This window comes from Pseudomonas sp. QTF5, from assembly GCF_000512695.2.
GTDB lineage: Bacteria > Pseudomonadota > Gammaproteobacteria > Pseudomonadales > Pseudomonadaceae > Aquipseudomonas.
In genome coordinates this window covers 1-41,439 of the sequence record NZ_AZRW02000050.1, presented here as the reverse complement: position 1 = coordinate 41,439, position 41,439 = coordinate 1, and the positions used below count along the sequence as shown (strand labels likewise).

The following is a 41,439-nucleotide window of genomic DNA, read 5'->3' as shown; positions in this document are numbered from 1 at the left end:
GCGAAAGCTTAGTGGGCGATCGCAGGGGGCGGCGGGGGTAGCCATTTCATTATTTGATCTCTGGTGTACACAGAATATGTGACCAAAACAGATCGAGTGTGGGAGCGGGCTTGCTCGCGAAGAGGCCCTCAGCCCGGCCGCATTACTTGGACTTGAGCTTCAGATACGACTGATGCAGGTCCGACGCCCAGCCATCGATCACGTTTTTCACGTCACCGGCCTTCATCACCTGATCTGAGTTTTCCAGCGGTTTGCCGATGCCCTTGCGCACCACCTGGGCCACGGACTTGTTGTTCCCACCATCGAGAAACACCGCTTCGGTGGCCAGATTGGTTTCCTGGTCGCGAATGCCGCTGGCTGTACTGACTGCCGCCGCTACGAGGGCGATCGGGATCACTTCATAAGGCTGGAGGCCTTCAGTCTTGCTGGTGACAGAGGTGATCGCCGCACGCACCACCATAACGCCAGGGCCGGGGCCACTGGCCAATGGCAGGGATTTACCCACCTCGCGTTTGAGCGCCTGATCGTAGTAGCTGGTGATGCCGTTCAGCGTGGCCTGAGGGATTTTCACTGTCGGTTGCGGTTTGGGATAGAGCTGAGTCGGCTCGATGTAGACACTGGTGAACTTGTTGACGTCGAGCTTGGGGTCCATCCAGCGCATCACCACGGCGCCCGATGGAGACTTGGCTTCCTTCAGCTGACTGTAGTCCTTGAGAAAGCCGGAATACTGATCTGGCTCGACGACTTTGCTGGAGCAACCCACCATCCCGATAGAGGCGATGCACAGTGTGCTCATCATTAACGCAAGCTTCATGCTTGTAACTCCTGTCAGAAGGCCGGGCAACAATATTGCATATGGGAATTACAGGTATAGCCAATACTCGGCACTTTGTTTCAAAAAACACAATATTCATCTATTGCCGTAGCACATCGTTGATATTCGAAGGGCCCCTTCGCGGGCAAGCCTCGCTCCTACAAGGTTAGGGTGGTTGGCAGGCATGCATACGACACGACCCCGTAGGAGCGAGGCTTGTCCGCGATGACCTACAACACCTGGCGCACGGTGCGGGTGTCGGACGTGAAGATGGCCGAGCTTGAAGCGCAGATTGCCTGAAGCAAGGAGCCTGACATGATCGAGATGGCGTTGAATCTATGGGGTGTTTTGGGGCTTTGGCTGGCGGTCGAGTACTGTTTGAAACACCAGACCACCGAGAGCCTGGAGGATGCCAGCCTGATTCCGTTTGCAGATGACCCCGAGGTGGCGCGGCGGGTGGAATTGGCGACAGGCAAGAAGGTGAACGCTGTGGCGCCGGAAGAGGTGAAGCCGGGTTGGGGCAACCTCGAAATCTGATACACCACGATCAATGTGGGAGCGGGCTTGCTCGCGAAGGCGGTGTGTCAGGCAACATTGATGCCGACTGACACTCCCTCTTCGCGAGCAAGCCCGCTCCCACAGTGGTTATGTGTTGGTCACAAATAACACGCTTCAGCCGCGCTCGCGGGGAATCAGGCCCTGCAGTTGCTGCGCCAGGAAATTCGCATCGAAGGCAAAGACGTCCGGGTCTTTCAAGCCGTTGGTCTTGCGCCATTGCCAATCGCTGGAGGGTGGCAGGCACACCAGCGAAATGCTGCCATAACGCGCCGCGGTCAACCCCATCACTGCCAGGGAAATCTGCCCACCTGCACCCATCACATCCGGCACGAACTCCACCGGTTTCCCGGCGATGACGATGCTCAGTTTCTCGGTCTTGAACGTCGACGTCTCCGCCGGAACGCTCGACCCGGACGCAACATACGCCTCGCGGCTCACTTCCAACAGATTCGGCGCCAGAACCGGTGCCAGCCACTGCTGGATCTGATCGAACAACTCACCAATGCGCGTCGCCCACACGGCCGATTGCGCCTCAAACAGTTGCTTCTTGTGCGCTTCGCTATCTGCGTAGTGGCGAAGCATCTCGCCCAGTTGCTGTACGTCGTCCATTGCGGTGTTCCTTTTGGTTGAAGCGGTGCCGCGGACGTTGAGCATGGCAGATGCCGACAGCTTGCGTACGGAAAAAGGTGCGAACGGCTACAGAAGCTCGGTAAATGAAAAAGCACCATGACACTTCACCGAAAGATGAGCGATACAGTTAATTTCCGCTGGTATCCGCCGTTGGACAAACGGAAACTCCCTTCAGGCCTGAGCCATTGAAACAGGCCAAAACCCGAGGAAATCCAATGCGCACCATCGGCCTTATCGGCGGCATGAGCTGGGAGTCCAGCGCCGAGTATTACCGTCTCATCAACCAGCAGGTACGTGATCGTCTCGGGCCGTTGCGTTCGGCGAAATTGCTGATGTACAGCGTCGACTTCGGCCCTGTCGAACAAGCCCAGCATGCCGGCCGTTGGGACGACGCGGCGGCGATTCTGGTGGATGCTGCCCTGCGCCTGGAGGCTGGCGGCGCCGAGTGCGTGGTGCTATGTACCAACACCATGCACAAGGTGGCCGGGCAGATTCAGGCAGCGATCGATATTCCGTTCCTGCACATTGCCGACCCGGCCGGTCAGGCGGCACTGGACGCCGGTGCGCTGCGGGTGGGTTTGCTGGGCACCGCGTTCACCATGGAGCAGGATTTTTTGAAGGAGCGTCTGACGGCCAAGGGCCTGACGGTGCTGGTGCCGGAGACCGAGGAGCGCCAGGCCGTGCACCGGATCATCTATGACGAATTGTGCGTCGGGGTGATCAGCGAGGCGTCACGCCAGGTCTATCAACGGGTGATCGAGTCGCTGACCGAACGCGGCGCCCAGGCGATCATTCTCGGCTGTACCGAAATCGGCCTGCTGATCAAACCCGAGCACAGCGCCCTGCCCTTGCTCGACACCACCGAACTGCATGCGCAGTCGGCGGTGGCGTTCGCGTTGGGGGAGTGAGTCAATAAGTTCAGAACCTGTGGGAGCGTGGCTTGCCCGCGAAGAATGCACCGCGGTTTTTCAGGTATTACGCGTCATCGTTCTTCGCGGGCAAGCCTCGCTCCCACAGGATTTTCGTCGCTCACATTGCTTGCCTTACCGGCGTTGGGCCTCGGACGTGCCACGCAGGCGCGCCATGCTCAGGGTATCGACCAGCCGACCGTCACGCACGGCGTAATCGCGAAACAGGCCTTCGGTCTCGAAACCGAATTTCTGGTACAGGCCGATGGCCGCTTCATTGTCGGCGTACACCGAGAGTTCTACCCGTTGCAGGTTCATCCAGTTGTCGGCGACGTCCAGCGCTGCGGCCAGCAATTTCGAACCGACGCCCTTGCCCTGCCAAGCCACGGCGACACCCATGCCGACGCTGCCGGCGTGGCTGCGGCGAATTCGCGAAAACTGTTCCAGGCCAATGTTGCCGATGACCGATCCCTGGTGTATCGCCACCAATTTCACCGCCCGCTCGTTGTCCGCCATCAGGCGTTGGCGCCAGACCTCAGCGGACTGAAACGGCATCTGCAGCACCTGCCGGGCCACGGCCGGGTCGTTGTAGAGCGCGGTGATGCCCACGATGTGGGATTCGTTGAAGCGTTCGAGGGTAATGACGGAGTCGGAGGGCATGAATGTTTCGTCCTTGATGCGTGCATGGCCGCCTACTCTATAACGCAAGCTTTCGGTATGGCGAGAACCTTGTGGGAGCGGGCTTGCTCGCGAAGGCGGTGTGTCAGTCGACATCAATGTTGCCTGACACACCGCCTTCGCGAGCAAGCCCGCTCCCACATTAGTTAGTCGTCAACTCTCGAACCACTCCCGCCGCTCACTGAACGTGTTGTGGATCAGCTCGACAATCCCCTGCACCTCGGCCTCATTCCGGGAGTCGGCATTGACCGCCATCCACACCTGGCGCTGCATCGGTTGGTTGAAGAGCCCGGGCAACGCCACCAGCCCCCGGTCGAATTGGCTGATGTAGTGCGGCAGCAGACCGATGCAGGCACTGCAACGGATCATCTCCAGCATCAGCTCATAGGAATGCAGTTGCACCACCCCCGCCAGGCGCTGCTCCACCAGACTGTTCCAAGGGCCAAAAGCGGTGACCTGACGGTCGTGCTGCCATTGCACCAGCATGAAATCGGCCAGGTCACCCAGGCAGTCCGGCCGCGCCGCAACCCGTGAATACCGTTTGGCGATGTGCGGCAGATAGTCCAGCCGTGCCAGACGCTGGGGTTCGCTGATGGCGAAACTGGGGCCTGGCAACGGCGAATCGGTGCCCGCCAGCCACACCACCACATCGGCGCTGATCGCTCGCAGGGACAGTTCGCTGTCCAGGGAGATGATGTCCAGACGCATACTGGCATTGCGCCGCAGCAGCGAGACCAGATCACGGCCGAGGATGTCGTGCAGGATCGATTCGGCCACGGCCAGGCGAATCAAGGGCTGTTCGATCACCGGCAATTTGCGTTCGTTCACCAGCGCGATCAACTGCGCCTGCAACTGCTGCCCGTCACGACTCAAGGTCAACGCGCTGCCCTGGAACTTGAACAGCGAACGTTGCAGCTGATCTTCCAGCTGCGCCAGGTGCTTGCGCAGCAGGGTCGCCCGCACATTGAGGCTGCGCGCGGCCTGCATGAAACAGCCACAACGGGCGCTGACCAGAAAGTATTGCGCCACCTCGGTATCAATCCCGGCGGCCCGTGCCAGCCAGGACTCGGATGGCCCCTGCGGGGATCGGTATTCGACAACACCCTGACGTCCTGTGGGTTCTATGAATGACATCGATGACTCCCTGTCGATCTTTGTTTTAGGTACTCCACACATCCCCTGTGGGAGCGGGCTTGCTCGCGAAGGCGTCGGCACATTTAATGGAAATGTTGCCTGTGAAGGCCTCTTCGCGAGCAAGCCCGCTCCCACACTGGATCGCTGTGAACGGGGAAACTAACGTTTTTCCTCCAGCACTTTGTTGAGCTCGGCCCCATCAATACTCAGCGTCGCCGTAGTGAGCATCCCTTCCAGATAGGCCTTGGCAATCTGTTCCTGACGCTGGGCACGCAAGGCCTGGGTCAGGCGTTCGCGCAGTTCTTCCAGGGTTGCGGTGCGGGCCGGTTGCTGTTCGGTGAGTTTGATCACATGAAAACCCGCCGCGCTCTGCACCGGTTCCGACACCACGCCGACCTTAAGTCGCGACACCGCGCCACGGACTTCCGGCACCAGTTGCTGCAATGGTTGCAGCCCGGTGTCGCCACCCCGTTCGGCGCTGGCTCGGTCCTGCGAATACTGACTCGCCAAGGCGGCAAACTCCGTCGGCGCGGCCTGGGCTTTTTTGCTCAGTTCGAGCGCTTGCTTGCGCACGGTTTCGAGTGTTTGCGGATCGGCCACGCCGAGGAAAATCTGGCTGACCCGGTACATCGGCGGCGTCACCCAACCGGCCTTGCCGGCCTCATAGGCCTGCTGCAATTCGGCGGCACTGGGGTAGTCGGTCGGCACCTGACTGACCGACTGCAAGTAGTCGCGAAAGACAATCTGCTCGGTGGCGGCGCGGGTTTGCCGTTCGACCTCCGGGCGCTGACGCCAGCCTTGGGCGTCGGCCTGTTCGAGCACGGCTTTTTCGGCCAGGCGCGAGCGAATCCAGCTTTCCAGCGCCCCGCGATTGGCTCGCAGTTGTTCGCGAGCTTCCACCGGCAAGGTGGCGAGCAGCGCTTTTAGCTCTTCAGGGGCGACCTGCTGATTGCCCAGTCGCGCGACCGCCGGTTCATTCGTTGCCAATACCGCCGATGGCGCTGGCTGCTGAGCGGCGATCGGGTCATTACCCGGACGCAGTCCCAACGCAACGGCAATCACCAGTACGGCCAACGCACCTGCGCCGGCCACTACCGTACGTTTTTTCACAGGGCTGGCACCTCTTGCGCGGCCGCCTCGACGGTTTCAGCCTGAGCCTGCAACTGCGCAGCGTTCTGGCTGTATTCACGCAGGTAAACGATGAACTCCTGAAGCAAGCGATCCCACAGTTCAAGGTTGCCGCGCAGGTGATCGTCGCTCACCCCGGCGGCGACCACCACGTCCATCTCCATCACCAGAAACTCGCCTTGTACCGACAACCGGGCAAAGCGGCGCGATGCATTCCACAGCTCCGCCAGCCCGGCCGGCAACTCGCCCTGAACCCGCAAGGCGCAGCTGAAGGTGAAGTCGACGTAACTGCCCTGCTCGGTTGCCGGGTTGCCGAAACGCACTGCGTAACCAATGCCCTGGCTGGCGCTGAGCAACTGCACGATGCCGCTCTGTTCGGTTTGATTGACCCGGTAACCGGCGGCTTGCAGCACCTCGGTGAGGGATTGTGGCGATACGTGGCTGATCAATTGAGTCATGTGAAAGTCTTCCCTGTTATTCAATGAGCGATCGCGGCCTGGGGCGCGTCGAATTGCGTCTTGTAGAGTTCGTCGCCAAAGCCCTGGGCCAGTTCTTCGAACTTGACCCTGGCGGCGCCTGCGAACGGTTGGCGGATCTTCATCACTTCGGCGACGTCGATCTTTTCGTAGGCCGCGAGGATCTCCTTGGCCACGCCGTACATCTGTTGATTCTTGACCGAACATTGCTGCATTTGTGTGTCACGTTCAGCCAATTGCGTCTCGAGCCGGGCGCGTTCGGCTTCTTTGCCCCGAGCCATCACCAACAATTCTTCGTAAGCCTTCTTGAACTTGCCGACCTGCTCGCTGCTAGCCGCCGCTTGCGCCTGGGCCTGGCTTTGCAGGCTGTCATGCTGACCGACCAGTTGTTCGGCCACGCCTTTGACCTTGGCCAGTTCCGCCGTCAGTTGCTTGATTTGCGCCTGCGCAGCCTTGGCCTGACTCTCGGCCGCCACTTGCGCGGCGCTGGCCTGAGCTTGCTGGCTTTGCAGGGTCTGCAACTGCTGGGTGGTGCTGCGCAATTGAGTGCGCAGGCGTTCTTCCATGCCTTCGGCGCTCGCCCCCTGTGCAATCAATAACCCCAGCCCCAGCAGCAAAAATCGAGTGTTCATAACCCTCTCCCTGCGCCTTAGAAGCGCGTGTTGATTTCAAGCTGCAAGACGTCGATGTCGAACGGCGCGCCGTACACCGCTTCGGAACTCAACCAGCGACCGGTGGCGGAGACGTTCTTGGCCAGGCCGTAGTTGCCGCCGAGGAAATAGCCCTTGGCATTGGTGCCGCCGAGGTGGAACGACGAGTCGTTGAAACCGTCAGGCAAGGCGTCCGGCTGGATGTACTTGTAGCCGGCGAAGAAATTCCAGTCGCCTTGCTTCTTCAAGTCCAGCGAGTTGCCGAGGGTGAACTGGACCATCCAGGCATTGGCACCGCTTTCCACCTCGCCATCGCTGTCGAGGTTGTTGACGATCTGCCCGGCCGAGCGTTTGCGCATCTCGCCTTCGTCGTAACCGAGGTTGTGCACGTAGTTGGCCTGACTGCGCAGCTTGAAGTCTTCCGGCAGGTCGGTGTCCCATACCACGTTGAGGTCCAGCAGGTTGAATTCCGAGGCCAGGCCGACGAATTGTGGTTGCGGCGTGGTGGACGGGTTGAGCGGGTTCGGCGTGATGTCGCGCAGCAGGAACACGCTGTTGCCCTTCTGCATGAACGCCGAGCGGCTGCCGTCGGTGTCGCAGCCCGGTGCGCCGGCCCAGGGTTCGCAAGGGCTGGAGCGCTGGCCTTCGATGTCGTCGAAACGGTAGTAGGCCAACGCGCCTTTCAAGCGGTTGTTGCTATTGATCGCCCAATTGGCGCCGATCTGCGCGCCGTACAGCCACTTGTTGTCGCTCTCTTCCTTGTCGAAACCGTTGCTGCTGCTGGTGTCGTTGGTGTACTCCACCGGGAACGCACCGACGGTGCCGAACAAGCCCCAATCGCGGTTGAGCTTGTGGTCGAAAATCGCCGCCACGCCATCGAAGTTCAGGTCGGTGGAATAGAGCATGTCGGTGGAGAAGAACGGATTGGCGATCCGCCCGCCGGTCAGGGTCAACTGATCGGACGGTTTCCAGGTCAGGTAACCCTGATCGAGCCAGATGTCTTTTTTGCCGAAGCCGCCGCCGAGGGTCTGGGTGGTGGACACCGGGTTGTTGTCCGAGCCGGTGCCGATGCGAATGCCAGCGGTCCATTCCGGCGAGATCACCGCTTTCATGCCCAGCCGCGCCCGCAGGCGAAAGAGGTTTTCGCGGTCTTCGCGGGTGTTGAGCAACGGCGGCAGGTTGGTGCTGCTGTTGGGGTTCACGTCGTACGGGCCGTTGTTATTGAGCTTGGCGAAGTCGACGATTTCGTTGCTGTTGGTGCCCGAGTAGTAGCGCGACTCGTCTCGCAGGCGAATGTCGCCGTCGAAGCTGATGCGCGAGACCCAGTCCGGAAAGGTGTTGGGCTGGGCCCAGTTTTCCTGTTTGGCGGTGGCCATGACCTCAGCCTTGACCTGGTCGCGGATCTGATCGCGCACCGCGGCCGGCACATATTGCACCCGCACATCACCGGGCGCAGCCGCCGGGCCGGCAGGGACGGCGGCGACGGCTGTGCTGGCCTGACGCGCCTGCACCGCTTCTTTTTCCGCCTGAGCGATCAGCCCGTCGGCCTGTTCCTGCTTCAACACACCCTGCTGCACCAGCAAGCGGATCAGATTGATCGTGGCGTTTTCCGAGGGCGCAGGGGCTGCCACTGCGTGCCCGACCAGGGTCGCAATGACCATGCCGACCGCCAGGGACAATCGATTCACGTTGGAAATCATCTGCACACAACTCCTTTTGGCAAAACCTGAAAATGTTCGGTTAACCCGGACGCCGCCCTTGCAGGGACAGGCGCACAGGCAAGGTCATGGAGGCCGGTGGCCGTTCGGTTAAATGTGGCGCGCCGCGCAACGCGGCGAGCACCTGGGCGTCGACTTCCGGGTTGCCGCTGGACTTCACCAGCTCGACCCGGGTGATCTCGCCCACGCTGCTCAGCCAGACGTCGGTCTGCAGCGAAAAAGCCAGGTTGCGCAGGTCCGGGTTTTCCCGCAGCAAGCGCTGGAAGGTGAACGCCAAAAACTGGCTGTATGTGCCATTGCCCAGGCGCCCGCCTCCGGCACCGGCCATGCCGCCGCCCTTGCCGGCGCCGATGTTGAAGGCGTCATTGCCAGACTGCGCGTCGCCGTCCATTTGCATCGGGTTGGCCAGGTCATCGACGGGTGATGGCGGCGCCTCTTCTTCGGGCTTGACCTCCTCCGGTTCCGGCGTCGGTTCAGGCTCGACCATTTTTTCTTCCACGGGGGTTTGCGGCTCTGGCGGTTTTTCCGGCGGCGGTGGTGGCGGTGGCGGCAACGGAATAATCGTCGGCACCTTCGGTGCTTCCCGGCGCACGCCACTCATGTCGTTGGCCCACTGCCAGAGAAACCACGCGGCCACGCCGGCGAGCAGTAACCCGGCACCCCACTTCACAAAGCGCAGGGGCGACGGCTTGACGGGCGACGGGCGGATGGGGAGTTGTGCGGTCATGGTCAGCCCTGGGTCGGTTTGCCGGTGACGAGACCGACCTGGGACAGTTCGAGCCGGCGCAACAGGTCCAGCACCTCGATGACTTTCTGGTACTGCACCGTGGCGTCGCCGCGCACGATCACCGGGAAGTCAGGGTTCTGCGCCTTCTCGATGCGCAAGCGGTCTTCGAGCTCCGCCAGGGTCACCGGGTAGGCATCGAGAAACACCTGGCCGCCATCGTTGACCGAGATTGCCTTGGTCTTGGCTTCGGACAGCGACACCGAGGCACTGGCCTTGGGCAGGTTGATCTGGATGCCGGAAACCTGGGCGGTGGCGGTGAGGATGAACATCACCAGCACCACCATCAGCACGTCCACCAGGGGCGTGATGTTGATGCTGTCTACCGCGGCATCATCGTCATCGTCGTGGGAGGTATTGACGCTTGCCATGTCAGTGCTCCTCAGGCCGGGACGGATGCGTGGGTGTGATTGCCGCGGCGATGGGCCGCTTCACTGGACTGGCTTTCGCCGTGCATCTCCGCCAGGCGCGTGATGAATTCATCGACGAATACCCGCATGTCGGCACTGACTTCCTTGTTGCGGGTGATCAGCCGGTTGTAGCCAAACAGCGCCGGGATCGCGACGAACAGGCCCATGGCCGTGGCCAGCAACGCGGCGGCCATGCCCGGGGCGATGGCGTTGATGTTGACGTCACCGGCCATGGCCGTGCCGAGGAACACCACCATGATCCCCAGCACCGTGCCGAGCAGGCCGATGTATGGGCCGCCGGCAATGGCGTTGGACAGGGTCGAAAGTTTTGAACTGAGCGCCTGATTCTCGCGGGTGCGCACGCCGTCCATGGAGCAGCGAATCGCTTCGATGGTCGCGGCCGAAACCGATGAGGTGTCGGCCCCCTGCTCGCGGCGGGTGCGGATTTCCTTTACCGCCACTTGATACAGGCGCCACAGGGACGAGTGCTGCAAACGCTGGGCGAGGTCTTGATCGTCGGCGAACATCTCCAGGCGCGTGCCGACCTTGGCGAACTGCTCGCGGAACGCTTCGTTGGCGGCGCTGAGGCGGCTGACCATGCGGTTCTTGCGGATCATGATGACCCACGACTGGAACATCATCAGCACCAGCACCGCGATGATCACCCAGGCGTCCAGCGGCACCGCGTTGAGCAGGAAACCGAGGCTGCCGAAGCCGTAACCCGACTGTTCTTCATCGACGCCGTAAGCCAACAGTTTCGACTCGGCGCCCTGGGAATTGGCGTCTGCCAGCAACTGCGCGGCAGGCCGGACGACCTTGGACAAACGCAATTCATCGATGGCGCCGCTGAATGGCTGATAAGTGCCTGGGGTTTCGCTCGGCAGGTCGGCGCCGATGGCCATGATTGAATTGAATGCCGGCATCGCTACCGCAAGGCTCGCGGCTTCACGGCCGTTGACGTACAGCGAGACTTTGCTGCCCTCGGCGGTCAGCGCCAGATGCTGCCATTGACCGGGGTTCAACGGTTGGGTGGACACGGCGCGCTGGCCGTCGATCTCCACGAACGGCATGCCCTGGTTCAGGCCCAGCAACAGGCTATTGGCCCCTTCCCGCCTTGCCAGCACCAACTGCTCGCCATTGGCCTGATCCAGACGCAACCACGCACTGAAGGTGAATGCACTGCCGGCGTTGTGTTGCAACGATGGACTGCCTGGCAACAGCAATGGCTGGCCACTGAACTGCAACGCCCGCCCCATCACGCCGTCGATGCTCGCGCCGGTAGCGCTCTGCGCGGTGTTGCCGTAGGCCGTGGTGTCCTTGGGCGGTGTGCCGTTGGCGCCGTCAAAGTGATAGAGCGCGGTGAAATTCGGGTCGAAGGTCAGCTGACCGTTGCCGGTGGCCGGGGCTTTCTGGTTGCCGTAATACATCCAGATGTCTTGGCGCTGGCCGCCCGTAATAACAGGCACATCGACCCAGATCAGCGCCATGCCCATCAGCGGATCAAAGCTTTCGATCTGGTGGTTGAACACGGTCTTGTCATCGGCGGCGACGAAGCGCAGGTCCGAACCGTCTTCCTTGACGCCGTCGAAGGTGAAGTTGCCGGTGTGCAAGCGCACCAGCAGTGCCGTGCGCCCCAGCGTCTCGTTGATCGCCGCGCCCTGAGGCGTGGTGTCCACTGAAATCTGTTTGCGGTAATGCCAGTCGTCCTGCCACCAGGCCTGGGCGGTGGCCGGGAGCACGAAGCCCAGGCAGATGAGGAAAGCGATGAATAAGCGCTGCATGAAAAATTACTCCGTAGGTTCAGAACGTCGCTTGCAGGTTGAAATGCAGGCGCGATTCCTGTTTCGAGGTGTTCGGCCCTTCGAGCAGCGGGTAGCCCCAATCCACGCTGCCGGACAGCCATTTGCTCAAGCTCGCACGGGTGCCCAGGCCTACACTGGCCAGGGCGTAATCGGCGTCCTGATCGGGGAGCTCGTCACGCAGGTACAACTGGGCGCCTTCGGCGAAGGCGTAGAAGCGCCATTCCTGGACGTAACTGCCCAGGTACTTGGCGAGGGACGGCGTGCGCAGCTCCTGGGACAACAGGTAGCCGTCGTCACCGGTGCGCTCGGCGGCCAGATAACCGCGCACCGAAGTCGCGCCGCCGGCCGAGAATTGCTCGTTGGAAACCAACGGCCCGGACGCCAGCTGAAACGCGGCTTTGCTCGCGGTCTGCCAGTCGTTGCCGAAGGTAAAGGTGTAATTGCTGTCGCCCTTGAGCACGGCGAAGCTGGGGCTGGCGCGGTAGCGTTTGTAGTCGAAGTCTTCGTCGGAGCTGCCATAACCGAACAGGCTGCGAGTACCGGCGACCAGACTCAGGCCAAGACCCAATTGAGAGTTTTCGGTGTAGCGAAAGCCGTTGTAGGCGAAGGTGAACGGTGCGTATTGCAGCGGCACCTCGTCACTCTCACCGGCCAGGGTCAGGCGCTCGTCGAAGTCCTTGAAGTCGATGCCGGCCGAGAACGAGTTGGACCAGTTGCCGCTGGACGGCAGCGTGTAAATCGCCGAGATCCCGTAGGAATGCCCTTTGCCCAACACGTTGCTGCCGCCGATGGTCGCGACGTTGCTGTCGGATTGATAACCGGACAGTTGCAGGCTCCAGCGCTCGCTCAACGGCGCGGTGTAGGAACCGGACCAGACCTTGGCGTTGTCGGAATCCTGGGGCGCGGTGAAATAGGTCAGCGAAATACTGTGGCCCAGTTGCCACAGGTTGTTGTAACCCAAGCTGGTGACGGCGCGCAGTTTCTCGGTGTCGGCGCTGTAATCGTTGTTCAGCCCGACGCTGGCCTGCCACGGGTTCTGGTCCTCGACCTGCAAGTCCACGTCCATGGTGCCGGGGCGCTGACCTTCTCGCACCAGCGGCATCACCTGCCGGCCCGGGGTCTTGTTGAGTTGCGCCAGTTCGCCCTGGACCTTGCTGAAGTCCGGCACTTCGCCTTCCTTCAGGGCCGGCACGTCTTCGCGGATGTCCACGGGCGAATAGTGCTTGGCACCGACCACCCGCACCCGGCCGACTTTGGTTTCGCTGACCTGCAGATAAACGATGCCGTCCTCGACCTTCTGCTCCGGCAACTCGACGAATACCGACTGATACCCACGGGCCTGATAAACCTTCTGCAAGGCTTCGCGGGCGCCTTCGATATCGTTCAGGGTCTTTTGCGGACCGAGAAACGGGTACACCGCTTCTTCGATCGCCCGAGCGTCGAGCACGGTATTACCGCGCACGAAGTACTCGTTCACATCGACCAGCTTTGTCGGCGCCGCGGTTGCCGCGTCTTCGGCGAATACCGGCTGCGCGCCAGCTGCCACCAGCAGCCAGCCCCACAGCGCCAGCCGTGACTTGAAAAGATGCTCCACACCACCCCCTGAATTCGAAATGACCGTCGCTGTTTGCCCAGCGTTCGGCCCACTCAATTGCTTGTTGTCGACGTCGCGGCGTGTTTACCCAGCCAGGTGTGCAGCAGCGCGAAGTTCAAGGAGAACTCGGGCATTTGCAGCAAGGCACCGCAGAACACTTCGCCAATGATTTTCTGGATCAGCTGCACCGCCCGCGGGTTGTTCAGCAGCGTGGCGATGTCGTGGCTCAATACGTTGAAGCTCCAGACCTTCTGGTTCAGGTCCAGGCCGACGAACCAGCGGAACAGCAGGTTGTAATTGAGCTGTTCGTAGAGTTGCTGCTCGCTGGGTACCGAATAAAGCAACTGCAGCAACAGGATGTGCATGACCGTTTGCGGGGCTATGAGCATGCCGGGCTCGGCGTTGAGGCCGTGCAGGATGTCGCGGTGGGCTTCGAGCAATTCATCGATTTGTGGGCGCAGCAGCACCAGTGAATGGCCCGGCGGGATGTAGCTGGTCACTTCTTTCAAGGCGCCCTGCCAGTCGTCCTGAGACACGATCCAGACCCACGGCGCGCCGTAGCGATAGACCGAAACCGGCTTCTTGCGCGCGGCTTCGACGATCTTCGACAGGCGCTGATCGAGCTCTTGCATGCCTACTTTCGAGTAGCGTTCCATAGTCCCCATTGCCTCACTCCCGGCTTCCCGCCCTCGGCTGGAAAAGTGGCCTCGCGGCCCCCTCAAGCGCGTTACATAGGCATGACCGGAATGGCGATGAGCTACCGAACTTTTGTCATAAAAGCTTCATTACAGGAGGTGGGAATTGCGCGGAATGTTCTGTGTACACCAATAAAGTGTGGGAGCGGGCTTGCTCGCGAAAGCGGAGTGTCAGCCAAGTATTTATCTGCTGACAGGACGCCTTCGCGAGCAAGCCCGCTCCCACAGGTTCTTCGCTAGCCTTGCGGATCGAAGTTATCCAGCACCCGGTTGACGGCCAACTCACCGAGCATGACCACCGATTGAATCCCCAACATCATGTTGCGATGTGGCATGTCCATCAATCCGGCGAACTCATTGAGCATCATGCTCGCTGACGCCAGGGATGCACAGGCATTGACCAGCAGGGTTTCGTTATCGACCTCGGCGCCGACGTGGTAAATGGTGCTGGGTTTGCGCGGGGTGTCTTTGGGAATGACCGGTTTGAGGTAGTAATCGAGGTCGGCGGCTTCGTTGAGCTTTTTGGAATCCAGGGATTCGTAGGGGGATGCCGGATCGGTTTCCGGTGGGTTGGGTGTTGGTTTGAACATAGATGAAACTCCAGATAATAAAAGTGGAGCCATCACCCTCGCTACCAAACGAAGGTGGCGGCCATACGAAGGTTGGTAGACCGGTTACCTGGCAACCCGGCGCGCCCGAGGGCGCCCTACGCATGGCCACCATAAAAACAGAAGACGAAAAAGTCCCTGCATCAGGTCGCGCTGCGCGTCAGGTAAACCGGGCTACCAAACCCGTTCGCTGTTTTTCAGCGACAGGCAAACGATAGTGCCCGGACCCAAGGCGCACAAGCCGGCGGATTCTGGCGTAGTCGTAGGCAGCGGCGCAAGGATGTGTAGCCTGAGTGAGTATCTGGAAGTGTCGTTTAAACAGTGCTTGTTTAGTGGTCTGACACCGAGCCTTGTGGTGGATGAGCCGGCCTCTTCGCGAGCAAGCCCGCTCCCACATTTGATCTCAGGCGTACACAGATAGTGTGTTCACCGAAATCCCCTGTGGGAGCGGGCTTGCTCGCGAAAGCGGTCTGTCAGTCACTTCCCTGTTGAATGTGCCACCGTCTTCGCGAGCAAACCCGCTCCCACAGTTGGACTGTGTACATCCACCAGATTTGAAAAAAAAGGCGACCCAAAGGCCGCCCAAAATTACAACGAGAGTCCTATAAGGTAAGGCTGCCCCGCTCCTCCTCAGTCAGCCGCTGCCGCGCCGATTCATCCAGAGCACCGGCACCCAGCACCTGCACCGGGCTGTTCGGGTTGTACCCGGCCTCCGGCGCCCGGCTCGCGCCATCGCGGGTCGGGGCCAATTGCTCGGAGCCGAAACTCAACACCTGCACGGTAAACACCGACGCCTGACTCTGCCGCGACGCGGCCTGCTGCTGACGCGCCACGTCTTCCGCCGCTTGAGTGGCCGACGACGCCGCGGAACTGGCCGAGGTGATCGCCCCGGTGTTCACCGAAGCGGTCATCGGCACACCGGTCGACTTGCCTTGGGTCTGAATGTTCGCCGCGTTCACCACGGTCAACGCCGCGATGTTGACGTTGCCCGACACCCGAATCCCCGCCTCGCCGGCATCGATGGTGCCCAGTGGCGCGATCAGGTCGATGTCACCCGGCGCCACTTCGGGAATCGGGTTCAACGTCGCGATCCCCGCGCCAGTACTCGGCACGGATGGCGACAGGGTCACGTTGCCCCAGGTGTCGTACAGACGCTTGGGCGGCGTGTAGACCACGGTGGTTTTCGACCCGCGACCGGCGTTGATATCGCCCTGGGCCGACCAGCCGAGAATCGAGCCGCCAAAGGTGGTCATGATCCGGCTCTGCCCCAGCAGAATGCTGTTCTGCGCGTACAACTGGATATCGCCCTCGCCCTGGGTAATGACCCCGGCGGTGGACGGCGGCGCGTTACCCTCGATACCGAACGTTTGCCCGCCACCCGGCGTCAGCATCTGGATGCCGCCGCCGAAATCGGTGTGCACACCCGCCCCGCCGAACATGGTGATATCTCCTTTGTAGGTGATCGCATTGCCCGCCACATCCTTGGTCGGGAACAACAGCGCGATGGCCTCCCGGCCCCGCAGGTAGCTGCCCTGGCGCACGCCGCCCACTTCGTTGTACTCGCGGCCACCAGCCTTGAGTTCAGCAAAGTACACGTCGCGGGCAAACACCCGCTGCTGCTCGGCCGGCAGCGCCGCGAAGTAGCTGCGGGCCTGTTCGGTGTCGCCGCTGAAGCCGAATCGTTTCTCCAGCCAGTCAACCAGTTCTGCCTCGTAGGTCTTGGCGACTTTACCGTCCTGGTTCGCCAGGGGCACACCGGCCATGGCCTGGTTCGCCGGGTCCAGGTACGCCTTGACGAAGCGCTCGTAATCCGCCCCGTTGAGGCCTGCGCCGGCTTGCAGCACCAGGCTCGCGCCAGGGCGCGAATCCCCCGGCACCACGGCGCCGATACTGGTGATGCTGACCTTGTCGTCCATCAGGATATTGCGCCCGGCGGTGATTTCCAGCAGGCCGGGACCGGCGACGTTGAAATTGCTGTAGAGGATATCGCGCCCGGCTGACACGATGGAGATGTCGGTGGGGTTGTTATGGATGAAAAGGTTGCCGGCGCTGGTGTAATTCCCCACGTCGGGGTTCTCATTCAGAGACCCGCCCAGCGGTATGCCGCTGCTGACAATGTCTCGCCCAGCCATCATCCGTACAGGTCCGGCGCCTTCGTATGCGATTCGCCCCGGCCATCTGCCCGTAGGGACTGATGTCATCGACCGCCCAGTGGCGACTGCCAGCAAGTCACCTTCAAGCGCATAGAAGCGAGCAGGATCGACATTAAGGGCCCATTCGCCGGAAGCGCTGCTGGTATCGAAGGCAAACAGAGGCAATATTTTCGCACTAGGGCGAGCGGGGTTGCCATCGGCTGAGAGATTACTGGCCTTTATGACGAAACCATCGACAATACCGACAAAGGCTGGCCGCAACGGCGTCGCCAAGGCAGTCGATGCAGCACCGGAGCGACTGACCGACATATCGCCGCCGTAGATGGAATCGCCGGCCATGAATTGCAACTCACTGTTGATGCCAGGAGCGAGCAGCAGGGCTGGGCGATTGTTACCGTTGTAGCTTGTTCCAAATGCTGAGGATTTCCCATAGTAAAGGCTGCCACTGGCCGCCACAGCTCTCAGGATAGATGGATAGACCACCGCCAGATCCGTTGGGATACTGAAGGTAAAAGGCGTCAGGTTGCCTCCCGACGACCACAAGTCGACCGCAGTATTGGCCGTCCACAGCGTGAACCAGCTCAGGCCCGATCCGTTAGTCGCACCATTTTTGAAGGGCGACCCACTCATCATCGGCGCCCGGCCCGGGTCGGCGACGTCCATCACGACAAGGTCGCCCGAAGTTGTCAAATCAAAGGTAGCGTCGCCCGGCATGAGGGTCAGTCCACCCGTTGCAGATCCTCGTGTGGACTTGAAGGAATCGTAGGCCCGAGTTTCTCCAGGTGATTGTGCTGAGGCAGCATTGCCGTATTGGAGGTCGACTCGACCGATGGCGCCGCTGTCGATCTGCGCGTGCCCCCGCAGGTTGATGACCGCGCCGTTCAGATGCCCGCTCGCGAACAGGCTCTCGGGGTTCAAAGCACCACCCACACGCATATTGAGATCACCACCGCCGGTCAGTTGCAGGCTGCCATCAGCGCCTACGCGCCCGGTGCTGCCCACGGCAAGCACCAGTCCTTGACTGCGGCGGTTGCTGCGCGGCTCAAGAAGACTCCCCGCCATTTGATCGAGCACACCAGCATCACCCGCCACTTGAACATTCAGATCGCCCCCACCCAGCGTACCGAAGCCGGTAAAACCAACCATCAGGTCAGCATTGACGGGATCCTGCGCAGCGGTGTAGCTACCAAAGTTGATCCACCACGCAGATGGTTGTGCCCCGGTACCCGTGGCGACTGAACCGTTGCCTTGACGCCACAGCCAGTTACCGACGTTGACCGTGTCGTAGCCGCTGTCGAGCAGGTTGGGCCGCCCATAACTAACGCTGGAAACATCCATGGCATTGCCGGTCAGGTTGCCACCGACCTTCAGGGTCAGGTTACCGCCAGAGTCAGGGTACCAAGCGCGATAGACACTGTTGACGCCGCCGTCCACGAATTGCTCGTTTTCACCTGTATCGTCATTGAGTACTTTACCTTCTGCACCCAACGCCTTGGGCTGATTGTACGGATCACCAGCGTAGGTCGCGCTGGCCGAGCTGCCGGCGGTGTAGACCCCGTACAGCGATTCCATTTTCAAGTCACCTGCCGATAGCAACTCAAGGTCTGCCGTGCCGGTGCGAATGACACTCCAGCGCTGACTGCCCGGCTTATATCCGGGGGGACCATTCTCTTCACAACGAGACGGGTCGTCGATGCACAGATTAGGATCGCCGAACCCAACAAAGTCCACGAGCTGCCCCGCCATGCTGGTGTCACCAAAAAACTCCAGCGATCCTGCTTCGCTCCACACCATATTTGGCACGCCAAATACACCGTAATGACTATCAGCCAAATGAAGATCACCACTAGCCAATGCGGGCTTCACGACCCGACTGTCCGCCGCCTGCGTATCGGCGCCCGCCACGAGGCGCAACGACCAGGACTGCGAGCCCTCTGCCAGCATCGGTGCGATGGCCCAGTTGCTCCCCGCCACTTCCGGACGCAACTGCACCGACTCGACACCGGCCGGCAGTTTGATGTCTGTACCTGAAGGAATTTTCGAACCCACACTCAGTGCCAGGGGGCCGTTGAGACGCAGGACGTTGGTCAAGCCATGGGTCGCGTCCGCAATGCTTGGTAAGGCAACGCCTTTAGGCCAGATCAGGCTGCCTATAGTTGCGCTGCTGCCCAGCAGGCTACCCGCCCCCAGCACTGTGCCCGCCTCAAGGGTCTGGGTCGAAGCCAACAAAGTGCCGGCCACGAACAACAGGTTGCCCGAGGCGTCATGCACCGCCGCGGCCAACACCGTGCCGGCGGGCAGCACCAGCGGCTGATCAAGCGTCGCGGCGACCGGCAGACGTGTTCCCGCAGCCAGGGTGGCGCCCTTGAGCGGCACGTCGAAGTTGAGCACCGAGCCCGCCGGAAACGCCGTGTCGTCCGCCAGGGTCACGCCGGTACCGGGTACGACGATATCGCCCGCCGCGAAATCAATGCCCGGCAACAGCACCCAGCCCTTGTCATCGTTGCTGGCCGGTGGCTGGGCAAACCCGTCGGTGATGCTGCCGTAGATGTTCAGGTCGCCGCCAGCGCGCAGAGTCAGCGCACCCGACTCACCGGAGCCGTACACGGCGGTTTTACGAGTATGCGGATTCACACTGGCGTAGCGATAACCAGACAGGTCCAGGTCACCCCTCACCACCAGATCACCATCGGCCGTCGCGCTGACGATCTCCACACCGGGCCGTAGGTGGAACACATCGGCATATCGAGCGTTGTTCAGACCGGCGAGTTTACGTTGCATCAAATCGCCGTTGGCCAGCGCCGCGTTGATGAAGGCAATACTGTCCTGGTGCTTGCCATCCAGGTACGCCTGGTCGATGACCTGATAAGGGCGTTCGCTGGCCGCCGGATCGCTACCGTAGGTTGCGTCGTTGTACTGCCACGTACCGTTGACGGCAATCGAACGAGCGCCCTGGATATCCAGGCCACCGCTGGCGTCGATGGCAATGTCGCCCTGGGTCGGAACCGAGCCGGCACGCCGTGCATTGAGTTCCAGCGTGCCACGGGCACGACCATCGTGCTTCCCGGCAGGCGCTACCGTGCCATGACGCAAATCGATGCGTGCACCGTCGGCCAGGGTCAGCACGCCGTTGCGGGAAGTCAGGTCAACGATGGCACGGTTCGGCGAATCGATGATCTTGCCGTAGCTGTCCACCCGCAGACGGCTGCCGTGGGCATCGAGCACCGCGTTGCTGCCCAGGGTCAGGGAACGCCCGGCCGCAAGCCGGATGCTGCCGACTCGCTCGCCGCTGGCGTCCACCGTGCCGTTGACCAACAGACTGCCATTGTCCAGGGACACGTTGATGGATGAGGCCTTGAGTTCGTTGCCGATCACCAGGTCGCCTTGCTTGAGCTGGAAGCTGCGAGAGCCGAATACCTGCCCGTCGTTCAACCGTTGGTTCAACGCCGCGAACTGCTCGCTGAGGCTACCGTTGCCGCCCAGGCGCTGGGCCTGGATCTCCACGCCGCCGGCCAGGTACGGCATGTCGGTGCCCCCGGCGTCATATTCGCCCGTGCTGCTGCCGAGAATCCGCCCCTGCAAATCAACGATCCCGGCGGCCTCGTCCAGGGCCACCGCACTGAGCCGGCCAGCCTGGTTGTTGCGGGCCGAGAGGTCGATGCTTGAACCATCCGCCTGGCGGATGTTGCCGCTCTGGCTTTGCAGGATCACCTCACCACCGGCGCTGTAGCGTGTCACATCGTTGAAGGTGACTGCGCGGCCAGCCACGTCGATCAGCGCCTCATCGGCCAGGGTCAGGTCGTCCGTCGCGCTCAGGGTCAACTTGCCGCTGGGCAGCATCACCACGCTGGCAAGGTTGAGGCTCGCGCCTTTGATGGACAACTCGCCCCCAAGCCCGGAGACAGTGCCCGGCTTAGCGCTTGTTCCCGTTACATTGACCGCGCCGCCTGCGGTGATGCGGTTGACCGAACCGGCCTCACCGGTCAGCAACGGGGTAAGGATATTCAGGTTGCCGCCGCTGTAGGCGTAGCCCGTTTTCGCGTCATAGGCCCCCTGGCTTTGATACACCGCCAGGCTGCCTTTGTGGTTGGCCGTCAGGCGTTCACTGGCGCTGAGGTTGACGTTGGCGAATCCCAGGGCAAGGCGGTTCAGGGTGGTGACCGAGCTAGGCTGGGCGAAGTCACCATAGCCGAATTCGATGCGCTGGGCCTGGATGTCCAGGCGACCGGCACCGGTACCGGCCCCACCGGCAATCACCGAACCCGGCGCGCCAACGGCACCGTTCCAGATCAGGTTGGCGGTGCGAATGGTCGCCACGTCGTTGGCGCCGCCGGCGCCATAAATGGCCGGGGTACTGAGCATCAAGTTGTTCAGGCGCGACTTGCCTGTAGCAGGATCATAGGTGTCGAGACTGACGGTGCCGTAGAAGTTCAGCGCCTGACTGGCCGACAATTCGAGGGTTTCCAGGGCCGGAGCACCGTATTCGGTGTCCCCGCGCAACAGGCGATCGAGCACGGTCTGGCTCAGGGTCAGACCGGCAGGCAGGACCTGGCGCGTCGCCGCGTTGCTCAGGGCCTGGGCGGTGCCGACGTTGATGTTGCTCAGGGCCAGGGTCAGGTGACGGGTGCCATAACGCACCTGGTCGTCCAACTCCAGGCTGCTGCCGGACGCAGCAACGATGCTGCCTTCGGAGTGAATCCGGGTCACGCCGCCGCACGGCGTCAGGCTGCATCCGCCGATGTTGACCGTGCCGGTGGTGCCTGACAAAGGGGCCAATACATTGAGCAAGCCATTGGAGGCGGCCAGCAAGCTGTAGTTTTGGTACGTCACATTGAGATTATAGATAAAACCATCACGGGCATCGTAAGCGGCCTTGCCCCGTCCGATGGTATTGATGGCGGCGCCTTGTTCCACCAACAGTTCGCCACCATCGGCCAGGAGGAATACCTCAGGCGCCGACAGAGTCGCACCTTCACGCAGCGCGACACTGCGGGACACCCTTTGCGGCGTGATGTAGTTACCACCCTGGCCATAGAGCACCGAAAACTGGCCGCCGATCACTTGGCGTGAGGCATTCAATGCATTGAGGCTTTCGGCATTGAGGGTCACCCCCTCGAAGCCGGCCGTGGCCCCTCGCCCTTCGGCAACCACTTCCAGCGCAGTGCTGTTGCTGCCGACCACCGCAACGGTGCCGCCGTACCCTCCGGTCTGAGGTGCGAACTTGCCAATGCCCTTGAAGGAGAAGGCTTGATCTCCAGCGCCCTTTGTCAGGTTCAACTTCAACGTCTTGGCATCTATCGGCAACAGGGCCCTGGGAACGCCCAAGCGTGCGGCGTCGGCCACGGCAAACTGGGCATAGCTGGTTTCGTTGTATTGCGAGTAACGACGCAGCACATCGCCCGATGTCAGAATGAGCTGGCTGGCAATGCTGTTGCGCTGCCCGGTATTGGCCACCGACAGCACCCCGGCGGCGGTCCACGAACCGTTGCGCATCTGTTGCGCGCCCGTTGTGGAGCCTTGCCCCGCCAAGCCATTGACCTCGACCCGGAACGCACCCGGCAGCAAGGCATAGGTGGACGGCATCAGGGTATAGGTACCGGCAGCCAGCCCGGGCACACCGGCACCTATGGTGATTTGCTGGCCTACTCTCGGATCTACCGCGCCGCCTTCGGGGGCAACCGGCGCGTACTGGCTCTGATTGCCCGGCACGATGGCATAGACCGGGTTGGTGGACAGCACCGGCAGGGTGAAACCGCCATTGGCACCGATTTGTACCAGCGGGTTGAAGCGCGCATCGGTGGAACCACCTCGACCAGAGATAAAACCGGCGCCGAGCAATTCACCGCCACCAGAGAGGTCCAGGACCGAACCCTCCTGGGCCGCCACCGACTTGCCGCCGAGAATCACGCCGATATTCAGGTCACCATATTCGGTGAGCACCGCGCCTTGCCCTAGCAACACAACCTTCTTGCCAGCGTATTGATAACTCTGGCCATCGACAGTGCCGCCATAAGGCAACACCAGCCCCAGGCCGCTGACCGAAGTCAGGCTACCCGGCAACAAGTCTACTCGAGCCGATACACCCGCCAAGCTGTCGTTTGTACCGATTTCAAGCAACCCCAAAGGTGCACGGACAACACCACCTTGTTCGATCTTAGCGCTACCCAGCTGCAAGCGACCGAACACCGAATAAGGCACTTGAGGTGCTACCTGTGTGGTGCGTCCGATGACCAGGCTACGCGCCGGATCATAGAGAATCATGCCGCTACCGGGTTCAGTGCCCCAGCCATATCCTGCCAATATCCGTGCGCCGACCCCGGTCGCGGGATACAACTGCGCCGCTTGCAAGATCATGTCCGAAGGGGTCAGCAATTGGGTAGTGAAGCCTTCAGGCATACCGCCGCCAGAGAACCCGGCCAGGAATCGTAAATCCCCCCGACTGCTTAGCTGGACTCGGTCGAAACCGGCGCGTTCCAGCTCGACGGTACTGCCATCGGCCTGCCTCAGCGTGCCTTTGCCGCTAAATATCACACTGCCCTGTACATCCAGCAGGTCTGCGTTAACGGAAAACACTGCCTTGTTTGCCAACAGCGACACACCGCCGCCCTCGACCGCTGGCCGAGTATACCCGTCCATATTCGGTCGAGCGGCCGCCGGCCCGGACAGCAGCACATGGGAGGCATTGAGTTGGACCCGGGTATTGGCTGGCGCGTTTGCGCTCGGCCCAAAGCTGCGGGCATACAGACTCAGGCTTTGGCCGAGAGACAGTGACACGTCGCCATCGACGTTCAACAGGCCATTGCTCAACAAGGCAAGGCTGTCGAAGCCGCCCGACTGGACCTGATCCACGCCCAATCGGCCGTGACCGTAGACAAGTGAATCCACCGAGGTCTCGACTGTGTCGCCCAGCAGGGTCGCCTGGGCGTTTTGCCCCAGCACCAGCTCACGCACCTGTAAGACCCGGTCACTGACCGCATCGTTGCGGTAATACGGCGTTTCCAGGGCTACTGACAAACTGCCGCCTGCCGCCCCTGTGCCACCCGAACGAGCGCTGAAGTCGCCGTCCAGGTACAGACCATTGGCCGATGCCAGGGAAATACTGCCGCCATTGCTCGCCACCGACGTGCGTCCCTGGCCGGGAATATCCAGCACAGCCTGGCTGCCATCCGCTTGCAGACGCGCACCGTCGCGCACCACCACGAACAATTCGGACGCTGAAGCCGATCCTTTCGCGGCGTCGATCTGGCCGCCGATGACAATCTGGCCGCCATCGCGCACCAGGCCGTAAGTCTGGCCGCGCATATCCCGGGCGGTCACGGCACGACTGGAGACGTCGATCAGCGCCTGCTCACCCAACCAAATGGAACGACCGTGGCCCTGGGCATTGACCCCTTCGCCCGCACCAGTGACGCTCAACCCGGTGAGACTGACCCGCCCACCCCACGCATTAAGGGTACCGTTGGCAGTCAACTGACCGATGCTACGCACATCGATCCCCTGCCCCGGATCGACGCTGATCACGCTGCCCTTGCCCAGGTTCAACACCGTGCTCGCCATGTCGGCGGCGCTGGAGTTCGCGGTACCGGCAGTGAGGCTCAGGCTCGCGCCGCGACGCTGGGTCAGGACGCCTTTGATCGCATCTTCCTGGTACAGCTGCGGCGTCCAGCGCTGCAACGCATCGGCCGCTTCTGCGCCGCTGCCGGTGCTCAACGCCAGCTCGCCAAAGCGGTACACCGGCATCGTCACATCGACCTTAGTACCTTCGGCCACCGTCAGGCCTTCGTTGCCAGTGATGTCATAGGCCGAGAAGCCCTTGTCGAAGAAGTCGCTGCCCAGTTGCAAGGTGCCAGATTCGAGGGGCTCGACACTGTTGCCGATCAGCACTTTATTGGCCGCCAGCTTCAAGGTCCCTCCACCGCTCACCCCGGTGCCGCGCAGCTCACCGTCCAAGTTCAAGGCGCCGTTACCGGACGACGCGCTTAGACCGGCGGTCAGGGTCAAGTCACCGCCCTTGCCGCCGCGGGTCTTGCCATCGGCCATGACGGCCGCGCCGGAGCTGACGTCGATCAGGCTGCCCTGGCCCACATCGATATTGTCGCTGCGCACGACCACGGCACCGCCGTTGATAAACGGCAGGCCCTGGCGGTTGTTGCCGTCAAGCAGCAGGTTGCTCCAGCGGCCAGCGGTGTTCAACGTCACGCCCTCGCCCAACGTGACCACAGCACGCTGACCTGTGGCGGGCGAAAGCACGACGTCTCCCATCTGGAAATTATCGGTTCTGACCTGTTTAAGCACGTTACCCAAGGCAATGCGACCGCTGCGGGCCGTCAGGTCGGCATTCACCTCGACCTGCGGTGCATAAAGCGTGATGTCGCCGCCATCGGCTACCTTGAGTGCGCCATCGACCTTGATGCCCTCAAGCGCCGCCACCTTGACTGCGCCGAGTTGGAAGCCGTTGAGCAGATCGTTATCCAGAACCAGTTTGCCTTGCCGATCAGTGCCGACCACCGAGGTCAGGTCAAGGCCCGCTGCAATCTTGTCGGCCACCTTGCCGACGGTGACCTGATCGAGCGTGGGGTTCAAGCCGCTGTTGATCACGCCGCTGGTCTTGTCGTAGATCGGCGTGTAGTTGCCCACCAACAACTGAGCCCGTCGGGCCACGGCGTTTTGCGATTGCTGGTAACCGTCGAGGTTGAGGTTCGCCGCCTGGGCCTGGCGTTCGCCCTGATAGACCTCACCGACAATCTGACCTTCCAGCACTGCGTTATGAGTCGACACCACCAGTTTGCCGGCATCGCGGCCAACGGTGTAGCCGGCTTCAAAGCGCTCGCGAGGGGCGATCAGCGGGTTGTAGTAGTATTCGGTCTGGCCCCACCGCTGGCTGTGGTCTTCGTAGCCCTTGTAGATGCCGGTGTAGAGGATGTCCCCCGGCGCCTTGGACAATTCATACAAGCGCCCATTGGGGCCCTTGAGCCAGGACTGGCGCAGATAACCGCTCTGCACATCCAGGGTACCGCCGGACAGGTTCAACTGCGCCGCCTGCTGGGTCACCACGTCATTACCGGTGAACGTCAGCGTGCCGCCCTGGGCGGCCCATTCACCCATGCTGTGACCCCGGGTGCCGAGGTAGCCGCCGACTTCCAGCAGCCCGCCCGCCGTGTACCAACGGTCAGTGGCGTAGCCGTTGGTGCCCGCCGGGACGTAGATCAGGTCACGCACGTCCACCCAGACATCGTTGTTGGTCAACTTGCCGCCCTCGCGGTTGACCGGTGCGTCGCGCTGCTCGTTGCCCTGCACGTTGACCTTGATGGAATTGGATTCCATCGCCACCTTGACACCGATCGCGCCCGACACGTCGATCACCGCGCCATCGCGCACCAGGCTGCGACCGGCGGCGCTGACCGCGACCTGGCCGCCGGTGGCCAGGGTGATGGAGCCGTTCTGGAAGTCGACACTGCCGCCACTGACGATCTCGACCCGGGACTGGTCGCTGCGGTCGACCACGCTGCTGAGGTTGTTGAATTGGCCGGTGATCAGGTTGTTCGGCGTGCCGTCCAGGCCGGCGGGCCCGGCGTTGTGCTGGCTGTCCAGGGCGCTGCCGCCCGCGGCATCGAGCAGCACCGCCGTGGCGCTGCCCTGCCCCAAGGTCACGCTGCCGCTGCTGTCGCTCGCCGCGTTGAGCAGGTGCACGGTGCCACGGGTGTCCACCGAACTGCTGGCGACGGCCACGCCGTTCTGCTGCACGCGATGTCCAGTGAGGGTGATATCGCCTGTGCTGGCCTGGATCAGGCCACTGTTGATCACCGTGCCGGCGCTGCTCCCCGGCTTGAGCGAGGTCGCGACCTCGTTGCCACGGGTGGTGGAGCGCAGGTTGCCACTGGTGCCCTGTCCACGTCGGATGTAGAAGCTGTCGCCCGCCGCCAGGGTGGTCTGGCCCTTGGCGGTGATAATTGACCCGGCGTTCTCTACTTCGGAACCCAACAACAAGGCATAGCCGCCCCCCGCGGTGGAAGTGGCGGCGCGGTGGGTTTCGATCAGCGCGCCCTGCTGCACTTGGACTTTGCCTGCGGCGTCAGTGAAGGTCGGCTGGGTGCCGGTGGCATCGACGTACAAGCCGCGCTGGCTGAATTGCTCGTCGGTGATGTTGGCCGCCACCGCCGCCAGGTTACGCACGTTGACCTGGCTGCTGCCGCTGAAAATGATGCCGTTGCGGTTGACCAGCATCACCGTGCCATTGCCCTTGATCTGGCCCTGGATCTGGCTTGGCCGCGCCTGCGGGTCGTTGACCCGGTTGAGCACGGCCCAGTCCGATTGCTGCTGGAAATCCACCGTGGTGTTGCGGCCGACGTTGAAGGTTTCCCAGTTGAGAATCGCCTTGTCGGCGGTCTGCTCGATCTTCACCGTGGTCTTGCCGCCGGACTGGGTCTGCTGCGGTCCCTTGGCGTTGTGCCAGCCCTGGGTAAGGCTGTTGTCGACTTTAAGCCCACCCTCGCCCAGCCCGTCGGGCACGGTCTGTACCTGCCCGAACGCGGCTTGCCGCCCCGCTGCCTGGGCGGCCTGCTGGGCCGCGATGGCAGCCACCGTGTTGTTGAGGTTGGTCAGCGAACGCTGCAACTGCGCATTGGCCCGTTGCTGTTGTGCCAAGGGTGGCGGCATGCCTGGCTGCGCGGTCGTGGGCCGCCCCGCGCCACCGGACTGGGATGCGCCCTTGGCGGCAAACCAGGCCGAACTGAACGCCGTCGCTGCGTGGGCATTGCCGGCCACCATCAGCAGCGCAATGGCCTGGGCCAGCGGCTTGAGCCGCAACATCGACAACTCGCTGTCGCGACGTGGGACGTTCAGTTTCGTCTGAGGTTTGCAGCGCAGCATCCTACTCATCCTTTCGGTTTGCTCTAAGGGGGCGCAACGCAGTGCTATCAAGCTGCCAGCGTTGGTTATAGGGGATAGGCAGTTACAGCCGCTCGGGACCGAACGGATGTCATGAAAATTTCATGTAGCTGTGTTGGTCGCGGCACCAAAGCAAAAAAATCAGCAACGGTTTGCGCCGTTGCTGATGGGGCCAGGGGTCTAACGGCGTGGCTCTACAGCGGACGACCGATGCCGTTGCAGACGTTGGGGTTGCCGATGCTTAGTGCGTTGGTAGCGGTGAGAAAGCTGCTACGGACAGTCGTCTTCCAGGTAGCAGGTAATGGCACAAAGCGATTGGCCGTGATTACGGAGTCATTGTTGTTAATAGCCAATGCGCCGTAGTGACGGGTGATGAAGCTTCTCACTTGCGTGCTCTGGGTGGGGTCGGCATAGCACTGACTGAGAATCAGATTGGTGAAACCCAGGATTGGGTAGCCGGTGGTTGGAAAAGCCACAACGCTTGGATCGTTAGGGTTGGTGGTTGCGGCGAACACTGGCACCCAAGCACGCGGGTTGGAACGGTTGGCGGTGGCAGGTACTGGAACAGCAGCGATGGCGTTCGAAACGTTGGCTGGCGTTGGGGAAACACCGGCAATCCGGGCCACTTTTGTGGCGTCATCCAGCCCCGCCAACGTCGGCGCCGCGTAGGCAGGGCTCATGTAGGTGATACGACCTTGAGCCTGATTCACCGCATTCATGATGTCTTGACTGCGATTAGCTGAGATAGCATTAGCGGGCAGTCCTCCGCTGAAGCTGGATGCGAAGTTTGTGGTGATCGCAAAGGTGCCCCAAGGCTCATTAGCGCACTTGGCATTCAGGAAGCGGGTAAACAACTCAGTAGTACCACTGGAACCTTGAGGGTAAACAACGGTAATCGCGCCAGTTCGGCCTGCGCCGTTGATCTGGCTCCAATCAGTAAGACGGCCGGAGAATATGCCGCACAGTTGAACGACACTCAGATTGACATTTGCAGTGCCTACTTTATTGAACGGAATGGCAATCGACGTAGCTGCCGACGGTATCTGAATCAAAGGACCCCAAGTCGCACCGTGGCCGGCAACATAATTATTCAGTTCAGCATGGGTGAGTTTCGACTCGCTGGCCGCCCAGTGCACATTCTTGCTGGTGTCTCCAGGCACGAATTTACTGTAATCGTTGTTCAGAAAAGCAGCTTTTCCCGCACCGCTCCCCACACCGATGTAAGGAGCAAAACCGGCGGTCAACACGCCGGGCGTTTGGTAAAGCGGCTGAGGCAAAGTAGCGCCCCCGCCATTGACATCTGCCAGTGCAAACGGCGCACATATAGCGCTACACAACAATGCAACGGTCTTGGGAAATTGGTTGAACATGACAAGACTCCTGTCTTGGAATGCTGCCCCTGGCCCGAGTAACCCGAGCTGTAAGCGCAGCTAAAGGGTGTGAAACGATCACCGTTAACTACAAAGAAATCAGCAACGGCTTGCGCCGTTGCTGATTGGCATTGCGTGTCGCTCAGGCGTGGTGTTACAGCGGACGGCCTTTGCCGTTGCAGACGTTCGGGTAGCCGATGCTTTGAGCGCTGGTAGTGGTCAGGAAGCTGCCGCGAATGGCGTTTTTCCAGGCCGTTGGCAGCGGCACGAAGCGGTTGGCGGTGATAGCCGCGTCGTTGTTGTTGGCAGCGACTGCGCCATAGTGACGGGTGAAGAAATCACGCACCTGAGTGCTCTGAGCGGCGTTGACGTAGCACTGGCTGAAGATCACGTTGGTGAAGCCCAGGATCGGATAGCCGCTGGTTGGGTAGAGGCGCAAGCTAGGGTCAGCCGGGATTGTTTCATCGATCACTTTTTGAGAAGTGAAAACAGGCACCCAAGCGTTCGGTTTTGACCGGTCGGTAGCAGCAGGAACCGAAACGGCATTGATAGCTGCCGACACGTTGGCTGGTGCTGGGGAAAGACCGCCAACACGAGCGACCTTGGTGGCGTCGTCCAGACCGGCCAGAGTAGTAGCGGCGTAATCGGGGCTCATGTAGGTGATACGACCCTGGGCAGCGTTCAGCGCAGTCATCACGTTCGCGCTGCCGGAGGCGGAAACGGCACCGGCTGGCAGGCCACCGCTGTAACTGGAGGCGAAGGTGGTGGTGACAGCGAAGGTGCCGGTTTCAGCGCACTTGGCGTTCAGGAAGCGGGTAAACAACTCGGTAGTGCCGCTGCTTTCAGCGCGGTATACCACGACGATTGGACCGGTACGGCCGGAACCGGTGATCTGGTCCCAGGTAGCCAGACGACCGGAGAACACGCCGCACAGCTGGTTAACGCTCAGGTCAACGTTGGCAGTACCGGTCTTGTTGAAAGGGATGGCAACCGAAGTGGCGACCGAAGGCACCTGGATCAATGGACCCCAGGCAGCACCGTGAGCGGTGACGTAGCTGCTCAGCTCAGTGGCGTTGAGTTTGGAGTCGCTTCCAGCCCAGTGCACGTTCTTCGGTGGGTTGCTAGTGTCACCCGGCTTGATCTTGGTGTAGTCGTTGTTCAGGAAAGCCAGTTTGCCGTTACCGCTGCCCACACCGAGGTAAGGGGCAAAACCGGCAGTCAGTACACCAGCAGTCTGGTACAGCGGCTGAGGCAAGGTAGCACCACCGCCGTTGACATCAGCCATGGCGGCCTGAGCTGCGCAGAGGCCGGCGAGGGTCAGGGATACCGCGAGAACGTTGCGCTTAAACATGAAGAGTCTCCTTTCGTCGTGTTCGTACGTTGGGTGAGTTGCTCGTGCATGACGCCATGGCGCTCAAGTCCTGTGCCCGGAACCGCGTGGGTCGAACGGCGTATGGGGTGAGGCCATGGGTCAGAAGTTCGCAGCTTCCAGTGACAGATAAAGGAAAAAACCTCGGGAGGTGCGGGGCGATTTTTCAGCGAGTTCTCGGGTGTTCGCGGGGGCTTTTCGCGGTGTTTGGCGCGAGACTTTCGTCGGTTTGGCCGAAGGTCGGCTGGAGGGCTTGATGGGTCGTTGCACATGACAGAACGACGAACCCGAGGATGATAGGATTGGGGCTCGGGTGAGGCTTGGATCAGTGGAGAATAATTCAAGTAATTGTTGTCAGGGAGTCAGTCTTCGCGAGCAAGCCCGCTCCCACATTTGATCTTCGGTGTGACTGGGAGCGGCGATCTGACGATGCCTTCACTGCACCAACTGATTGATCTCGATGATCGGCAACAACACCGCCATGACGATCACCAGCACCACCCCGCCCATGACCACAATCATCAACGGTTCCAGCAACGCGGTCATGCCCATGGCCCGGCGTTCGATGTCGCGGGACAGGGTTTGCGCGGCGCGTTCGAGCATCGGCGGCAACGAGCCGGTTTTCTCGCCGCTGGCGATCAGGTGGATCAGCACCGGCGGGAAGACCTTCTCGACCCGCAGCGCGGCGGCCAGGTTAACGCCCTCGCGAACCTTGGCCGTGGCGTCGCTGACGCTCTGGCTCAAGCGGTCGTTGGACAAGGTCTGGCGCGCCGCTTCCAGCGCCCGCAACAACGGCACCCCGGCGCCACCGAGAATCGCCAGGGTCGAGGCAAAACGTGCGGTGTTCAGCCCCAGCACGAATCGCCCGATCAACGGCAAACGCAGGATTCGACTGTGCCAGTTCAAACGTGCCGCCGGGTTGCGCAAGTACAGGCGCCAGCCCCAGAAACCGCCCGCCATCAGACTGAAACACAACCAACCCCAGCCGCGAATGAAGTCACTGGCATTGAGCATCGCCAGGGTCAGCCCCGGCAGATCCTGTCGCGCCTGGGAAAACGCGCTGACCACCTGCGGCACCACGTAGCTGAGCAGAAAGATCACGATGGCGATCGACACCAGCCCCACCACACCGGGATAGATAAACGCGGTGAGAATCTTGCCCCGCAGGTTGTTGCGCTCTTCGATGTAATCGGCCAGCCGCTCCATGACCTGGGCCAGATCACCGGACTCCTCGCCCGCCGCGATCAACGCCCGATAGATCTCCGGAAAATCCCGTGGCCGGGCCGCCAACGCTTCAGCCAGGCGCATGCCGCCACGCACATCGGCACGCACCGCGCTCAAGGTCTGGGCGATGTGCTTGCGTTCGGCTTGTTCCACCGTCGCGCTCAACGCGGCTTCCAGCGGCAGGCTTGCACCCAGCAGGCTCGCCAGTTGCCGGGTGGCCCAGGCCAGGTCGTTGTCCGAGAGTTTGGCGCTGAATAATCCGCCGCCACCGCCCGCCGGCGTGTTGCTCTCGATCTGCACCAACAACGCGGTCAGCCCACGGCTGCGCAATACGCCGAACGCCGCGCTCTGGCTGTCGGCCTCCAGATGGCCGGCCTCGATCTTGCCGTTGGCGTCGGCAGCTTCAAAACGGTAGCGGTTCATCAGGCGTCCCGTGTAACGCGGAGGATTTCTTCCGGCGCGGTGGCACCGCTGCGAACCCAGCGCTCGCCGTCTTCACGCATGCTGAACATCCCGGCTTCGCGGGCGGCGGCTCTCAAGGCCTGCTCGCCGGCGCCCTGATGGATCAGCGTGCGAATGTCATCGTCGATGCAGAACAATTCATGAATGCCAGTGCGACCGCTGTAGCCAGTGTGGTTGCACGCGGCACAACCGACCGGGCGCCAGGTGCCGGGGGCGGCCGGGTCTTCCTGTTTGCAGTGCTGACACAGCCGTCGCACCAGGCGTTGCGCGAGTACTCCGAGCATCGATGAAGCCAGCAGAAACGGTTCCACGCCCATGTCGATCAACCGGTTGACCGCTGACACCGCGTCGTTGGTGTGCAGCGTCGCCAGCACCAGGTGCCCGGTGAGTGAGGCCTGCACGGCGATTTGTGCGGTTTCGAGGTCGCGGATTTCGCCGATCATGATGATGTCCGGGTCTTGCCGCAGGATCGCCCGCAACGCCAGGGCGAAGGTCATGTCGATCTTGGCGTTGACCTGAATCTGGCTGATGCCCGGCAAGTCGTATTCCACCGGATCCTCAACCGTGAGGATGTTGCTGGTGCTGGCGTCCAGCCGTGCCAGCGCAGCATAGAGGCTGGTGGTTTTGCCGCTACCGGTGGGGCCGGTGACCAGCACGATGCCGTGGGGTTGGCGGATCAGGTTGTCGAGTTTCACCAGCACCTGTGGGTCCATGCCCAGGGTTTCCAGTTGCAGGCGCCCGGCCTGTTTGTCCAGCAGGCGCATCACTACTCGTTCGCCGTGGCCGGTGGGCACCGTGGAAACGCGAATGTCGATCGGCCGCCCGGCCACGCGCAAGGCAATGCGGCCGTCCTGGGGCAGGCGTTTTTCGGCGATGTCGAGTTGCGCCATGATCTTGATCCGCGACACCAATGCGCCGTGCAGCGCCTTGCGCGGCGACACCACATCCCGCAGCGTGCCGTCGACCCGATAGCGCACCACCGAATGGCTTTCATAGGGCTCGATGTGAATGTCGCTGGCCTCGTCCCGCGCCGCTTGCGTGAGCAAGGCGTTGATCATGCGGATCACTGGGGCGCCGTCCTGAGTATCCAGCAGGTCGGTGATTTCCGGGATGTCCTGCATCAGGCGATCGAGGTCTACTTCGTTTTCCGCCGCGCCGACTACCGCGGCCGCGCTACCGGTGTCGGCATAAGCGCTAGCAAGCAAGCCGTCGAGTTCCTCATCGCGCACCCGCTCCAGCCGCGCCGGGCCGAACTGGCGCCGCACCTCACTGATCGACCAGCCCGGCGTCGACGGGCACACCGTCAACACCGCGCCCTCCTCACCGGTGCGCAACAGAATGCGTTGGGCCTTGGCCCAGGCGTAGGGCAAAGCACTCATGACAACCCCCTGACCTGCAACACACCGAAGATCCCCTGTGGGAGCGGGCTTGCTCGCGAAGGCGTTAGCACATTCGGCATTGTGGTGACTGACATACCGCTTTCGCGAGCAAGCCCGCTCCCACAGGGGGATGGTGTGCTGGTCACTGGCGCAGACTCCCTTCAATTGGCACCGCGCGAATGGTCGCTCGTGGCTGCGCATTCGAAACCGGCACACCCTGAGCCGCCGTCGGCAGTTGCGGCGCCTGCATGTCCGGCATGGCCCAGCTGCGTTCCGGTTGCATCCCGCCCTGGGCGCGGCGCATGAAGTCGTAGCGGTTGAGGGTAATCGCGCGCCCGGCGCCGCTGTCGCGAATGATGTAGGGGCGCAGGAACACCATCAGGTTGGTCTTGGTGATCGCCCGGCGCTCATTGCGAAACAGCGCACCGATCCCGGGAATGCTCGACAGCCATGGCACCGCGTCGTTGCTTTGGCTGTAGCCGTCCTGCAACAAACCACCGAGCACCATGATCTGCCCGTCATCGAGCAGGATACTGGTGTCGATCGCACGTTTGTTGGTAACGATCCCGGCGGCGGTCGCGCTGTTGGACGCGCGCTCGTCGACGCTGCTGACTTCCTGATAGATGTCGAGCTTGACCGTGCCGCCTTCGGAAATCTGTGGCCGCACATTGAGCTTTAATCCGACCTCTTCACGGGTCACGGTCTGGAACGGGTTGTTGCTGGTGCCGCCACCGCCGGTGACGTAGCTGCCGCTGACGAAAGGAATGGTCTGGCCGACAAAAATACTCGCCGCTTCGTTGTCCAGGGTCAGCAGGTTCGGCGTCGACAGCACGTTGGTCCCGCCCTTGCTCTTCAAGGCACGGGCGAGCACTTTCAGGTCGAGGATCTTGCCGATGCCGGGAAGGTCCACCGTGCCATTGACGTAGCCGAGGTTCAGACCCTGGGGCAACACGTCAATGCTGGTCTTGCCGTTGGTATTGATCCCCGAGCCGCCGAGGTTGGCGCCACCGATCACGCCGTTGCCACCCAGATTACCGGTCTGCCATTGCACGCCGAATTCACTGGCATCGTCTTCGCCGACTTCGACGATCAGGCTTTCGATCACCACTTGCGCGCGGCGCTGGTCAAGCATATCGATGACTTCGCGAAGGTTGCGATACACCGGGTCCGGCGCGGAAATCAGCAAGGTGTTGGTGGTGCCGTCGGCCTGAATGGTCACGCCGCCCGCACTGAAAGCGACGTTCTGTTCACTCTGCTGACCGCTGCCGGTCTGGCCACTTGAGCCGCTGGTGCCCTGCCCGTAACCGTTGCCGCCCGTGGTGCTGCTGCCCGATGTAGAGGTTTGCGTACCGGTGCTGCTCTGGCTGCCGCTCTGCCCGTTCTGGCCGCCGCTGGTGTTGCCGCCCATCGCGCTGAGTACCGAACGCGCGCCGTCGCTGCCGCCGCTGTCGCTTTCCCCGGTGAGCAAACCGCGCAGGGCCTGGGCCAGTTTGGCGGCTTGGGCGTTACGCAGATACACCACGTGCAGGTTGCTCGGGTTGCTCTGGGCGTTATCGAGTTTGTAGATCAGGTTGCGTGCCAGCTCGGTGCGTTCCGGGCTGCCGGCACGGATGATGATCGAGTTGGAACGCGGATCGCCAATCACCGAAATCTTCTGCGTCGGGTCGTTGCCCGGCGCCTCCAGCAAGTCCGAGACCATGCCGGCGATGTCCGCAGCGATACCGTTCTGCACCTGCACCACGTCGGTGTCGATGGCGCTTGGGCTGTCGATGCCCTGAATGATCTGCGCCACCCGCGACAGGTTCTCGGCGTAGTCGGTGACGACGATGGTGTTGTTGCCGGGGTAGGCGTTGATCGGGTTGTTCGGCGATACGATCGGGCGCAGCACCGGGATCAGGTTCACCGCGTTTTCGTATTGCAGGCGAAAGGTGCGGGTCAGCATGCCGTTGCCGGCGGGTTTGTCGGCGCTGTAAATCGGCCCGCCGAGCAACTTGGCGTCGGCCTCTGGCACCACTTGGGAAACCCCGCCGACATCGACCACGCTGAAACCCTGCATGCGCAGGGTAGCCAGCAGCATGTCGTAGGCCTGATGCGCCGGCACCTGCCCTTCGGAGACCAGCGTCAGGTTGCCTTTGACCCGTGGATCGACCAGAAACTGGCGACCGGTGGACCGCGACAATGCACGCACCACCGCCGGGATATCGACGTCGACAAAGTTCAGCGTCACCGGTTGATTGCCCAATGGATTGCTCGCTGGCGCGCTACCGGCGGGCGCTGTATTGCTGCGACCGGGGCTGCTGATTTTGTGTTGCACTCCCGGCGGCTGCTTCAACTGCGCCTGGTTTTTTTGCCGATCCGCCAATGCATCGCCGGTACGGTTGGTGTCGGCCAACGGGCGTCCCAATTCGCTGTCCACCAGCAACGGCGGCTGTTGCGTCGTGGTGGCGGTGTTGCTGCACGCACTCAGTGCCAGCAATAAAAACGGCGCGGCCATGCGGCACTGACGCGCATACAGAGAACCTGACCACTTCATGAAGCTTCCTTAGCGCCAAGCGCCTGATCCATGCGAACGGTTCCGGACAGAGTGCCTGCCGTGTCATTGAGCAAAGGTTCGCCTGCGCGCTGCAAACGAACCTCGACCACCTCAAGGGAAAATTGCCGGGGATTGACCAGCAGCCAGCCGACCACGGCATCTGCCGGGGCCTCGTCGAACGTCAAGCGCCAGGCTTGGGGGGTTGCGGTGTCCGGCGCCTGTAATTGGTAATGCCCCGTCAGACCACTGGCGTCGAGGCTCTGGCGCAGTGATTGTTCGAGGCTCTGCGCGGTGGGCGGCCGCGCCACCTCACGCAGCAAGACCTCCAGTGCTTCGGCCTGGGAGCGCAGCTTCGGCGTTTCGGCCTGCCAGTAATCGATCTTTTTCAGCGGCGGTTGAATCAACAACAGCCAGGTCAACAGGCCGGCCAGCACCAGCGCCGTGCCCGCGACCATGCGTTTCTCGCGCAGGGCCAGGCCTTGCCAGAGCACTTGGGTGCGGGCGTTGAAGTGCTGCCAGCGCGCACGGTAAATCCCAAGGGAATATTTACTCATCGTCGGCTCCGCTGGCGGTGTCTGCGTCGCTGGCCGCAGCCTCGGCGGCCGGGCGCAAGGTCCAGCCATTTTCGGTGGCGTTGATCGCAACACCGGCCTGGGTCAGCGCGGTTTGCCATTGCTTGTCGCTGCCGGTTTTGCGCGCATCGCTCAGCAAACTCAGATGCAATTCGCCCTGCTCAAACACCAGCTGTTGCACGCTGCCGGCGATGAAGGGCATGCCGCTGCCGGCTTGCAGCACCAGGCTGGCGAAACGCTGGGTCGGGTCGGTCGCGGCGCCGCTCTGGCGGGCGGCCAATTGCTGACGCGCCTGTTGCAACGGATTGAGGATCACCGGCAGCTCAGGGAAGGCCTGCTTCACCCGCTGATTCATGTGCGTCTTGAGTCGTTGGCCCTGTGTCGCTTCACGGGCCGCGTACAGATTCAACCCCAGGGTCCAGACCGCCACGGCTATCGCACAAAAGGCCATCGCCCGCCCCCAGCCTGATTGGCCGGCACTGCGTTGTTGAATCCCGCCGTGCAAGCCCCAGCCGGGCAAGACCCCAGTCCAGCGTTGTTCGGCGGGTAAATGTGTGATCGTCGCCTCTGGCGGCGCTTCGCCGATCCATTGCACGCTGGCGCCGTTCTCCAGCAACAGATCACTCAACGCCTCATCCACCGCCGGGTGTACGACCGCGTGCTGAAGGCTGTGACGCACCAACAGATGCCCGTCCCGAACACAGGCCACCGGGGCGTCTGCGACGGGTAAACAATAAGCACTCGAGTACACACCGCGCAGGGTCAATCGCGCCATCCGCAGCAACTGACCGAACTGGCTCAGCCATTCGCGGGACAGCCACGCGATGTGTACGCGCCCCTGTTCATCCCGTGGGCTGTGGGCGATGTGCATCTGCTCGCTAGCCCCGAGGATCAGCGCCTGCGCCGCGCACTGCACCGCTGCTGTGGTTTTGCTCGCCGGTAAAATCGGCAGGTCGATGCTCGCCAACAAGCTGTCCTGAGGGTGCAGAAAAAATGCAATCGCCGGGGTTTTTCCGCTCTGGCCCAATTGCAGCAAGGTACTTTGGCCCTCGCGGGTCACCTGCCCCTGACGGTCCAGCCAGGCGAATTCCAGCGGGCTGTCGAGGGTCAAATCAGCCAATGGCGGCAAGGCGATGCGCAGCTGACTCATACGCCCACCCGTGACCAGATAACCTCGGGCAAGCGGTCTTCGCTGCGATGCAACAATGCATCGAGGCTGACCCGGCGCTGATCGCTACGCGCCTTGCCACGCAAGCGAAACCAGTCGCTGGTGATCCCGACTTTGACGGTCGCCAGCTCCAGGTTTGGCATGCGCAGACGGTTGACGAAATCCCCGCGATTGATGAACCACTGGCCGCCGTCACGCTCGGCGAGCAGCGCCTGGGCGCGCTCGATCGACAGCCCCGGCACATAAGCGGCCAGCACCGGTGCGCTGGCGGTGTTGCCGTTGAGCCAGGTATTGGACGGGAGGATGGTGAAATAGGGCGTGATCTTCGCCAGCAGCGCGTCATTCATGCCTTCGACACTGCGCAGATCGTCGAGGCTGCGCAGCATCGGGCGCGTGGGCAATTGGGGCTTGCGCACGGCATTCGGCGAGGTATCGCGGCCGCTGTCAAAGCCGCTCTTGGGCGGTGCTTTGTCCGCCAACTCAGGGTTCAACAGACGTGGGTAAGAGGCGATCACCCGCTGGCTGATGCGTTGGCTCAGGGCTCCATTGACCCCGATCAACTGGCACAGGCGCTGGAAGTTCACCAGTTGCTCCTCGTCGACTCGTTCATTGGCGACCAGGTTGCGCAGGTTGAACTTGCCCTGCTCGTCTTCCAGTCGGCCTTCAAACGGCAAGTCACGACCGTCATAACGAGCCATCACCAACGGCTGCGCCCACGGCTGATCGAGACGCGTCAACGGGTCACGCCGGCGCGCATCCCACAACAGCTGTCGGCTGATCTCGATGCCGCCGTGCAGCACCCAGGCGCCCTGCACTCGCAACTGCTCGGCCTCAAGGCTTCGGGTAAACACCGTTTGCCGGGTGAGCATGCCGCCGGCAATCACCGCAACCACCGCTGCGATCAGCAAGGCACTGATGATCGCCATGCCGCGTTGCTTCGCCACTGCCAGCGAATAGGCTTTCATGACCGCGCTTACAACTGCCAGGAGCCGATATCGGCATTCACGCCCTCGCCGTCAGGCTGGCCGTCGGCACCGAGAGAGAAGATATCGACTTCGCCATTCGCGCCCGGATTCAGATAGTTGTAGGGACGGCCCCACGGGTCATTCGGCAGGCGTTCCAGATACGAGCGCCAGTTGCTGTTCTTGGCGTCCGCCGGGCGTTCGACCAGCACTTTCAAGCCTTGGGTCATGTTCGGATAGGTGCCGTGGTCCAGGCGATACAGCTTCAACGCTTGCATCAAGCCGCCAATGTCCTGTTTGGCGGCCGTGGCCCGCGCCTGGTCCGGACGGTCCAGCACCTTGGGCACCACCATCGCCGCGAGAATCCCGAGAATCACTACCACCACCATGATCTCGATCAGCGTGAAACCTTGCTGCCCCCGAGGCAGGCGGGGCTGCTGATTCAGCAACTTGAAGCGCGCGATATCCATCTCGACATTCCCTGGCTTGATTCGATTCGACGCGCAGTGTTGCAAGAAGATATGTCAGTGATGTTGAATTTCCTCGGGAGCTTTGGTCGTCAAGCCGTCAAGCCCGGACGCTACCGTCAAGCGCTGTCCAGACTGCCCGAGCGCCTGATGCGACGCCCTTCCCGAGAAGCCGGTTTTACCTTGATTGAAGTGCTCGTGGCGCTGGCAATCATCGCCGTCGCGATGTCCGCCGCGGTGCGGGTGGCCGGGTTGATGACCCAGAGCAATGGCCTGTTGCGCGACAAATCCATCGCGCTGCTGGCGGCCCAGAGTCGCTTGGCCGAGCTGCGTCTTGAGGGCCGTTTGCCGCTGGGGGCGAAAACGACCGAGTGCGATCAGGGGCGGTTGCTGTTGCGCTGCGAACAAGCCATTGGCAATGCGCAGAACGGCCGCTTGTTGAGGGTCGATCTGCAAGTGTTCGACCGCAGCCGCGAGGCGCCGCCATTGGCTCGACTCGATACCTTGCTCAGTCGGCCGATGACGCAAAAGTGAGGGCGCCGAGGTTGATGGCGGAACCTGTGGGAGCGGGCTTGCTCGCGAAGACGGCGGCACAGTCNTCCCACATGGATCGCGCTTAGGCTAGGGTTGAGTCAACACGGGCAATAACGGTGAATCTGGCAGTTTATCGAGCACCAACCGGGTTTGTTCCGTACCGCGCTCGATCACCACAGCATCGCCGTCGATGGCCACGACTTTCACCCCTTGGCTCACGCGCTCGCCCACCAGAAAGCTGCGTGGGGGGCCGTCGTTGAGACTGAGGATGGCCACGGCACCCCGGCTGCCCGCCAGCACGCCGCCAACCTTGATATCGACCGGCGCCGGTTGGTTGGAAAACCATTGCAGGGCCGGGTTACTGGAGCGCTCGGCAATCAATTGCGGCGCCGCCTCCGGGGTTCGGGATTCGGCCCGGGTAAGCAGCAACGATGACCAGGTGACGACACCGGCCAGAGTCGCCAGCAAAGCAACAGCCTGCACGCACTGTGCCGGGGAAAACCGATCCGTGAACGACATGGGCTGAGTCTCCTTTTAATCCCTGCCCTGAGCCTACCGCTTAATTCTCACGTTTTTATTTCACACACCCATCATCTTTGCCGTGCAGGATAAAAACCGACGCAAAGGAGCGCGCAGTCGATGAATGGCTTCAAACAACAGGGCTTTACCTTGATCGAGTTAATGGTGGTGTTGGTGATCATCGGCATCGCTAGCGCGGCGATCAGCCTGAGCATCAAACCGGACCCGTTGCATTTGCTGCGCAAGGATGCCGAACGTGTCGCGCAACTGCTCCAGGTGGCTCAGGCCGAAGCCCGGGCCGATGGGCGGCCGATCACTTGGCTGGCCGACGCCAAGGGCTTTCGATTCAGTCGCCGCAATGACCAGGACAAAGGCTTCGATCACTTCAACAACGACCCACAACTGCGCCCCCGCCCTTGGGAAACGCCGGGGCTGGAGGTGCGCGCGGAGCCCAGGCAAAAAGTCGTGCTGAACGCAGAGTGGATCAACCCGCCCTTGCAGTTGAAACTGTCGGACGGGCTCAACAGCATCAGTGTGCAACGCAATGCCGCCGGCCAGGTGAGCATCCAATGAAAGCCCAACAAGGTTTTACCCTGATCGAAGTAATGGTGGCGATCATGCTCATGGCCGTGGTCAGCCTGATTGCCTGGCGCGGTCTGGACAGCGTCACCCGCGCCGACGCTCATTTGCAGGCCAGCACCGAACAGACCGAAGCCCTGCTGCGGGCGCTGAACCAACTGGAGCGCGACGTCGCGATGCGCGCCAGCATCGAGCTGTCCGAGCCGGCCAGGCCCGGGGCAGACGACGAACCGCCCAGCGCCCCGCCCGCGCTGACCGTGCGTAGCACCGACGGCAAAGGCTTTCGTCTGGACATGATCCGCGTCGCACCCAACCAGAATGGCGAATTGCAGCGCGTGCGCTGGTGGCTCAAGGGCGACACGCTCTATCGGGCTCAGGCGCCGTCGCGCAGTCAGTATCCGCTGCCAGCGCCCACCGATGGAGTGGCCGTGCTCAATGACGTCAGCGAAGCCGCGTTGCGGGTGTGGGAGGTGGACAAGGGCTGGAGGAAACTGAGCGGTAACCGACGGGAGAATCCGCTGGGGATCGAGATCAGCCTGACGCGGCAGACGCCTCAGGGGGTTGAGCAATATCGGCAGGTGTTGGGGCCGTTGGAGTGATTCAGAAAGACCGCGTTATCGTTCTTCGCGAGCAAGCCCGCTCCCACATCTATGGTTACCCCCTTTTCTGCAATA

The 41,439-nt window shown here is 62.0% G+C and carries 30 protein-coding genes; 5 read left to right on the top strand and 25 right to left on the bottom strand.

Features of this window, described 5'->3' with window-relative positions; all coding sequences use genetic code 11:
- Positions 1 to 142: 142 nt before the first annotated feature.
- Positions 143 to 814, bottom strand: a complete 672-nt coding sequence (locus IC37_RS26310; RefSeq protein WP_030131558.1) for a DUF3313 domain-containing protein — start codon at positions 812 to 814, stop codon at positions 143 to 145.
- A 315-nt stretch (positions 815 to 1,129) separates the two neighbouring features.
- Between IC37_RS26310 and IC37_RS26305 the strand changes: the two genes are divergently transcribed.
- Positions 1,130 to 1,351, top strand: coding sequence for a hypothetical protein (locus IC37_RS26305; RefSeq protein WP_030131559.1), 222 nt, complete (start codon positions 1,130 to 1,132; stop codon positions 1,349 to 1,351).
- Positions 1,352 to 1,486: 135 nt separating this feature from the next.
- Here the strand turns inward: IC37_RS26305 and IC37_RS26300 are convergent, their stop codons facing one another.
- On the bottom strand, positions 1,487 to 1,981 hold the full coding sequence (locus IC37_RS26300; protein WP_030131560.1) for a hypothetical protein: 495 nt from the start codon (positions 1,979 to 1,981) through the stop codon (positions 1,487 to 1,489).
- A 236-nt stretch (positions 1,982 to 2,217) separates the two neighbouring features.
- On the opposite strand from IC37_RS26300, the gene IC37_RS26295 reads away from it, so the two are divergent.
- On the top strand, positions 2,218 to 2,910 hold the full coding sequence (locus IC37_RS26295; protein WP_030131561.1) for an aspartate/glutamate racemase family protein: 693 nt from the start codon (positions 2,218 to 2,220) through the stop codon (positions 2,908 to 2,910).
- A 135-nt stretch (positions 2,911 to 3,045) separates the two neighbouring features.
- Here IC37_RS26295 and IC37_RS26290 read toward each other — a convergent pair whose 3' ends face one another.
- The 22 genes from IC37_RS26290 to gspG form a co-directional block, all read right to left on the bottom strand.
- The gene (locus IC37_RS26290; protein WP_030131562.1) at positions 3,046 to 3,570 is read right to left on the bottom strand and encodes a GNAT family N-acetyltransferase; all 525 of its coding nucleotides are present in this window, start codon (positions 3,568 to 3,570) and stop codon (positions 3,046 to 3,048) included.
- A 171-nt stretch (positions 3,571 to 3,741) separates the two neighbouring features.
- Positions 3,742 to 4,722 carry a LysR family transcriptional regulator gene (locus tag IC37_RS26285; protein WP_030131563.1) on the bottom strand — a complete coding sequence of 327 codons (981 nt, stop codon included), beginning with the start codon at positions 4,720 to 4,722 and terminating at the stop codon, positions 3,742 to 3,744.
- A gap of 159 nt (positions 4,723 to 4,881) precedes the next feature.
- Positions 4,882 to 5,832 carry a peptidylprolyl isomerase gene (locus IC37_RS26280; protein WP_030131564.1) on the bottom strand — a complete coding sequence of 317 codons (951 nt, stop codon included), beginning with the start codon at positions 5,830 to 5,832 and terminating at the stop codon, positions 4,882 to 4,884.
- Complete coding sequence (locus tag IC37_RS26275) at positions 5,829 to 6,308, bottom strand: YbjN domain-containing protein (RefSeq protein WP_030131565.1); 480 nt, start codon at positions 6,306 to 6,308, stop codon at positions 5,829 to 5,831. The genes IC37_RS26280 and IC37_RS26275 overlap by 4 nt, the downstream gene beginning before the upstream one ends.
- A 20-nt stretch (positions 6,309 to 6,328) precedes the next feature.
- Positions 6,329 to 6,958: a hypothetical protein gene (locus IC37_RS26270; protein ID WP_030131566.1), complete on the bottom strand. Its 630-nt coding sequence runs from the start codon at positions 6,956 to 6,958 to the stop codon at positions 6,329 to 6,331.
- Positions 6,959 to 6,975: 17 nt separating this feature from the next.
- On the bottom strand, positions 6,976 to 8,676 hold the full coding sequence (locus IC37_RS26265) for a putative porin (RefSeq protein WP_030131567.1): 1,701 nt from the start codon (positions 8,674 to 8,676) through the stop codon (positions 6,976 to 6,978).
- A 40-nt stretch (positions 8,677 to 8,716) separates the two neighbouring features.
- Positions 8,717 to 9,421, bottom strand: a complete 705-nt coding sequence (locus tag IC37_RS26260) for an energy transducer TonB (RefSeq protein WP_030131568.1) — start codon at positions 9,419 to 9,421, stop codon at positions 8,717 to 8,719.
- A 2-nt stretch (positions 9,422 to 9,423) separates the two neighbouring features.
- Positions 9,424 to 9,849: a biopolymer transporter ExbD gene (locus IC37_RS26255; protein ID WP_007901242.1), complete on the bottom strand. Its 426-nt coding sequence runs from the start codon at positions 9,847 to 9,849 to the stop codon at positions 9,424 to 9,426.
- 11 nt (positions 9,850 to 9,860) lie between these two features.
- Positions 9,861 to 11,669, bottom strand: coding sequence for a DUF2341 domain-containing protein (locus IC37_RS26250; protein ID WP_030131569.1), 1,809 nt, complete (start codon positions 11,667 to 11,669; stop codon positions 9,861 to 9,863).
- A gap of 19 nt (positions 11,670 to 11,688) precedes the next feature.
- Positions 11,689 to 13,284, bottom strand: coding sequence for a ShlB/FhaC/HecB family hemolysin secretion/activation protein (locus IC37_RS26245; RefSeq protein WP_030131570.1), 1,596 nt, complete (start codon positions 13,282 to 13,284; stop codon positions 11,689 to 11,691).
- A 53-nt stretch (positions 13,285 to 13,337) separates the two neighbouring features.
- On the bottom strand, positions 13,338 to 13,949 hold the full coding sequence (locus IC37_RS31060; protein WP_030131571.1) for a transposase: 612 nt from the start codon (positions 13,947 to 13,949) through the stop codon (positions 13,338 to 13,340).
- 266 nt (positions 13,950 to 14,215) lie between these two features.
- Positions 14,216 to 14,569 (bottom strand): DUF6124 family protein, encoded by a 354-nt coding sequence (locus IC37_RS26235; RefSeq protein WP_030131572.1) that lies wholly within the window; start codon positions 14,567 to 14,569, stop codon positions 14,216 to 14,218.
- Positions 14,570 to 15,189: 620 nt separating this feature from the next.
- Positions 15,190 to 27,609 carry a filamentous hemagglutinin family protein gene (locus tag IC37_RS26230; RefSeq protein WP_030131573.1) on the bottom strand — a complete coding sequence of 4,140 codons (12,420 nt, stop codon included), beginning with the start codon at positions 27,607 to 27,609 and terminating at the stop codon, positions 15,190 to 15,192.
- A 212-nt stretch (positions 27,610 to 27,821) separates the two neighbouring features.
- Entirely contained in the window at positions 27,822 to 28,997 is a 1,176-nt protein-coding gene (locus IC37_RS26225; protein ID WP_030131574.1) for a substrate-binding domain-containing protein, read from the bottom strand.
- A 154-nt stretch (positions 28,998 to 29,151) separates the two neighbouring features.
- The gene (locus IC37_RS26220) at positions 29,152 to 30,348 is read right to left on the bottom strand and encodes a substrate-binding domain-containing protein (protein WP_030131575.1); all 1,197 of its coding nucleotides are present in this window, start codon (positions 30,346 to 30,348) and stop codon (positions 29,152 to 29,154) included.
- Between the two features lie 453 nt (positions 30,349 to 30,801).
- Positions 30,802 to 32,013 (bottom strand): type II secretion system inner membrane protein GspF, encoded by a 1,212-nt coding sequence (gspF, locus tag IC37_RS26215; protein ID WP_030131576.1) that lies wholly within the window; start codon positions 32,011 to 32,013, stop codon positions 30,802 to 30,804.
- Positions 32,013 to 33,431 carry a type II secretion system ATPase GspE gene (gene gspE, locus IC37_RS26210; RefSeq protein ID WP_030131577.1) on the bottom strand — a complete coding sequence of 473 codons (1,419 nt, stop codon included), beginning with the start codon at positions 33,429 to 33,431 and terminating at the stop codon, positions 32,013 to 32,015. Before gspE ends, gspF begins: the two co-directional genes overlap by 1 nt.
- Before the next feature lie 142 nt (positions 33,432 to 33,573).
- Positions 33,574 to 35,964, bottom strand: coding sequence for a type II secretion system secretin GspD (gene gspD, locus IC37_RS26205; RefSeq protein WP_030131578.1), 2,391 nt, complete (start codon positions 35,962 to 35,964; stop codon positions 33,574 to 33,576).
- Positions 35,961 to 36,518 (bottom strand): type II secretion system protein GspM, encoded by a 558-nt coding sequence (gspM, locus tag IC37_RS26200; protein WP_030131579.1) that lies wholly within the window; start codon positions 36,516 to 36,518, stop codon positions 35,961 to 35,963. The genes gspD and gspM overlap by 4 nt, the downstream gene beginning before the upstream one ends.
- Positions 36,511 to 37,686 carry a type II secretion system protein GspL gene (gene gspL / locus IC37_RS26195; protein ID WP_030131580.1) on the bottom strand — a complete coding sequence of 392 codons (1,176 nt, stop codon included), beginning with the start codon at positions 37,684 to 37,686 and terminating at the stop codon, positions 36,511 to 36,513. The genes gspM and gspL overlap by 8 nt, the downstream gene beginning before the upstream one ends.
- Positions 37,683 to 38,669 carry a type II secretion system minor pseudopilin GspK gene (gene gspK / locus IC37_RS26190; protein WP_030131581.1) on the bottom strand — a complete coding sequence of 329 codons (987 nt, stop codon included), beginning with the start codon at positions 38,667 to 38,669 and terminating at the stop codon, positions 37,683 to 37,685. Before gspK ends, gspL begins: the two co-directional genes overlap by 4 nt.
- Before the next feature lie 8 nt (positions 38,670 to 38,677).
- On the bottom strand, positions 38,678 to 39,136 hold the full coding sequence (gene gspG, locus IC37_RS26185) for a type II secretion system major pseudopilin GspG (protein WP_007901208.1): 459 nt from the start codon (positions 39,134 to 39,136) through the stop codon (positions 38,678 to 38,680).
- 147 nt (positions 39,137 to 39,283) lie between these two features.
- Between gspG and gspI the strand changes: the two genes are divergently transcribed.
- A complete protein-coding gene (gspI, locus tag IC37_RS26180; protein WP_030131582.1) occupies positions 39,284 to 39,667 on the top strand; it encodes a type II secretion system minor pseudopilin GspI in 384 nt (127 codons plus the stop codon).
- Positions 39,668 to 39,754: 87 nt separating this feature from the next.
- Here gspI and IC37_RS26175 read toward each other — a convergent pair whose 3' ends face one another.
- Positions 39,755 to 40,186, bottom strand: a complete 432-nt coding sequence (locus tag IC37_RS26175; protein WP_030131583.1) for a type II secretion system protein N — start codon at positions 40,184 to 40,186, stop codon at positions 39,755 to 39,757.
- A 120-nt stretch (positions 40,187 to 40,306) separates the two neighbouring features.
- Here IC37_RS26175 and gspH point away from each other — a divergent pair, with 120 nt between their 5' ends.
- Both gspH and IC37_RS26165 read left to right on the top strand, forming a co-directional pair.
- Positions 40,307 to 40,759 (top strand): type II secretion system minor pseudopilin GspH, encoded by a 453-nt coding sequence (gspH, locus tag IC37_RS26170; RefSeq protein ID WP_030131584.1) that lies wholly within the window; start codon positions 40,307 to 40,309, stop codon positions 40,757 to 40,759.
- Positions 40,756 to 41,364: a type II secretion system protein J gene (locus tag IC37_RS26165; RefSeq protein WP_030131585.1), complete on the top strand. Its 609-nt coding sequence runs from the start codon at positions 40,756 to 40,758 to the stop codon at positions 41,362 to 41,364. Before gspH ends, IC37_RS26165 begins: the two co-directional genes overlap by 4 nt.
- Positions 41,365 to 41,439: the final 75 nt, after the last annotated feature.

What these genes read in the sequence shown, in the direction of transcription:
- IC37_RS26250 (WP_030131569.1), bottom strand. Translation starts at nt 11,669, where the DNA reads ATGCAGCGCTTATTCATCGCTTTCCTCATCTGCCTGGGCTTCGTGCTC.
- gspG (WP_007901208.1), bottom strand. Translation starts at nt 39,136, where the DNA reads ATGGATATCGCGCGCTTCAAGTTGCTGAATCAGCAGCCCCGCCTGCCT.
- IC37_RS26220 (WP_030131575.1), bottom strand. Translation starts at nt 30,348, where the DNA reads ATGTTTAAGCGCAACGTTCTCGCGGTATCCCTGACCCTCGCCGGCCTC.
- gspI (WP_030131582.1), top strand. Translation starts at nt 39,284, where the DNA reads ATGCGACGCCCTTCCCGAGAAGCCGGTTTTACCTTGATTGAAGTGCTC.
- IC37_RS26290 (WP_030131562.1), bottom strand. Translation starts at nt 3,570, where the DNA reads ATGCCCTCCGACTCCGTCATTACCCTCGAACGCTTCAACGAATCCCAC.
- IC37_RS26165 (WP_030131585.1), top strand. Translation starts at nt 40,756, where the DNA reads ATGAAAGCCCAACAAGGTTTTACCCTGATCGAAGTAATGGTGGCGATC.
- gspK (WP_030131581.1), bottom strand. Translation starts at nt 38,669, where the DNA reads ATGAAAGCCTATTCGCTGGCAGTGGCGAAGCAACGCGGCATGGCGATC.
- IC37_RS26285 (WP_030131563.1), bottom strand. Translation starts at nt 4,722, where the DNA reads ATGTCATTCATAGAACCCACAGGACGTCAGGGTGTTGTCGAATACCGA.
- IC37_RS26310 (WP_030131558.1), bottom strand. Translation starts at nt 814, where the DNA reads ATGAAGCTTGCGTTAATGATGAGCACACTGTGCATCGCCTCTATCGGG.
- IC37_RS26295 (WP_030131561.1), top strand. Translation starts at nt 2,218, where the DNA reads ATGCGCACCATCGGCCTTATCGGCGGCATGAGCTGGGAGTCCAGCGCC.
- gspM (WP_030131579.1), bottom strand. Translation starts at nt 36,518, where the DNA reads ATGAGTAAATATTCCCTTGGGATTTACCGTGCGCGCTGGCAGCACTTC.
- IC37_RS26265 (WP_030131567.1), bottom strand. Translation starts at nt 8,676, where the DNA reads ATGATTTCCAACGTGAATCGATTGTCCCTGGCGGTCGGCATGGTCATT.
- gspE (WP_030131577.1), bottom strand. Translation starts at nt 33,431, where the DNA reads ATGAGTGCTTTGCCCTACGCCTGGGCCAAGGCCCAACGCATTCTGTTG.
- IC37_RS26270 (WP_030131566.1), bottom strand. Translation starts at nt 6,958, where the DNA reads ATGAACACTCGATTTTTGCTGCTGGGGCTGGGGTTATTGATTGCACAG.
- gspH (WP_030131584.1), top strand. Translation starts at nt 40,307, where the DNA reads ATGAATGGCTTCAAACAACAGGGCTTTACCTTGATCGAGTTAATGGTG.
- gspF (WP_030131576.1), bottom strand. Translation starts at nt 32,013, where the DNA reads ATGAACCGCTACCGTTTTGAAGCTGCCGACGCCAACGGCAAGATCGAG.
- IC37_RS26230 (WP_030131573.1), bottom strand. Translation starts at nt 27,609, where the DNA reads ATGCTGCGCTGCAAACCTCAGACGAAACTGAACGTCCCACGTCGCGAC.
- IC37_RS26275 (WP_030131565.1), bottom strand. Translation starts at nt 6,308, where the DNA reads ATGACTCAATTGATCAGCCACGTATCGCCACAATCCCTCACCGAGGTG.
- IC37_RS26255 (WP_007901242.1), bottom strand. Translation starts at nt 9,849, where the DNA reads ATGGCAAGCGTCAATACCTCCCACGACGATGACGATGATGCCGCGGTA.
- IC37_RS26175 (WP_030131583.1), bottom strand. Translation starts at nt 40,186, where the DNA reads ATGTCGTTCACGGATCGGTTTTCCCCGGCACAGTGCGTGCAGGCTGTT.
- gspL (WP_030131580.1), bottom strand. Translation starts at nt 37,686, where the DNA reads ATGAGTCAGCTGCGCATCGCCTTGCCGCCATTGGCTGATTTGACCCTC.
- IC37_RS26225 (WP_030131574.1), bottom strand. Translation starts at nt 28,997, where the DNA reads ATGTTCAACCAATTTCCCAAGACCGTTGCATTGTTGTGTAGCGCTATA.
- IC37_RS31060 (WP_030131571.1), bottom strand. Translation starts at nt 13,949, where the DNA reads ATGGGGACTATGGAACGCTACTCGAAAGTAGGCATGCAAGAGCTCGAT.
- IC37_RS26235 (WP_030131572.1), bottom strand. Translation starts at nt 14,569, where the DNA reads ATGTTCAAACCAACACCCAACCCACCGGAAACCGATCCGGCATCCCCC.
- IC37_RS26260 (WP_030131568.1), bottom strand. Translation starts at nt 9,421, where the DNA reads ATGACCGCACAACTCCCCATCCGCCCGTCGCCCGTCAAGCCGTCGCCC.
- IC37_RS26300 (WP_030131560.1), bottom strand. Translation starts at nt 1,981, where the DNA reads ATGGACGACGTACAGCAACTGGGCGAGATGCTTCGCCACTACGCAGAT.
- IC37_RS26305 (WP_030131559.1), top strand. Translation starts at nt 1,130, where the DNA reads ATGATCGAGATGGCGTTGAATCTATGGGGTGTTTTGGGGCTTTGGCTG.
- gspD (WP_030131578.1), bottom strand. Translation starts at nt 35,964, where the DNA reads ATGAAGTGGTCAGGTTCTCTGTATGCGCGTCAGTGCCGCATGGCCGCG.